This is a genomic window from Cupriavidus sp. 01L46 (assembly GCF_056399905.1).
The window spans coordinates 1-57671 of record NZ_JBFTSF010000006.1 but is presented as its reverse complement, the minus strand read 5'-3'; the positions used below and the strand labels follow the sequence as shown (position 1 = coordinate 57671).

General features: G+C 66.9%; 49 protein-coding genes and 1 pseudogene (1 of these 50 running past the window's edge). 18 read left to right on the top strand and 32 right to left on the bottom strand.

The window, feature by feature from the left end; genetic code table 11:
- Positions 1 to 1435: the 3' portion of an AMP-binding protein gene (locus AC1DS3_RS02485; protein ID WP_477126626.1), read on the top strand. It extends 164 nt beyond the left edge of the window; the window shows 1435 of its 1599 coding nt (coding positions 165–1599); its start codon lies off the left edge, out of view; it ends in the stop codon at positions 1433 to 1435.
- Here the strand turns inward: AC1DS3_RS02485 and AC1DS3_RS02480 are convergent.
- From AC1DS3_RS02480 to AC1DS3_RS02390, 19 genes are all read right to left on the bottom strand, one after another.
- The gene (locus AC1DS3_RS02480; RefSeq protein WP_441631756.1) at positions 1432 to 2289 is read right to left on the bottom strand and encodes a helix-turn-helix domain-containing protein; all 858 of its coding nucleotides are present in this window, start codon (positions 2287 to 2289) and stop codon (positions 1432 to 1434) included. The two genes, AC1DS3_RS02485 and AC1DS3_RS02480, sit on opposite strands and share 4 nt — an antisense overlap.
- A gap of 182 nt (positions 2290 to 2471) precedes the next feature.
- Positions 2472 to 4115, bottom strand: a complete 1644-nt coding sequence (locus AC1DS3_RS02475) for a class I adenylate-forming enzyme family protein (protein ID WP_441631758.1) — start codon at positions 4113 to 4115, stop codon at positions 2472 to 2474.
- Between the two features lie 35 nt (positions 4116 to 4150).
- A complete protein-coding gene (locus tag AC1DS3_RS02470; protein ID WP_477126625.1) occupies positions 4151 to 5323 on the bottom strand; it encodes an ABC transporter substrate-binding protein in 1173 nt (390 codons plus the stop codon).
- A gap of 101 nt (positions 5324 to 5424) precedes the next feature.
- Positions 5425 to 7683 (bottom strand): 3-hydroxyacyl-CoA dehydrogenase NAD-binding domain-containing protein, encoded by a 2259-nt coding sequence (locus tag AC1DS3_RS02465; protein ID WP_477126624.1) that lies wholly within the window; start codon positions 7681 to 7683, stop codon positions 5425 to 5427.
- A 27-nt stretch (positions 7684 to 7710) separates the two neighbouring features.
- Positions 7711 to 9540: an AMP-dependent synthetase/ligase gene (locus AC1DS3_RS02460; protein WP_441631764.1), complete on the bottom strand. Its 1830-nt coding sequence runs from the start codon at positions 9538 to 9540 to the stop codon at positions 7711 to 7713.
- Between the two features lie 87 nt (positions 9541 to 9627).
- Positions 9628 to 10440 carry an ABC transporter ATP-binding protein gene (locus tag AC1DS3_RS02455; protein WP_441631766.1) on the bottom strand — a complete coding sequence of 271 codons (813 nt, stop codon included), beginning with the start codon at positions 10438 to 10440 and terminating at the stop codon, positions 9628 to 9630.
- Complete coding sequence (locus AC1DS3_RS02450; RefSeq protein ID WP_441631768.1) at positions 10437 to 11234, bottom strand: ABC transporter ATP-binding protein; 798 nt, start codon at positions 11232 to 11234, stop codon at positions 10437 to 10439. The genes AC1DS3_RS02455 and AC1DS3_RS02450 overlap by 4 nt, the downstream gene beginning before the upstream one ends.
- Before the next feature lie 12 nt (positions 11235 to 11246).
- Complete coding sequence (locus AC1DS3_RS02445; RefSeq protein WP_441631770.1) at positions 11247 to 12323, bottom strand: branched-chain amino acid ABC transporter permease; 1077 nt, start codon at positions 12321 to 12323, stop codon at positions 11247 to 11249.
- Positions 12324 to 12330: 7 nt separating this feature from the next.
- Positions 12331 to 13203 carry a branched-chain amino acid ABC transporter permease gene (locus tag AC1DS3_RS02440; RefSeq protein WP_441631771.1) on the bottom strand — a complete coding sequence of 291 codons (873 nt, stop codon included), beginning with the start codon at positions 13201 to 13203 and terminating at the stop codon, positions 12331 to 12333.
- 244 nt (positions 13204 to 13447) lie between these two features.
- A complete protein-coding gene (locus tag AC1DS3_RS02435) occupies positions 13448 to 13624 on the bottom strand; it encodes a hypothetical protein (protein ID WP_441631773.1) in 177 nt (58 codons plus the stop codon).
- Positions 13625 to 14498: 874 nt separating this feature from the next.
- Positions 14499 to 16052 (bottom strand): acyl-CoA synthetase, encoded by a 1554-nt coding sequence (locus tag AC1DS3_RS02430; RefSeq protein WP_441631775.1) that lies wholly within the window; start codon positions 16050 to 16052, stop codon positions 14499 to 14501.
- 72 nt (positions 16053 to 16124) lie between these two features.
- Positions 16125 to 16910: an enoyl-CoA hydratase/isomerase family protein gene (locus tag AC1DS3_RS02425; protein ID WP_441631777.1), complete on the bottom strand. Its 786-nt coding sequence runs from the start codon at positions 16908 to 16910 to the stop codon at positions 16125 to 16127.
- A 94-nt stretch (positions 16911 to 17004) separates the two neighbouring features.
- Entirely contained in the window at positions 17005 to 19005 is a 2001-nt protein-coding gene (locus AC1DS3_RS02420) for an acetyl-CoA carboxylase biotin carboxylase subunit (protein ID WP_477126623.1), read from the bottom strand.
- A 39-nt stretch (positions 19006 to 19044) separates the two neighbouring features.
- Positions 19045 to 20199 carry an acyl-CoA dehydrogenase family protein gene (locus tag AC1DS3_RS02415; protein WP_441631781.1) on the bottom strand — a complete coding sequence of 385 codons (1155 nt, stop codon included), beginning with the start codon at positions 20197 to 20199 and terminating at the stop codon, positions 19045 to 19047.
- A gap of 69 nt (positions 20200 to 20268) precedes the next feature.
- Positions 20269 to 21891: an acyl-CoA carboxylase subunit beta gene (locus tag AC1DS3_RS02410; RefSeq protein WP_477109163.1), complete on the bottom strand. Its 1623-nt coding sequence runs from the start codon at positions 21889 to 21891 to the stop codon at positions 20269 to 20271.
- A gap of 146 nt (positions 21892 to 22037) precedes the next feature.
- A complete protein-coding gene (locus AC1DS3_RS02405; protein WP_477126622.1) occupies positions 22038 to 22940 on the bottom strand; it encodes a phosphatidylglycerol lysyltransferase domain-containing protein in 903 nt (300 codons plus the stop codon).
- Positions 22937 to 23749, bottom strand: a complete 813-nt coding sequence (locus AC1DS3_RS02400; RefSeq protein WP_477126621.1) for a TIGR03084 family metal-binding protein — start codon at positions 23747 to 23749, stop codon at positions 22937 to 22939. The genes AC1DS3_RS02405 and AC1DS3_RS02400 overlap by 4 nt, the downstream gene beginning before the upstream one ends.
- A gap of 107 nt (positions 23750 to 23856) precedes the next feature.
- Positions 23857 to 24627: an AraC family transcriptional regulator gene (locus AC1DS3_RS02395; protein WP_441631789.1), complete on the bottom strand. Its 771-nt coding sequence runs from the start codon at positions 24625 to 24627 to the stop codon at positions 23857 to 23859.
- Between the two features lie 277 nt (positions 24628 to 24904).
- A complete protein-coding gene (locus tag AC1DS3_RS02390; RefSeq protein WP_477126620.1) occupies positions 24905 to 26737 on the bottom strand; it encodes an acyclic terpene utilization AtuA family protein in 1833 nt (610 codons plus the stop codon).
- Positions 26738 to 27027: 290 nt separating this feature from the next.
- On the opposite strand from AC1DS3_RS02390, the gene AC1DS3_RS02385 reads away from it, so the two are divergent.
- Positions 27028 to 28596 carry a fatty acid--CoA ligase gene (locus tag AC1DS3_RS02385; protein ID WP_441631793.1) on the top strand — a complete coding sequence of 523 codons (1569 nt, stop codon included), beginning with the start codon at positions 27028 to 27030 and terminating at the stop codon, positions 28594 to 28596.
- 160 nt (positions 28597 to 28756) lie between these two features.
- Here AC1DS3_RS02385 and AC1DS3_RS02380 read toward each other — a convergent pair whose 3' ends face one another.
- Positions 28757 to 29725 carry a DNA-binding protein gene (locus AC1DS3_RS02380; protein WP_441631795.1) on the bottom strand — a complete coding sequence of 323 codons (969 nt, stop codon included), beginning with the start codon at positions 29723 to 29725 and terminating at the stop codon, positions 28757 to 28759.
- A gap of 122 nt (positions 29726 to 29847) precedes the next feature.
- Between AC1DS3_RS02380 and AC1DS3_RS02375 the strand changes: the two genes are divergently transcribed.
- The 3 genes from AC1DS3_RS02375 to AC1DS3_RS02365 all read left to right on the top strand — a co-directional run bounded on the left by AC1DS3_RS02375 (position 29848) and on the right by AC1DS3_RS02365 (position 32255).
- A complete protein-coding gene (locus tag AC1DS3_RS02375) occupies positions 29848 to 31008 on the top strand; it encodes a tyrosine-type recombinase/integrase (protein ID WP_441631797.1) in 1161 nt (386 codons plus the stop codon).
- A 198-nt stretch (positions 31009 to 31206) separates the two neighbouring features.
- The gene (locus tag AC1DS3_RS02370) at positions 31207 to 31623 is read left to right on the top strand and encodes a hypothetical protein (RefSeq protein ID WP_441631799.1); all 417 of its coding nucleotides are present in this window, start codon (positions 31207 to 31209) and stop codon (positions 31621 to 31623) included.
- A 206-nt stretch (positions 31624 to 31829) separates the two neighbouring features.
- The gene (locus AC1DS3_RS02365) at positions 31830 to 32255 is read left to right on the top strand and encodes a hypothetical protein (RefSeq protein ID WP_441631801.1); all 426 of its coding nucleotides are present in this window, start codon (positions 31830 to 31832) and stop codon (positions 32253 to 32255) included.
- A 48-nt stretch (positions 32256 to 32303) separates the two neighbouring features.
- On the opposite strand, the gene AC1DS3_RS02360 is transcribed toward AC1DS3_RS02365, so the two are convergent.
- Positions 32304 to 32492, bottom strand: coding sequence for a hypothetical protein (locus AC1DS3_RS02360; protein WP_441631803.1), 189 nt, complete (start codon positions 32490 to 32492; stop codon positions 32304 to 32306).
- A gap of 144 nt (positions 32493 to 32636) precedes the next feature.
- Entirely contained in the window at positions 32637 to 33446 is an 810-nt protein-coding gene (locus AC1DS3_RS02355) for a sulfite exporter TauE/SafE family protein (RefSeq protein WP_477109165.1), read from the bottom strand.
- Positions 33447 to 33569: 123 nt separating this feature from the next.
- Between AC1DS3_RS02355 and AC1DS3_RS02350 the strand changes: the two genes are divergently transcribed.
- Both AC1DS3_RS02350 and cqsA read left to right on the top strand, forming a co-directional pair.
- On the top strand, positions 33570 to 34421 hold the full coding sequence (locus AC1DS3_RS02350; protein ID WP_441631805.1) for an AraC family transcriptional regulator: 852 nt from the start codon (positions 33570 to 33572) through the stop codon (positions 34419 to 34421).
- A 226-nt stretch (positions 34422 to 34647) separates the two neighbouring features.
- Entirely contained in the window at positions 34648 to 35973 is a 1326-nt protein-coding gene (cqsA, locus tag AC1DS3_RS02345; RefSeq protein WP_477126619.1) for an alpha-hydroxyketone-type quorum-sensing autoinducer synthase, read from the top strand.
- A gap of 19 nt (positions 35974 to 35992) precedes the next feature.
- On the opposite strand, the gene AC1DS3_RS02340 is transcribed toward cqsA, so the two are convergent.
- The 5 genes and pseudogenes from AC1DS3_RS02340 to nthA form a co-directional block, all read right to left on the bottom strand.
- Positions 35993 to 37408: a sensor histidine kinase gene (locus tag AC1DS3_RS02340; protein ID WP_441631809.1), complete on the bottom strand. Its 1416-nt coding sequence runs from the start codon at positions 37406 to 37408 to the stop codon at positions 35993 to 35995.
- A gap of 113 nt (positions 37409 to 37521) precedes the next feature.
- Positions 37522 to 38118, bottom strand: coding sequence for a GTP cyclohydrolase II (ribA, locus tag AC1DS3_RS02335; RefSeq protein ID WP_043355124.1), 597 nt, complete (start codon positions 38116 to 38118; stop codon positions 37522 to 37524).
- A gap of 172 nt (positions 38119 to 38290) precedes the next feature.
- Positions 38291 to 38677 carry a nitrile hydratase accessory protein gene (locus AC1DS3_RS02330; protein WP_441631811.1) on the bottom strand — a complete coding sequence of 129 codons (387 nt, stop codon included), beginning with the start codon at positions 38675 to 38677 and terminating at the stop codon, positions 38291 to 38293.
- The gene (gene nthB, locus AC1DS3_RS02325) at positions 38670 to 39224 is read right to left on the bottom strand and encodes a nitrile hydratase subunit beta (RefSeq protein ID WP_477126628.1); all 555 of its coding nucleotides are present in this window, start codon (positions 39222 to 39224) and stop codon (positions 38670 to 38672) included. Before nthB ends, AC1DS3_RS02330 begins: the two co-directional genes overlap by 8 nt.
- A gap of 41 nt (positions 39225 to 39265) precedes the next feature.
- A pseudogene (gene nthA, locus AC1DS3_RS02320) lies at positions 39266 to 39946 on the bottom strand (nitrile hydratase subunit alpha); the annotation flags it as partial.
- Between the two features lie 395 nt (positions 39947 to 40341).
- Here nthA and AC1DS3_RS02315 point away from each other — a divergent pair.
- The 3 genes from AC1DS3_RS02315 to AC1DS3_RS02305 all read left to right on the top strand — a co-directional run bounded on the left by AC1DS3_RS02315 (position 40342) and on the right by AC1DS3_RS02305 (position 41469).
- Positions 40342 to 40611, top strand: a complete 270-nt coding sequence (locus AC1DS3_RS02315; protein ID WP_441631815.1) for a hypothetical protein — start codon at positions 40342 to 40344, stop codon at positions 40609 to 40611.
- Positions 40565 to 40831 (top strand): nuclear transport factor 2 family protein, encoded by a 267-nt coding sequence (locus AC1DS3_RS02310; protein WP_477126618.1) that lies wholly within the window; start codon positions 40565 to 40567, stop codon positions 40829 to 40831. Before AC1DS3_RS02315 ends, AC1DS3_RS02310 begins: the two co-directional genes overlap by 47 nt.
- A 167-nt stretch (positions 40832 to 40998) precedes the next feature.
- On the top strand, positions 40999 to 41469 hold the full coding sequence (locus AC1DS3_RS02305; RefSeq protein WP_441631819.1) for an ion channel: 471 nt from the start codon (positions 40999 to 41001) through the stop codon (positions 41467 to 41469).
- Between the two features lie 27 nt (positions 41470 to 41496).
- Here AC1DS3_RS02305 and cls read toward each other — a convergent pair whose 3' ends face one another.
- Positions 41497 to 42930, bottom strand: a complete 1434-nt coding sequence (gene cls, locus AC1DS3_RS02300) for a cardiolipin synthase (RefSeq protein WP_477126617.1) — start codon at positions 42928 to 42930, stop codon at positions 41497 to 41499.
- A gap of 155 nt (positions 42931 to 43085) precedes the next feature.
- Between cls and AC1DS3_RS02295 the strand changes: the two genes are divergently transcribed.
- A complete protein-coding gene (locus tag AC1DS3_RS02295) occupies positions 43086 to 44111 on the top strand; it encodes an aldo/keto reductase (protein WP_477126616.1) in 1026 nt (341 codons plus the stop codon).
- Positions 44112 to 44351: 240 nt separating this feature from the next.
- A complete protein-coding gene (locus AC1DS3_RS02290; protein WP_477126615.1) occupies positions 44352 to 46241 on the top strand; it encodes a potassium transporter Kup in 1890 nt (629 codons plus the stop codon).
- 142 nt (positions 46242 to 46383) lie between these two features.
- Here the strand turns inward: AC1DS3_RS02290 and pdxR are convergent, their stop codons facing one another.
- Complete coding sequence (gene pdxR / locus AC1DS3_RS02285; RefSeq protein ID WP_477126627.1) at positions 46384 to 47805, bottom strand: MocR-like pyridoxine biosynthesis transcription factor PdxR; 1422 nt, start codon at positions 47803 to 47805, stop codon at positions 46384 to 46386.
- A gap of 72 nt (positions 47806 to 47877) precedes the next feature.
- On the opposite strand from pdxR, the gene AC1DS3_RS02280 reads away from it, so the two are divergent.
- Together AC1DS3_RS02280 and AC1DS3_RS02275 are read left to right on the top strand one after the other, a co-directional pair.
- Complete coding sequence (locus AC1DS3_RS02280) at positions 47878 to 48528, top strand: FMN-binding negative transcriptional regulator (protein ID WP_477109538.1); 651 nt, start codon at positions 47878 to 47880, stop codon at positions 48526 to 48528.
- Positions 48529 to 49106: 578 nt separating this feature from the next.
- On the top strand, positions 49107 to 49832 hold the full coding sequence (locus tag AC1DS3_RS02275; RefSeq protein WP_441638985.1) for a response regulator transcription factor: 726 nt from the start codon (positions 49107 to 49109) through the stop codon (positions 49830 to 49832).
- Here AC1DS3_RS02275 and AC1DS3_RS02270 read toward each other — a convergent pair.
- Positions 49819 to 50568, bottom strand: a complete 750-nt coding sequence (locus tag AC1DS3_RS02270; protein WP_441638983.1) for an EAL domain-containing protein — start codon at positions 50566 to 50568, stop codon at positions 49819 to 49821. The two genes, AC1DS3_RS02275 and AC1DS3_RS02270, sit on opposite strands and share 14 nt — an antisense overlap.
- A gap of 288 nt (positions 50569 to 50856) precedes the next feature.
- On the opposite strand from AC1DS3_RS02270, the gene AC1DS3_RS02265 reads away from it, so the two are divergent.
- The 4 genes from AC1DS3_RS02265 (at position 50857) to AC1DS3_RS02250 (ending at position 55701) form a co-directional block, all read left to right on the top strand.
- Positions 50857 to 52461, top strand: coding sequence for a methyl-accepting chemotaxis protein (locus AC1DS3_RS02265; RefSeq protein WP_441638980.1), 1605 nt, complete (start codon positions 50857 to 50859; stop codon positions 52459 to 52461).
- Positions 52462 to 52594: 133 nt separating this feature from the next.
- Positions 52595 to 54160 (top strand): class I adenylate-forming enzyme family protein, encoded by a 1566-nt coding sequence (locus tag AC1DS3_RS02260; protein ID WP_441638978.1) that lies wholly within the window; start codon positions 52595 to 52597, stop codon positions 54158 to 54160.
- A gap of 47 nt (positions 54161 to 54207) precedes the next feature.
- Positions 54208 to 55044 carry an IclR family transcriptional regulator gene (locus AC1DS3_RS02255; protein WP_441638976.1) on the top strand — a complete coding sequence of 279 codons (837 nt, stop codon included), beginning with the start codon at positions 54208 to 54210 and terminating at the stop codon, positions 55042 to 55044.
- Positions 55045 to 55173: 129 nt separating this feature from the next.
- Positions 55174 to 55701 (top strand): nucleoside deaminase, encoded by a 528-nt coding sequence (locus AC1DS3_RS02250; RefSeq protein ID WP_441638974.1) that lies wholly within the window; start codon positions 55174 to 55176, stop codon positions 55699 to 55701.
- Between the two features lie 25 nt (positions 55702 to 55726).
- Here AC1DS3_RS02250 and AC1DS3_RS02245 read toward each other — a convergent pair whose 3' ends face one another.
- Together AC1DS3_RS02245 and AC1DS3_RS02240 are read right to left on the bottom strand one after the other, a co-directional pair.
- Positions 55727 to 56800, bottom strand: coding sequence for an Ldh family oxidoreductase (locus tag AC1DS3_RS02245; RefSeq protein WP_477126614.1), 1074 nt, complete (start codon positions 56798 to 56800; stop codon positions 55727 to 55729).
- 42 nt (positions 56801 to 56842) lie between these two features.
- The coding region (locus AC1DS3_RS02240) for a Bug family tripartite tricarboxylate transporter substrate binding protein (RefSeq protein WP_477126613.1) at positions 56843 to 57671 on the bottom strand (829 nt) is incomplete at its 5' end.

The following is a 57671-nucleotide window of genomic DNA, read 5'->3' as shown; positions in this document are numbered from 1 at the left end:
CGCCCGTGGCGAGCGCATCGGCGTGATCGGCCTGAACCAGATCGAGTGGCTGCAGCTGTTCTTTGCCGCGACGCGCATCGGCGTGGCGGTGGTGGGCCTGAGCGTGCGCTACCGCGACAACGAGATCGAGCATATGGTCAACGACAGCGCGGTCAAGGCGGTCTTCACGGTGCCGGAGTGCGAGGGCTTCGATTTTCCAGGCATGCTGGCACGGCTGGGTCCGCGCATGCCGGGCTTGTCGCACGTGGTGCTGATCGACACGGCGCCATCGGCCGACACCGGCTCGCTGCGGCTTTCCACGCTGCTGGCCACCGCGCCGGACCCGGCCGTGCTGGAGGCCGCCGAGGCCCAGGTTGTGCCGGAGGACCCGGCCATGGTGATCTACACCTCGGGCACCACCGGGCGGCCAAAGGGCGCGGGACTGTCCCATTTCAGCATGCTGGCAGCGGCCCTGGCGCAAGCGCGCCATGTGCGTACGAGCGAGGCCGACCAGCTACAGCTGGCCCTGCCCTTGAACCACGTGGGCGGCATCACCTGCGGGGTGCTGAACTTCCTGCTCGGCGGCGGTACTTGCGACCTTGTGCCAGCCTTCAAGGCGGACCTGGTGCTCGCCAGGATGCGCCAGCACCCGCCCACCATCTTCTCGGGCGTGCCGACCATGGCCACGCTGCTGCTGATGCATCCCGACTCGGCCAAGGTGGACTTCTCCTCCGTGCGGCTCGTGATCGTGGGCGGCGCCACCGTGGATGCTGCCCTGCTGGAGCAGTTGCAGGCCCGCATGCCGCAGGCGACGGTGATGAACCTGTATGGCCTCTCGGAATCCTCTGGCGCGATCGTCATGAYGCCCTGGGACGCGCAGCGCCAGGACCTGATGCAATCGATCGGCCGTGTGTTCGATACCGCCGAGGTACGGGTGGTCTCGTTTTCCGGCGAAAGCGTGGCTGCGGGCGAAATCGGCGAGCTTTGTTTCCGTGGCGCGGGCGTTTGCCCGGGCTATGTGGGCAGCGCGGCCGGGGCGGACGGATTCGATACCCAGGGCTGGCTGCACTCGGGCGACCTGGGTTATGTGGACGAACGCGGCTATATCCATCTGAAGGGGCGCAAGAAGGATATGTATATCCAGGGTGGCTTCAACGTCTATCCGGCCGAGATCGAAGGCGTGATCGCTCGGCACCCGGCGGTGATGATGGTCGCCGGCATTGGCGTGCCCGACCCCGTGCTGGGCGAGATCGGCCGCTATTACATCGTGCCCAAGCCCGGCTGCCAGGTCACCGAGCAGGAAATCCGCGCGTATTGCGGGACCCGCCTGGCCGATTACAAGGTGCCGCGCCAGGTGGTGCTGCGCGATGCGCTGCCGCTCACGCCGGCCGGCAAGATCCTCAAGGCGGCCTTGCGCACGGAGGACGCGCCGGATACCCCTGCCCGGCCCGCCTAGCCGGGCATGCCACTGCCCACCTCCGCACGCTCGCCAATCAGGGCGAGCTTGCGCGAGCCGGCAAAGATATCGCTGGGTTTGAGCCCGAAAGCCTGGCGGATGGAGTGGCTGAAGTGCGTGGAATCCGGATAGCCGGTATCCAGGGCCACATGCGCCAGGTTGGAGTTCTGGGTGACGTAGTGCAGCAGGCTGCGGGCGCGCTTCCAGGTCCGAAAGCTGCGGAACGGCGTGCCGACATCCTCCTTGAACAGATGCAGGAAGCGCGAGAAGGACAGATGGGCCGATGCGGCGCATGACTCGGCCGTGGCCGTGGCCGAAGGCGCATTGCGGATGCGCTGCACCGCAGCCTCGATACGCGGGTCCAGCTTGCGCGGCGCCAGCGCGTGCCCGAAGAAAATCTGGTCGAAGCTGTCGGCCTGCAGTTCCAGCTCCCGGCCGCGCTCGCTCAGGTAGGCATGCGCCTGGCGCACATGGCGCACAAAGGCCGGATCGTCCACCGGCCCTGCCCGCTCGCGTATCACCGGCGGCAGGCGCGCCAGGTCGATGCTCTCCGCTTCCAGCGCGAGGTCRCAGATCATGCGGTCGTCGCAAGCGACCGAGTGCGGCATGTACGCCGGCACCACCGCCAGTTCCGTGGATGCCCAGGGCCCGTCGTCAAACCGGATGCGAATGGGTGCGCGCAAAGCCACATAAATCAGCAGCCCACCCATGGTGCGGACCGAAGGCGAGCCAAGCAGGCCGGCGTAGAACAGCCTGTCGGGGGTGAGCCACATCACCCGGCCGGCTCCGTCCCGCGCGCCAGACGCCACGGTCGTCGCTGGCGGGCACGCAATGCCTTGTGCTTGCATCCGCATGTCGTTGTCTCCTGCTGGCGCTGTCCGCGCACCGATGGGGGCGTCGCCAGGTCTGCCAGTTATTTGCTCTCGGTGCGCCGCCATGATGCGATGCAAAAATGCGACGCAAAAAGCAGCGTAGCCGGGGCTGCCGGCTACGTCTTGCGTCAGGTGGCTATGCCCGCCACAGGCTGGCCCGGTGCTCAGCCCTTGTCATGGCGCTCTTCATGGCGCTCTTTGTGCTGCTCATCGTAATGCTCGCGATACTGCTGGCGCAACGCGAACTTCTGGATCTTCCCGGTGGAAGTGGCCGGCAATGCCGCCAGCAGCAGCACTGCCTTGGGCACTTCGAAGCCGCCCAGGTGGGCCTTGCAGTGCGCGCCGAGCTCGTCCTCCTCCACCCGCGCGCCGGGCTTCAGGGTCACGAAGGCCGTCACCGCCTCGCCCCAGCGCGCATGCGGCAGCCCGACCACCGCCGCATTGGCCACGGCGGCATGGCGCAGCAGCACTTCTTCGACCTTGATCGAGGGCACGTTTTCGCCGCCGCTCTTGATCATGTCCTTGATGCGGTCGAGGAAAAGCAACTGGCCATCCTCGTCCAGCACGCCAAGATCGCCGGAGTGATGCCAGCCAAAGCGCTGCACGCGGGCGGTAGCCTCGGGGTCCTTGTAATAGCCCAGCATCACGTTCGGCCCGCGAAACACGATCTCGCCGGGCTCGCCGGGGCCGAGCAGCCGGCCGTCGTCGCTCATCACCGCTACCTCGTTGACCACCGTGCCCACGCCCCAGAAGGCGCCAAAGCGCTTGCGCTGCTCCTGCGCCTCGAAGATGGTGGCCGCCGGGTACATCTCGGTCTGGCCCGAGCACAGGACGAAGTTGGGGCAGAACGCATCAAGCAGGCGCAGCAGCAGGTTCTTGGGCAGCGGCGCCATGCCGTAGATGCACAGCCGCACGCTGGAGAGGTCGGTCGCGGCGAACTGCGGGTGCTCCAGCATGGCCCGGTACATCATCGGCAGCGCCACCACCACGGTGACGCGGTGCCGGGCCAGGTCCGCCAGCACCCGGGCCGGATCGAAGCCGCGCCCGATCACCACGGCATGGCCGCCCAGCAGCGCGCTCATGGTATTGCCGTGCTGCGCGCAGTGGAACATGGGCAGCAGGCAGGTAAAGACCTCCCGCGCCGTCCCGCAGCCGGTATCGACCAAGTTGGGCGCCAGCACCGAATGCACCGAGTCGTGGGAGTGCATGACGCCCTTCTGCGGGCCGGTGGTGCCGCTGGTGTACATGATCTGTGCCAGTTGGCCGCTGGCGATGTCCACATCTGGCAACGTGGCCGGCTGGCCGGCCAGCGCGTCGGCATGCCGGGTAACGGCCAGCCCGGCCAGTCCGGCCATCTCGCCTGCCACCTCGCCCACCGGCTCCAGCAACACGACGGGAATGCGCAACGCCGCGACCAGCTCGCCGATGCCGGGCCGCGCCAGCACGGACGCGTCCGCCACCAGGCGCGTCACCTCCGCGTGTTCCAGGATGTACCGGATCGCATCCGGCGCCAGCGCCGTGTTGATCGGCACCCACACCATGCCCGCTTTCTGGATGCCCAGCAGCGCCACGATCATGTCGATCGAGTTGTTGCACAGCATGCCGACACGCTCGGCGCTGCGCATGCCCTGGGCCAGCAGGTAGTGGGCAAACTGGTTGGTGGCGGCGTTCAGCGCCGCGTAGCTGAGGCTGTGGTCGCCTTCGATCAATGCCGTCCGGGCGCCGAAGCGCCGGGCGCAACGGTGGATCACATCGCCCAGGGCGATGCGCCCGATGCGCTCGCGCGCCTGTTCCGTTGCAGTGCTCATGGTTGTCTCCGGTTGTTCATGGATGCCGCTCCCGCTCAGTTCATCTTGGGCGGCGGCAGCAGGTCGCTGGCCGGGATCCACTTGTCGCCAGCCACCTTCATGATGCGGATGCGGTCGTTGCTCAGGCGGTTGGTGGCGGAGACATTGAAGCCCGGGTTGCCCAGCGCGTCCTGCGGTAGCTTGGTCGACTCCATGGCAGCATTGAAGGACTCSGCGSTCAGGTTGCGCCCGGCCTTGTCGGCAATGGTGGCGAAGGTGGTGTAGGCGTAGTAGCTGAACATCGAGTACACGCCCGGGTCTTCATTAAAGCGCTTCTTGTAGGCGGCCGCCCATTGCCGTACCGCCGGGTTTGCATCGTCCGCATAGGGCAGCATGATGAAGGCCGCCGCGTGCAGGCCTTCCATCGCCTTGCCGCCCAGCAATGGCACCTGGTGCGCGTAGTTGGCCGAGGTGCCGGCGAAGACCGGGTTGAAGCCGATCTTGCGCGCCTCCTGGACCGAAGCAATGTACTCGCGCATCGTGGAGGCGTTGAACACCAGGTCGCAGTTGGCCGCCTTGAGCCGCGCCATCTGCGAGGAAAAATCGGTGGCGCCGCGCTTGTATGACACCTTCTCCACCAGGGTCATGTTCCTGGTCTTGAGGTAGGCCTGCACGCCCTCCACCGACTCCCGCCCGTAGTCGTCGTCCTGGTACAGCGCGCCCACCCGCTGGTAGGGCTTCTGTTTGAAGAAGTAATCCATGATGGTGGTGGACATCAGGAAGTTGGACGGCCCCAGCGCGATCTTGTACGGGCTGGCCGGCTCATACATGTCGCGCGCGGCGCTCTGCGGCATGAAATTGAAGACCTTGCTTTGCACCAGGAACGGCAGCGTGGCCATATTGGGCGCGGTGCCCAGGTGGCCGATGATGGCAAACACGCCATCCTGCGTGACCAGCTTCTGCGCGGCCAGCACGGCACGCTTGGGCTCGTAGCCGTTGTCTTCCACCACCACCCGCAGCTTGCGCCCCTGCACGCCGCCGCGGGCGTTGATCTCCTCCACGGCCATGGTCATGCCGTTGCGCGACTCCTTGCCGTAGTTGACGATCGGCCCGGACATATCGGTGATCAGGCCGAGCACGATTTCCTTGTCGGTGACGCCGCGCGTCTGCGCACTCGCACCGGCGCTGAGTGCGAGCGCAATGGCGGCGATGGTGGTCTTCAAGATCATGGTTGTCTCCTTGTCTTATCGGTTTGTTGCTTAATGGGTGGATCGCTTAATGGGTGGATCGCTTAATGCGTGGATGGCTTGACGCGTGGATTGCCTTGGCTTCAATGCACGCTCTGTGGCGGCTTGGGTCCCGACTGGATCCTGCCTTGCGCGGACCGCGAGTCCGGCGGTAATGAGATAGGCGCATGGCCCTGTGCCTGGCCGTCCGGCACCGCGGCATCGGCCGCGGGCGGCGGCGCGGACCAGTCGGACAAGCGCTGCCCGCCGCGCGCCAGCGCCGCCAGCAAGGGGGAGATGTCCCAGTAGTCGTAAGGATTGCCGCGCAGGCGGGCGTAGCGCTCCAGCCCGGCTTTGATGCGGGGCAGGCCAATGCTGTCCGCCTGCCACACGGGGCCTCCGAGATAATCGGGAAAGCCATAGCCGGCGGTCCACACCATGTCGATGTCGCCGGGCCGGCTGGCCATGCCCTCCTCCAGCAGCTTGGCGGCTTCGTTGATCAGCGGAAAAATCAGGCGCTCGACGATCTCGGCGTCGGCGATGTCGGTGCGGCGGGCGATGCCGTGCGCGCGGCCCAGCGCGGCGCAGATGCGCTCGGCCTCCGGGTCCGCCACCGGCTCGCCTTCCGGGTAGCGGTAGTAGCCCGCGCCGCTCTTGCAGCCGAGCCGTCCCAGCATGAACAAAGTGCGCACCACCGCGCGATAGGCGGGATCCGGCGGCAGCCCCCCGGCCTTGCCGTACTCCAGCACGATCTTGGCGCCCGTGTCGATCCCGGCCAGGTCCAGCATGCGGCACGGCCCCATCGCCATGCCATAAGCCTGCATCACGGCATCCAACCGCGCCGGGCTCACGCCTTCCATGAGCAGGAATTCGCTCTCGCGCAGGTAGGCCTCTGCCATGCGGTTGCCGATAAAGCCAAAGCACACGCCCGTCACCACCGCCACCTTGCCGAGCCGCCGGGCCAGGTGCATGGCGGTCATCAGCACATCCGGCGCGGTGGCGCTGCCGCGCACCACTTCGATCAGCCGCCCGCCATTGGCCGGGTTGCGGAAATGCAGCCCGGCGAAATCCTCCGGCCGGCCGCAGGCCTCGGCCAGCACCTCCACGTCCAGCGTGGAAGTATTGGTGGCAATGATCGCCCCGGGCTTGCAGATCTGGCCAAGACGGGCGCACACCTGCTGCTTGAGCGCCATGTCCTCCATCACCGCTTCGATCACCAGCTCGCAGCCGGCCAGTGCGTCGTAGTCCAGCGTGCCGGCAATCAGGCCCATGCGCCTGTCCACCTGATCTGGCCGCAGCCGCCCGGCCGCGGCACCGGCCTCGTACTGGGCGCGCACGGACGCCAGGCCCTTGGCCAGCGCCACGTCGCTGGCCTCAACCAGCGTTACCGGCAAGCCGGCGTCCGCCAGGCTCATGGCGATGCGCCTGCCCATGGTGCCGGCGCCCACCACCCCGGCCGTATGCAGCGCACGCGGCGTCATGGCCGAAGGCACCCCGGACACGCGGGCCGCCTGGCGMTCGGCAAAGAACAGGTGGCGCAGCGCCCGCGATTCCGGCGACGCCACGCAGGCGGCAAGCAAGGCGGCCTCCACCGCTTCGCCCTCGGCGAACGGCAGGGTTGCCGCCGCCTCCACCGCTCGCACGATAGCCGCGGCTGCGGGGTAGCACGCGCGCTCCTGCGTGGCGTGCCGCAAGGCCTGCGCGAAGAAATCCGGCGGCAGCCCGGCGACAGGCACGGACAGCGTCGACAGCCGGCGCGGCGGCGCCCGCCGCGCCAGCAGGTCTTCCAGATAGCTAAGGCCAGCGGCCAACGGCTCGCCCGGCACCAGCGCATCGACGATGCCGGCGGCCAGCGCCGCCTCGGCGTCGAGCATGCGCCCGCTCAGCATCAGGTCCAGCGCCAGGGCCGCGCCGCAGGCGCGCGGCAGCCGCTGCGAACCCAGCGAGCCGGGCAGCAGCCCCAGCTTGATCTCGGGCAGCCCGACCTGCGTGCCGGGCACGGATACACGGTAATGGCAGGCCAGCGCCAGTTCCAGCCCGCCGCCCAGCGCGGTGCCGTGCAGCACCGCCGCGACCAGCCGTTCGCTGGCTTCGATCCGGGCCAGGATGCGGTTGTAAGGCGCAGCCGTGAAATCCGGCGCATCGAACTGGGCGATGTCGCCGCCCGCCACGAAGGTACGGCCCGCGCACCAGATCAGCAAGCCATCGAGGGAGGAATCGGCCTCGAAGGCGGCCACCTTGGCATCCAGCCCCGCCACCGTCGCCACCGAGAGCGCGTTTACCGGTGGATGGTCGATGCACAGCAGGCCGATGCGGCCGTGCCGAACCAGGCTGACGGGAACCGCTTTGTCTGCATCGCTCATGGCGCCTCCGGTTGGGGCCGCTTGCGTTCAGGCCACCTTGGCCAGGTACATCGACTCGATCAGAGCGCTGTATTTGTCGTTGACCAGCTTGCGCTTGAGCTTCATGGTGGGCGTCAGTTCCTCGTCTTCGGCGCCAAGACGGGTCTCGATCAGCCGGAATGCCTTGATCTGCTCGACCCGCGCGAACTGCTTGTTGACACGGGCGATTTCCTGGCCCACCAGCGCGATCACCTCCTTGCTGCGGCACAGCGAGCCGTAGTCGGAGAAATGCACGTCGTGCTCCTGCGCCCACTGCTCCACGTTGTCCTGGTCGATCATCACCAGGCAGCTCAGGTAGGGCCGGCGGTCTCCGATCACCACGGCGTCGGTCACATAGGGGCTGAACTTGAGCTGGTTCTCCCACTCGGACGGCGTGACGTTCTTGCCGCCAGCGGTGATGATCAGGTCCTTCATGCGGTCGGTGATATAGAAGTAGCCCTGCTCGTCCACCCGGCCCACGTCGCCGGTGCGCAGCCAGCCGTCGGCCATGGTCTCGGCGGTCTTGGCGGGCAGGTTCAGGTAGCCCATGAAGACCTGCGGGCCCCGCACCAGCAGCTCGCCTTCCTGCGAGACCCTCACCTCGGTATGCGGCAAGGCAATGCCGATGCTGCCCGGGCGCGTGCGGCCCGGCGGGTTGCAGGTGGCCGCGCCGGTGATCTCGGTCATGCCCCATAGCTCGTGCAGCACGATGCCCAGCGCCATATACCAGCGGATCAGGTCAGGCGAGATCGGCGCCGCGCCGGTCACCGCCAGCTGCACGCGGTTCAGGCCCATCATGCGGCGCACATTGCCCAGCACCAGCGTATCGGCCAGCCAGAGCTTCAGGCGGGCGGCCAGAGGCAACGCCGTGGCCTGCCCGTCCTCGCGCACGCGGGCCTGCCCGGCGGCCAGCGCCCAGTCATAGGCCCAGCGCTGCAGGCGGGTCGCTTCCCGGACAGCAATGGTCACGCTGGAATACAGCTTCTCCCACACGCGAGGAACCGCCAGGAAGGCGTCGGGCTGGATCTCGCGAATGTTGTCGAAAATGGTGTCGGGGTTCTCGACAAAGTTGACGACGGCACCGGACAGGATCGAGTAGTACTCGCCAAAGATCCGCTCCGAGACGTGGCACAGCGGCAGGAAGGCCATGCGCTCGCCGATGGTGGTGGCTGGCAGGAACTCGCGCAGCGTCAGGCAGCTGCGCAGCACATTGCGGTGCGACAGCATCGCGCCCTTGGGCCGTCCCGTGGTGCCGGATGTATAGACCAGCACCGCCAGCGCGTCGGCGCTGCCGGCGGCCAGCCGCGCGGCCACCAGCCCCGGTTGCCGCGCCCGCGCTTGCCTGCCGAGCGCCAGCAGCGCGTCGAAGCCGAGCACGCCGGGGTCATCGAAGCCGGACAACCCTTCCATGTCGTACACGATCGCCTTGCGCAGCCGTGGCAGGCGCTCGCGCACCTCCAGGTACTTGTCCAGCTGCTCCTCGTTCTCGACGAAGAGCATGACGCTGCCCGAGTCGTGGCAAAGGTACTCCACCTGCGCGGGCGAATCGGTCGGATAGATGCCGCTGACTACCGCACCGGCGGTGAGCGCGCCCAGGTCGCTCCACACCCATTCCCGGTTGGTATTGGACAGCACCGACACCACCTCGCCCTCCCGCAGGCCCAGTTCGGCCAGGCCGGCGGCGACATCGGCCACGATCTCGCCCACTTCGCGCCAGCGATAGCTGCGCCAGACGCCGAGGTCCTTTTGCCGCATCATCACGGCGTCGGCGCGCTGGGCCACGGCGTGCCAGAACATCTGCGGCAGGGTCTCGAATGCCGCTTCGGAAAGGGGCTGCATGGTGCGCGCTGTCGCCATTGCCGTTGCCGTTGCCATTGCCATTGATTGCTCTCAACTTGGTGATCGACTTGGTGATCGTTTAGCGCCCTACCGCCAGGTCTTGCGCTTTTTCCAGCGGCGCTCGCCGCGCACGCCGTTGTCCTTCATGCCGAGGTAGAACTCCTTGATATCGTCCTTCTCGCGCAGCACGGCGCAGGTGTCCTCGGCCACGATGCGGCCGTTCTCCAGCACATAGCCATAGTCCGCCGCGTTGAGCGCCATATTGGCGTTCTGCTCCACCAGCAAGATGGTGGTGCCACGCTCGCGGTTGATGCGCACCACGATCTCGAAGATGTCCTTGGTGAGCTTTGGCGACAAGCCCAGGCTGGGCTCGTCGAGCAGGATCAGCTCGGGCGCGGCCATCAGCGCGCGCGAGATCGCCAGCATTTGCTGCTGGCCGCCCGAGAGCAGGCCGGCATCCTGCGCAGCACGCTCGCGCAGCACCGGGAAGTAGCCGTAGACCATCTCCATGTCGCGCGCCACGCCGTCGCGGTCGCGCCGCGTATAGGCGCCCATCAGCAGGTTGTCGCGCACCGACAGCAGCGGGAACACCTCCCTCCCCTCGGGCACGTGGCTCAGGCCGCGCCGCACGATCTGCGCCGGATCCATCGCAGCGATGCTCTCGCCCTTGAAAGCGATGCCGCCGCGCGTCGGGTCCAGCACGCCGGAAATGGTCTTGAGGATGGTGGTCTTGCCAGCGCCGTTGGCGCCCAGCACGGTGGCGATGCTGCCACGCTGCACGGCAAGGCTCACGCCCCGGATCGCCTTGACCGGGCCGTAGGCGCTTTCCACGTTGGCCAGCGCCAGCACGGGCGTGTCCTGGATTTCGCGCATCTTGTCAGCGCCTTGCATCAGGTTCATGCCGCCCTCCGCAGTGACGCTACGTCGTCCACGGTGCCCAGGTAGGCTTCGATCACGCCGGGGTGCGCCTGGACCTCGGCCGGCGTGCCCTGCGCCAGCACCTGGCCCTGGTTCATTGCCAGCACCCGGTCCGAGACGCGCGACACCAGGCTCATGTCGTGCTCCACCATCAGCACGGTGATGCCCAGCTCGCTCTGGATGTCGCGGATCCACCAGGCCATGTCCTCGGTCTCTTCCACATTCAGCCCGGAAGACGGCTCGTCCAGCAGCAACAGCCGCGGGCTGCTGCACAAGGCCCGCGCCAGCTCCACCACCTTGCGCACGCCATAGGGCAGGCCCGCCACCAGCGCGTCGCGGTGCGCCTGCAGGTCGAGCAGCTCGATCATCTCCTCGGCCTTGTGGCGCGCGGCCAGCTCCGCGCGGCGCGCGGCGGGGGTAAACAGCAGGTCTGCCCAGAAGCCGCTGGCGCGATGCGTGTGGTGGCCGATCAGCAGGTTCTGCAGCACCGTGGCGTGCTCGAACAGCTCGATATTCTGGAAGGTGCGCGCGATGCCCTGCGCGGCGATCGCGTGTGGCGGCAACCGCGTCAGGCTGCTGCCTTGCCACAGGATCTCGCCGCTGGTGGGCGGATAGATACGGCTGATCAGGTTGAACACCGTGGTCTTGCCAGCCCCGTTGGGCCCGATCAGCGTAAAGACCTCGCCGCGCCGCACATCGAAGCTCACGCCGCCAAGCGCCAGCACGCCGCCAAAGCGGACCGACAGGTCGCGCACGCTGAGAAGGGTGTCTGTCATGTGCGGGCCTCCTTATTTCAGGCGCTCGGAGCGCTGGAAGGCCTTCTGGCGCCGGAACATGCCCTGGCGATAGAAGGGAAACAGTTCCAGGTACGTGCGGATCTTGCACCAGCGCCCGTACAGCCCCATCGGCTCGAACAGCACGAAAGCCATCAGCACCAGCCCGTACACCAGCGCCTGCAGGCCGCTGGCTTGCCCGATGGCAGGCGGCAGGAGATCCTTCGCCAGCACGATCATCTGCGGCATGACGATCAGGAAGATCGCGCCAAGAAACGCGCCATGCACGGAGCCCAGCCCGCCCACCACAACCAGCAGCAGCAAGTCGATCGACTGGGCAATGCCGAACTGCTCGGGCGAGATATAGCGCAGCTTGTGGGCATACAACGCCCCCGCGATGCCAACCAGCGCGGCGGACAACGCAAATGACAAGGTCTTGTAGCGCGCCAGGTGGATCCCCATGCTCTGCGCCGAGATCTCGGAGTCCCGGATGGCGATGAAGGCCCGCCCCGTGGCGCTGCGCAGCAGGTTGAGCACGGCCAGCGTGGCCAGCAGGCAAACCGCGAGCGACAGGTAGTAGAACGCCACCGGCCCGTCAAGCACGTAGCCCCACAGCTGCGGCGCGGCCACCGGCAGGCCGGCATTGCCGCCGGTCACGCTCTCCCAGCGCGCCAGTACCTCCTCGACGATCAGGCCGAAGGCCAGCGTGGCGATCGCCAGGTAGATGCCCTTGACGCGCAATGCCGGCAGTCCCACCACCACGCCCGTCAGTGCCGACAGCGCAGCCGCGGCCAGCAAGGCCGGTACGAAGGGCACACCGTGGCCGGTCAGCCAGGCCTGCGTATAGGCGCCCACGCCAAGGAAGGCCGCGTGGCCGATCGACAGCAGCCCCGTGTAGCCGGACAGCACCATCAGGCCCAGGCCCGCGATGGCGTAGATCAGCACAAAACCAAGCTGCGCGATCCAGTAGCTGCTGGCCCAGCCCGGCGCGATCAGCAGGCAAGCCATCAGCAAGCCGTACCAGAACACATGGCCCGGGTGCCTGGCCAGGCGCAGGTCCTGGCGATAGTCGGTCTTGAAGAGGAATCGCATCGCGTGTCTACACCTTTTTGCGCAGGTTCTCGCCGAACAGGCCGTTCGGCTTGACCACCAGCATGATCAGCACCACGACATAGGCMGCGACGTCCTTGAAGCCCTCGGGCAGGTAAAAGCCCGCCAGCGACTCCACCACGCCGATCACCAGCCCGCCCACGATCGCGCCCGGCAGGCTRCCGAAGCCGCCCACCACCGCTGCGGGGAAGGCCTTGAGGCCGAGCATGCCCATGCTGGCGTGGACAAAGGTGATGGGCGCCAGCAGCAGGCCGGCGATCGCGGCCACCGACGCCGACAAGCCCCAGACCAGCCCGTTGAGCCGCCGCACCGGAATGCCCATGTAGTAGGCGGCAAGCTGGTTCTGCGAGCTGGCCTGCATCGCCACGCCGATGCGGCTGTAACGGAACACCAGGTAAAGCACCACGCAAAGCGCTGCGGTGACGCCGATCACCGCCACCTGCTCCACGCTCAGCACCAGCGCGCCAGTGCGCCACACCATGCCCTGGTAAGGCACCGGCAAGGTATGCGTGCCGGCGCCGATGCCCGGCACCATGGTGATCAGGCCGCGCATGACGTAGCCCATGCCGATGGTCAGCATCACCACGGTGAACTGCGGCTGGCCCAGGATGGGGCGAATCGCCAGGCGCTCGACCAGCATGCCGAAGCCGGCCATGCACGCCACCGTCAACGGCACGGCAAGGACCAGCGGCAACCCGAGCATGGTCAGCACCACGCCAGCGAAGGCGCCCAGCATCATGAACTCGCCTTGCGCGAAGTTCACCGTCTCGGTTGCCTTGTAGATCAGCACAAAACCCAGGGCGATCAGCGCGTAGATGCAGCCCAGCGCAATCCCCGAGATCGTCAGTTGCAGGATCTCCAATCTTGTCTCCTGTGCCGGCCGCCCTTTGCCGCGCGCGGCCGGGGGCGATCTCGGAATTGGGTGGGTCAAGCGCGCCCGGTGGCACCGGGCGCGACGCGTGCCGTCTTGCGCTTCGCCGCGTTGCGATTGCTGCGATTGCTGCCACCGTAACAAAACTACCGGCGTGGCTCTTGTGTGGACTGGCTGTATATGGACTGGGGATTACCCATGGTTGGCGCACCTGGCGCGGTACGCCGCCAAGGGATCAGCGGCGCACCAGCGCCACCGCAAGCTCGAATGCGCCGCCGGGATGCGCGACAGCGTCAAACGGCGGCTTGGGCCATTCCCATTGCCGGGCGGGGAACAGCGCGCGCATGGCGTTGATGTCGCAGTGATACGGCGGACCATCCACCACGCCCTGGCCAGCGCTGTCGCGGCGCATCTGTTTGGAAGTTTCCGATTTGGCAGGGCGACGCTGTTTCTTTGTACGGCGTTGGTTTTTGCACCCAAGAGACCATACGACATTGCCCTGCCGGGGGTGTCGCTGTTTATTTCATCGGCGATGGCGTTTGCACCCAAGTGCCATACGACATCCCCCTGCGGGGGCTGCCGGTCACTCTTCTTTGCGTCGGCAAAGAAGACTAACGAGAAGAAAGCCGACCCTGCCGGGCGCAGAGCAATCGGGCTTATGTGGGGCGCTGGTTTCGTCGTATGGCCAGCGGTTCTGCGGGCATCTGCCGGTACCGGATTAAGGGGCCACGAATCTGCCGATTTCCGGGATTCGTAGTACGGCCCCCGGTAGCGGAATCCTTGCCCGTTCGCCAATCTGCCGTTACCGGTGCGAAGTACCACGACACATCGCCTGCCAATGGTTTCGTGGTGGGGCGGGCGCGGTGGTGAAGGTCTTGGGCTAATCAAGGCGGTGCCACCGCGCCCACGACGGAACCGGTGCGTCTGCAACTTCGTGGCCGGCCACTGCGCGAGCGACAGACGGCTTGAAGCAAGTGATGTCCGCTACCGGGGGCCTCACCACGCATCCCGGAAGCTGGCAGGTTCGTGGCCAGTCAAGCCGGTACCGGCAGATGCCCGCCGGAACTCTGGGCCGTACGACGCAACCACCGAGGCCCAGATAGCCTTATTGCTCTGCGCCCGGCAGGGTCGGCTTTCTTCTCGTTAGTCTTCTTTGCCGACGCAAAGAAGAGTGACCGGCAGCCCCCGCAGGGGGATGTCGTATGGCCCTTGGGTCCAAAAACCATCGCCGCTCAAAGAAACAGCAACCAGCCCCGCCATGGACCACCCACCCAACATCCAATCCCCTATCCCATCCCCCTCAACCGCACCTTCAACACCTTCCCCGTTGGATTACGCGGCAACGCCGCCACCACCCGCAACGCACGCGGCAGCTTGTAGCGCGCCAGGCGCGGCTGCGCGAAGGCTTGCAGTTCCTCCAGCGTCAGGCTGGCGCCCGGCTTGAGCGCCGCCACGGCTACCACGTGCTCGCCCCAGCGCTCGTCGGGCGCGCCGATTACGGCGACTTCGGCAATGGCTGGGTGCTCGTACAGCACGCTTTCGACTTCGGCCGGGTAGACGTTCTCGCCGCCGGTGATCACCATGTCCTTCAGGCGGTCGCAGACGTAGTAGAAGCCGTCTTCGTCGACATAGCCGACGTCGCCGGTGCGGAACCAGCCGCCTTCGTAGAAGGCCGCGGCGGTGGCGTCCGGGCGGTTCCAGTAGGCTTTCATGATGTTGCCGCCGCGCGCGCAGATCTCGCCGCGGGCTTGTGGCTCGGTCAGTGGCTTGCCGTCGAAATCGCGGATGCAGACTTCGGTCATCATGGCTGGCGTGCCACAGGAGCCGAGCTTGTCCTGCGCGCGCTCCGGGGCGAGGAAGGTCGTCGCGGCGGCGGTCTCGGTCAGGCCGTAGCCCTGGTTGACCGGGATGCCGCGCCCGGCGAACAGGCGCAGCAGCGGCTCGGGCATGGGTGCGCCGCCGACCGAAATGCTCCGCAGGCTGGACAGGTCCGCCCGCGCGAAATCCGGGTGCTGGCTGACGAACAGCAGCATGGCGGGCACCGCGAAGCTGACCGTCACGCGGTGCTCGGCCACCGCCTGCATCACGGCAGCGGGGTCGAAGCTGCGCTGCAGCACGAGATGGCCGCCCGCCATCAGGATGGGCAAGCTCACGCAGCACATGCCGCCAACATGGAACAGGGGCGCGAAATTGAGCGCGACATCGGTGCTGGCGAGGTCGCTCAGCATCATCACGTTCAGGTTGTTGGCCCAGAAGTTGCCATGCGTGAGCATGGCGCCCTTGGGGTGTCCGGTGGTGCCCGAGGTGTACATCACCGCGGCCACCTCATCCGGGCCGGTGGGCACGGGCGGTGGCGCGGCATCGGCCTGCGCCATCCGCGACAACAGGCCTTCCCAGCCCGGCGCATCGGTGCGGCGCAGGTAGCGCTGGCATTCCAGCGTCGGGCGCGCTTCATCGATCAGGCCGGCGTAGTCTTCATCGGCAAACAGCGTATGCACGCCGGCATCGTTGAGGATAAAGGCCAGCTCCGGCCCGGTGAGCCGGAAATTGAGCGGCACGAAGATGGCGCCCAGCCAGCCGCAGGCGAACTGCGTCACCAGGAACAGCGGGTCGTTCAGGCCCAGGTAGCCCACGCGCTGCCCGCGTCCGACGCCGCCCGCAGCCAGCACGGCGGCCATCTTTTGGGCGTCGGCCACCAGCTCGGCATAGGTCCAGGTCTGCCCGGCGCAGGTCAGTGCGGGGCTGCGGGGGCTGCGCGCAGCGCGGCGGCACAGCCATTGCGCCATGCCGAGCGCCAGGAAGGCGGCGCTGTCCGGCTGGGTGGGCGATGCATTGTTCATCGGCGGCTTCCTTGTTCAGTCGTTGCAGACACCGTCGGCGCGCCCTGCCCGGCGCGCGCCGCGCCGGTTGTTTTACCTGCCGGTCCAGACCGGCCTGCGCTTCTCGTTGAAGGCGGCCAGGCCTTCGCGCGCGTCTTCGGTCATCGCCAGCAGCGCGATCTGGCTTTCGGTATAGGCGATGCCTTCGGAAAAGCTCATCGACGCCATCGCTTGCATGGCGTACTTGCCGCGCCGGATCGCGGTGGGCGACTTGTCGGCCACGCGGGCGACCAGCCATTCGGTGCGCGCGTCCAGCTCGCCCGGCGCGGCCAGGTGGTTGACCAGCCCGGCGGTCTTGGCCTCGGCGGCGGAAAACGGCTCGCCGCTGATGCACCACTCGCGCACCAGCCGCGGCGGCGCCAGGGTCTGCAGCAGGCTCAGCACCTGCATCGGGAACACGCCTACCTTGACCTCCGGCAGGCCAAACAAGGCGTTGTCGGCGGCTACCGCCATATCTGTCATGCACAGCAGCCCCATGCCGCCGGCCATACAGGTGCCGTTGATCCGCGCAATGCTGGGCAGCGTGGCTTGCTGGGATTCGCGCAGCATGTCGGCGTAATCCACATTGGGCTGCGAGAGGTCGAAGGCAAAGCCCTTGCCCGGCTGCAGGTCGCCACCGGCGCAGAAGGCTTTGTCGCCGGCGCCGGTCAGCACGATGGCGCGGATGGCGGGGTCTGCGTGCGCGGCGCGGTAGCCCGCCCGGATGCCGGCCACGACTTCCTTGTTGATGGCGTTGCGCTTGTCTGGCCGGTTGATGGTGATCCAGAACGCGGCGCCGCGTTTTTCATGGAGGACGGCTGGGGTTTCCGATTCGCTCATGGTGCTCCGCAGGTTAGGCTGTGTCTGTGTGTTGGGATGCGGTCTGAGGGGTGACGTGGCAACCGGATCAGGCCGCTCGGACCGCTCAGGCCGCTCAGGCCGCAGCCTTGACCGGTTCCGCCGGCGGCGCCTCGAACTCGATCTCCGCGATCACGCGCATGGCGGCAGCCTGGTCGCCAACCTGCACGTGCACGGCGCCCACCCGGCCGGCGGCCGGGGCTACGTGGATGTGTTCCATCTTCATGGCTTCCAGCGTGACCATGGGCTGGCCCGCCTCGACCTGGTCGCCGGTGGCCACCATCACGTTGACCACGCGGCCGTTCATGGAGGCGCGCAGCTTGCCGTCTCCGGCAGCCTCGCCAGCCCTGGCGGCGGCGGCCCGCGTGTGGTCCTCGATGCGCAGCGGCGTGCCCTGATAGTGCAGCAGCAGCGTGCTGGCGTCGCGATGGAAGGTGGCGCTCTCGACCAGGCCATCGCAGTTGAAACGTACCGAATGCCCGGTTAGCGCGATGGTCTCGAAGGCAAAGCGCGCCTCGCCCATGGCAACCTCGAAGCGATTGCCTCCGCTAAATGCCAGGCTGGCCTGATGCTCCGCACCGTTGACCCGGAAGCGCAGACCGATGGGCAGCGTGGGGGCCAGGCTCGCGGCTGGCGCGCCCGGCTGGCGCTCCGGCGAGGTTTCATACAGGAGCAGCGCCGCCAGCGCGGCGGCGCGCTGGCGTAGTGCCGCATCGGGTTGCAGCAGTGCGTCCTGGTGCTGGCCGATGAAGGCGGTGGTGGCCTCTCCCGCGGCAAAGGCGGGATGGGCGAGGCAGCGGGCAAGGAACACCTGGTTGGTGGTGACGCCAAGCGCCACCAGGTCKTCCAGGCCTTGCGACAGCTTGCGCCGCGCTTCGTCGCGTGTCCCGCCGTAGCTGATGAGCCTGGCGATCATGGAGTCGTAGTACGGCGGGATCGCGGCGCCACTGCCCAGCGCATGCTCCACGCGCAAGGCGGGCGGGGCCTGCCACAGTGCCATCTCGCCGCTTTGCGGCATAAAGCCTTGATCGGCGTCTTCGGCGCACAGCCGCACTTCGACGGCGTGGCCGGAAAAGCGCACGTCGTCCTGCTTGAGCGGCAGTGGCTCGCCCGCGGCAATCCGCAGTTGCAGCGCCACCAGGTCCAGGCCGGTGATGGCCTCGGTCACGGGATGCTCCACCTGCAGCCGCGTGTTCATCTCCATGAAGTAATAGTTGCCGTCGCGGTCGAGCAGGAATTCCAGCGTGCCGGCGCCTTCGTAGCCGATCGCCTTGACGGCGGCCACGGCGGTGGCGCCCATGCGGGCCCGCAGCTCGGGGCTCACCGCGGGCGATGGTGCCTCCTCGATCAGTTTCTGGTGGCGCCGCTGCACCGAGCAATCGCGCTCGCCCAGGTGGATGGCGTTGCCATAGCGGTCCGCCAGGATCTGGATCTCGATATGGCGCGGTTCCACCACGGCCCGCTCCAGGATCACCTCGGGATCGCCGAAGGCGCCCTGCGCCTCCGAGCGCGCGCTGCGCAGCAGCTCGGGAAAGGCCCGCGCGTGCGGCACCAGCCGCATGCCCCGCCCGCCCCCGCCTGCCGTGGCCTTGATCATGACCGGGTAGCCGATGCGCTCGGCCTCGGCGCACAGGCGCGCCTCGTCCTGGTCCTCGCCCTGGTAGCCCGGGATGCACGGCACGTCGGCGGCCATCATCAGCCGCTTGGCGCCAGCCTTGTTGCCCATGGCCACGATGGACTCGGCCGACGGGCCGATGAATACGAGCCCCGCCTCGCGGCAGGCGCGGGCAAAAGCGGCATTCTCCGCCAGGAAGCCGTAGCCGGGATGCACGGCATCGGCGCCGCAACGCCGCGCCGCCTCGATGATGGCGTCGATGCGCAGGTAGGACTGCGCCGGCTGCGCCTCGCCGATATGCACCGCCTGGCCGGCCTCCTGGACATGGCGCGCGCCGGCATCGGCGCTGGAGTAGACCGCCACCGTGCGGTAGCCCAGCGCGGTGGCGCTGCGCATCACGCGCAAGGCGATTTCGCCCCGGTTGGCGATCAGGATCTTTTGAAATGGCGTGGGCTGCTTCATGGTGGCCTGGTCTGCTCTCTTGTCTTTAGCTTCGAACGCTTACTTCGACTGGGGGAAGGTGCCCATGAACTTGCACAGGATCTGCATCATGACCTCGTCGGCGCCGCCGCCGATGGAGGTGAGCCGCCCGTCGCGGAAAATGCGCGAGATCGGGCTTTCCAGCACGTAGCCCATGCCGCCCCAGAACTGCAGGCAGCGGTCCGCCACCTCGCGCGACAGCCGGCCGGCCTTGAGCTTGGCCATGGTGGCCAGGCGGGTGGCATCCTCGCCACGCACCATCATCTCCACGGCGCGCCAGCACAGGGCGTGCAGCGCTTCCACCTCGGTCTGCAGCTCGGCCAAGGTGTAGTGCACCCACTGGTTGTCCAGGATGGAGCGGCCAAATGCCTTGCGCTCGCGGGTGTACTCGATGGTGAGGTCGATCGCCTTGGCGCATCGGCTGGCGGAGCTGAGCGCGCCCCACAGGCGCTCCACCTGGAACTGCTCCATCTGGTAGGTAAAGCCCATGCCTTCCTCGCCGATGCGGTAGCGCTGCGGCACCCGCACGTCGTCGAAGTACAACTGCGCGGTATCGGACGAGTCCATGCCGATCTTGCGGATCTTCTTGGCCACCGAAACGCCGCGGGTCTTCATTGGCACCACGATCAGCGTCTTGTTGCGGTGCGGCGCTGCGTCCGACGTATTGGCCAGCACGCAGCAGAAGTCCGCCTGGGTGCCATTGGTGGTCCACATCTTGCCGCCGTTGATGATGTAGTCGTCGCCGTCGCGCCTTGCGGTAGTCTTGATCGAGGCCACGTCGGAGCCGCTGCCCACTTCCGAGACGCCCAGGCAGGCCACGTACTCGCCGCGGATCGCGGGCGCCAGGAATTCGCGGCGCAGCTCCGCGCTTCCGTGGTGGGCCAGGGCCGGGGTAGCCATGTCGGTCTGCACCCCGATGGCCATGGGCACGCCGCCGCAGTTGATGTCGGACAGCGTTTCCGCGAGCACCGCGCTGTAGGAGTAGTCGAGCCCCATGCCGCCATCCTCTTCCGGCTTGGACAGGCCCAGCAGGCCCAGATCGCCCATCTTGCGGAAGACGTCATGCGCGGGGAAGATCTCGGCCTCTTCCCAGGCGTCCACGTGCGGATTGACCTGCTCGGCGATAAAGCGCTTGATGGTGGCGCGCAGCGCCTCGTGTTCGGGTGTCAGTAGCATGTCGCTGGTCTCCGTTCGTTCTTTCGTATGTCTGTTCTGGCTGGGTCGGTTGCCCTGAGTCCGTGGCCGTCAGGGCCGCGCAACCCCGAATTGCATGGCTTGCGGCGTCCTGGCATCGCCCTCGCGGCAGACCGCCAGCACATTGGCCAGCACCGCGCGCGTATTGCGCGGGTCGATCACGCCGTCGTCCAGCACATGGGCGCTGGTGACAAACACGCTCATCTGGCGGTCGAAGCGCTCGACGATGCCTTTCTGCAGCGCTTCCAGCTGGTCGGCATCGACCTGTCCGCCTTTGCGCTTCATGGCGGCCTCGGTCACGATGGCCATGGTGCGCGCGGCCTGCTCGCCGCCCATCACGGCGGTCTTGGCATTGGGCCAGGAGAAGCAGAAGCGCGGATGGAAGCCGCGCCCGCACATGCCGTAGTTGCCCGCGCCGAACGACGCGCCGCAATAGATCGTGATCTGCGGCACGGTGGCGTTGCTCACCGCCTGGATCATCTTGGAGCCGTGCTTGATGATGCCGGCTTCCTCATAGCTGCGGCCCACCATGAAGCCGGTGGTGTTGTTCAGGTACAGGATGGGCGTGCGCGACTGGCAGCAGGCCTGGATAAAGTGCGTGGCCTTGGTCGCGCCGGCCGGATCGATCGGGCCGTTGTTGGTGATGATGCCCAGCGGCCAGCCCTCGATCTTGATATGGCCGCACACGGTGGCGCCGCCATAGTTCTCACCGAACTCCAGGAAGTCGGAATCGTCGGCAATGCGCGCGATCACCTCCTTCATGTCGACCGGCCGCTTATGGTCCATCGGCATCACGCCGAGCAGCTCCTCGGCATCAAAGCGCGGCGGCTTGTAGCTGCGCGGCGCGGCGGCGGGCTGGTCGCGGTGCCAGTCGATCTTGCCCAGGATCTCGCGGGCGATGCGCAGCGCATCGCGGTCGTCCTCGGCCAGGTAGTCGCCCAGGCCGGAGACCGAGGTATGCATCACGGCGCCACCGAGTTCCTCCTCGGTGGCCACTTCGCCCGTCGCTGCCATCAACAGCGGCGGACCAGCCAGGAAGGCGCGCGAGCGGCCCCGCACCATGATGATGTAGTCCGACAAGCCGGTCTGGTAAGCCCCACCCGCCGTGGACGAGCCATGCGTCACCGTCACCACCGGCAGCCCGGCCGCCGACAGGCGCGCCAGGTTGCGGAACAGGTTGCCGCCCCGCACGAAATCCTCGACCTTGTAGGTCATCAGGTTGGCGCCGGCGCTCTCCACCAGTTGCACATAGGGCAGCTTGTTCTCAAGCGCGATCTCCTGCACCCGCAGCTGCTTGTCCAGCCCCTTGGGTTGCAAGGCACCGGCGTTGATGCCCGAGTCCGAGGCGCTGATCATGCAGCGCAGGCCCGACACAAAGCCGATGCCCGCGATCAGGCCGCCGCCGGGCACGCTCTTGTCCAGGTCGGGGTTGTCCAGCCCCAGCCCGGCCAGCGACGACAACTCGATAAACGGCGCGCCCGGATCCAGCAGCAATGCCAGCCGGTCGCGCGGCAGCAGCTGCCCGCGCTTCTCGAAGCGCTCGCGCGAGGCGGCGGACAAACTGGCGGCGCGCTGCTCGAAGGCGCGGATACGCGCCAGCAGTGCCAGCATGCCGGCGCGGTTGGCCTGGAATGCTTCACTGCTGGCGGAGAGYCTGGATTCGATATTTGCCATGTGGGTTCACTGTTCGGGGCGGTGCGCCRGTGTGAAGCCATGGTAGGGGTGGGAGCCAGCAGGGTCTTGCGAGAACTGGCTGTGCTGCATTGCGCCTTCGTACCTTTGTGCCTTTGCGCTTTTGCGCGACAGGTGCCGGAAGTACGTCAACCTATGCGCAATCGCACCCTGAACTTCGGCAGCAAGGCACTCGGCGCATAGGAAAGCTTGGTCTGGCGGAAGTTGTCCAGCCCCATGTCCTGTTCGAAATTCAGCCACGCTACCGGGCGTGGATACGCCGTGCAGAAGTGGTGGAACATGTACTGGTAGATGCCCTTGCAGGCCGCCAGGCCTTTGGCGAAGCGCATGGCGAAGACCGTTGGGCGGATCTCCTGCGCCAGCACGAAGCCCACGGGCTGCCCCGCTACCTCGTACAGGAAGCCTTCCAGGCCAAGCCGTTCGGCGTGTTGGAGGGCCTCGCCGCAGGGAGTGTCGTCGGCTTCGCCGTGCGCCTTGTGCTTGGCTTGCATCCAGCCTTCATGCACGGCCAGGGCTTGGTCGGCCAGTCCGGGGTGGTAGACGCGCGCGGTGACGGCATGCGTGGCCAGCAACTGCTTCATCAGGTTGCGCTTCTTGGCCAGCGTAGTGCCACGATAGGCCGTGAAGTTGGCGGCGGGATAGAGGTAGTCGGCGTCGGCGCGCGATGCCGTCCAGGTGAAGATGCCGGGGTCCAGCCGCGCGACCTGGGCCGTGGACAGCGGATAGAAGCAGGCATGCTCGCGGAGCAGCGCCCGCAGCACGTCAACCGGCGTGGTTTCCAGCGCGAACAGCGGCAGCACGTGGCGCGCGCCGTCATAGGTCACGCCGCTGATATGCGGATAGCCGCCGCCGACATAGCGKTAGGCGTGCGCTTGCCGGAACAGGTACAGGTTGGCGAAGACGTGCTCGGAGAGGCAGGTTTCGCCGGGATCGGCGCTGAGCCCGCGCAGCGCTGCGTCGATCCCGGCGGCAAGCGCCGGTACCAGCGGCTCGCCGTGCGTGGCCTGAACGGGCGCTGCGGTGCCGTTCACCCTGCCGAAGCCGTGCGCAACACGCGCGTGCCGGCGGCCGGCCCGGTGGCGGGTGGCCCGGCGAAGCACTGGGCCTGCGCCAGCCATTGCCGGGCCGGCCCGGCGCTGTATTGCAGGCGGGTATCGTCCAGATGCCGGCGCTGCGTGACCAGCAGGCAGAAGTCTTCCGCGCTGCCGCGCACGTAGTTGTCCCGCTGCGGTTCGTTCCAGACCCACTCGCTGCCATCGGGCGCGCTCAGCGCGATATAAGGCGCGGGCCCCGGCACCGGCTCACCGCGGTTGACGAAGGTCCAGCCGTAGGTGGTGGCGCCGATATGCGCGATGTGCTTGAGGCGGGMGGTGGGCGCGCGGGCCTGGCCTGCCGTATCCCAGATGTCCTGGCCATGGGCCCAGGTCTCCATCAGCCGCGCGGTGGCAAAGCTGCGGGCGCTCATGGGCGGACCGTACCAAGGCAGGCGGGCCTTGGGGTCGAGCGCGGCCAGGGTCTGCACCAGCCGCTCGTACAGCGGCTGCCAGTACGCCAGCAAGGCGGGGCCGTCCAGGTGGCCATAGGTATCGCGCGCCACGGCGCTGATATGCCCGCCCCCCGCCATCAGCGCGTTGAGTGCTTGCGCGTCGCGCAGGAAGGCTTGCGGGTCGGTGGCAGCCTGCAGCGCGGTCTGGTCGAAATAGCACAGGTGGGCGATCTCGTCCCAGGCGCTCCAGTCATAGAAAGCGCTTGGCTCGCGCCATTGCGCGGGGGTGAGCGTGGCGCAAAGCGCGCCCAGCTCGCGGTATTCGTCCAGCAGGTCCTGGCAGGTTGCTTTCATGGGGTGTATCTGGCTGCCGTTGGCGGCAGGCCTGGCGAGGTTCGATGGCTTCGATTCTGGCGCGCGGCGCGCCGTTGGTCTTGTGCAAAGTGGTTGCGCCTGGCCAGCTACGCGGGGCGATAGGCCGTCATCGGCGGCAGGCCATGCAGCGCGAGCTTGCGCGAGCCCGCGAAGATGTCGCGCGGCTTGAGCCCGTACACACGGCGGATGGAGTGGCTGAAATGCGTGGAATCCGGATAGCCGGTATCCAGCGCGACCTCGGCCAGGTTGGCCTCCTGGGTGACGTAGTGCAGCAGGCTGCGCGCGCGCTTCCAGGTGCGGAACGTGCGGAACGGCGTGCCGACCTCCTCCTTGAACAGGTGCAGGAAGCGGGAAAACGACAAGTTGGCGTCGCGCGCATGGTCGCTGGCGGCGCTACGCCCGCCCGGGTCGGTCTTGATCTGACGCACTGCCGCATCGATGCGCGGATCGAGCGCGCGCGGCGCCAGCGGCTCGCCCAGCAACAGCGCATCGAGCAGCCCGGCGCCCAGCTCTGGCCGCCGCATGCCGCGCAGCTGGGCGATCAGGTCGCGCGCATGCTGCGCCATGCGCGGGGCCGCCAGCGCGCCGCCGGGCCCGCGCAGCAGCGGCGGCAAGCGGGACATATCGACGGTCTCGGGCTCGATCAGGAAGCCGCACAGGCTGCGGCTGTCGGAAGCGATGCGGTGCGCGACGTAGGGCGGCACGAAGGCAATCTCGGCGGTTTCCCACTCGCCATCCGCCACGCTCAGGCGAAACGGTGCATCCAGCGCCACATAAAGCAGGATGGCGCCGATGGAGCGCACCGACGGCGCGCCGAGCAGCCCGACGTAGAGCACGCGGTCGGGGTCGATCCACATGAAGCTTCCGCTCGGGCGCCCGCACGGCAGGCCCRTGACGTCAGGTGTGCATGGCAAAACTGGCTGCATCTGAGTCTCACTGTTCGCGGCGCCGCGCGTGGCTGAATGGCTGACGTGACTGATGTGGCTGACGGCTGGCGCCTGGTTCGGCAAGAACGCGCGGGCAGCCGCCCTGCGGCCTTGCGCGCCTGCGTCATGATGCCAGCGATGGCGGCTGAAGAGCCGCCGGATGGGGGTTTATCCCGATGCCGCATGCCGTGTCGGCATCCGGCCTGGCTCAGGCGCCCAGTGCCCGCGCCAGCGCCGGTGGCACCCGCACCGGCATGGCCAGCAGGACCTGGCCCATCCCCTTGCCCAGCGGATCGTTGCGCAGCGACGCCATGCCGCCGCCGCCCAGCGCCTGCTCGCACAGGAAGTTGAAGGCGCCGATGCCGGGCAGGCAGTAACGCGTCACCCTGCCCTTGACGTTGTGCGCAAGGAATGCGGCCACGGCGGCCTCCGTGAGCTGCGCTTCGATCAGCGGCAGGTAGGCGGCGTCGCGCGCGATGATGCCGATGTTGGAGAAATCGCCCTTGTCGCCACTACGCCCGTACGCCAGCCGGATCAGCGGCACGTCGACCCAGTCCGCGGCAGGCTCGGTAGCGGCAGATGGCGTCGACACGCGGGCTGGCTCGGCCGCCGGCACCGTGCTGGTCTGCGCATCGCTTGCGCAGACCAAGGCCGCCGGCAGCGGCACCGGCTGTTCGTCAAGCCACACGGCAGGCTGGACCCGCGTTTTTGGCACCAGGAAGGGAAACTGCTTGATGGCCATGCTGACCGATGGCCGCCCGCCTACCCCGGTGGTGCCGGGCGACCATGAAGTGCCTGCCGGCGCGATCTCGCGCGCGAACATCTCCAGCGCGCGMTTGTCAGGATGCGTCACCGCCAGCCACATCACCGCCTCGAACAAGGCCGGTTGCGGCACATGCGGGCCAAAGGCCGCGGCGGTGCCGAGCACGTCCAGCCGGGTCTCGGTGAAATCCGGCTGCCCGGCCCGCGCCAGCATGCCGCGGGTGCGCGCCAGGAAGGCCTCGCCGCTGCGGCGCGCCTTGCGCACGGCATCGAAGCCCACGATGGTCAGTTGCGCCGAGCAGCGGTAGCCGTCGGCATAGGTGGCCGAGACCTTGTAGCTGTCGGTAGGCGGGCGGCCCTTGGCGCCTTGTACTTCCACCAGGTCCGGCCCGGCCTGGCGCAGCGTGACGCCGGTGAAATCGCAGATCACGTCAGGCAGCAGGTAGGCAGCGGGATCCCCTATCTCGTACAGCATCTGCTCGCCGACGGTGGCGGGGCTGACCAGCCCGCCAGTGCCGGGCGGCTTGCCGACCAGGAAGGTGCCATCCGCCCGGCAGGTCACTACCGGGTAGCCGATATTGGCCCAGTCCGGTACCTGCTCCCAGTCGGTGTGCAGGCCGCCGGTGGCCTGGCAGCCGCACTCGATGATGTGTCCCGCCAGGCTGCCCGCGGACAGCAGGTCGTAGTCGGTGGGGCGCCAGTTGAACTCGTGCATCAGCACGCCCAGCGTCACCGCGCTGTCCACGCAGCGCCCGGTGATCACGATATCCGCGCCGGCATCCAGCGCGGCCCGGATCGGCACGGCGCCCAGGTAGGCGTTGGCCGTCAGGATGCGGGCCGGCATCGCGGCGCCGCTTTGCATGTCGCGCGTGCCTGCCTCGCGCAGCGCGCCGAGCTGCGGCAACAGGTCGTCGCCGTCAACTACCGCCACCCGCACCGTCACGCCGAGCTCCTCGGCCAGCTTGCGCACCGCCGCCGCGCAGGCCCGCGGATTCACGCCGCCGGCATTGCTCACGATGCGGATGCCCTTTTCCATGGCTGGCTTGAGCACCGAGCGCAGGGCCCCGGTGACAAAATCCAGCGCATAGCCGGCTTCCGGGTTCTTCAGCCGCGCCGCAGCCAGCAGCGACATGGTGAGTTCGGCCAGGTAGTCGAACACCAGGTAGTCGATGTCGCCCTTGTCCACCAGCTGGACCGGGCCGATTGCGCTATCGCCCCAGAAACCGGAGGCGCCGCCTATCCGCACGTTTTCCTTGCCCTGCCGACTTTGCTTGTTCATGGACGCGCTTCCCCTTTCGCCTCAGTCATCGATTGCCGTTGTCATCGGCGAGTGATGGCTCGCCGGCCTTGCTGGCACGATAGCGAGTTGCGCGCATGGCGTCTTGCGTCAATTGGCTTCGAATTGGCTTAGGCGCGGCGCGTGCCCTGGCGGATCCATATATGCAAAGTGCAAATCGTTATTTCCCAAAAAGAGACGCCGGCTTTATATTCGACCGCTTTCATTCGACCACTTTCGCCGGCTTGACTTGCCCGCCGGCGCCCCCCCACCCCCGCTGCTGGAGCATTGCCTTGAGTCACGTCCTTACGCTGGGCGACACCCTTTCCTGGCCAGCGCGCTACCTGCCGCGCAAGACCGCGCTGGTCGCCGGCATGGGGCCAAGCCGCCGCACCTGGACCTATGCCGAGCTGGATGCGGAGGTGAACCGCCACGCCCACGCGCTGCTGTCGATCGGCGTGGGCCATGGCGACGTGGTTGCGGCCTTCCTCTACAACACGCCAGCCTTTGTGTTCAGCATGCTGGCTGCGGCCCGGGTGGGCGCGATCTTTAATCCGATCAACTACCGGCTGGCCGCCCAGGAACTGGCCTTCATCCTGGAGGACGGCAAGGCCAGCGCGCTGCTATTCGAGCAGGAAGGCTGCGCCGTGGTGGAAAAAGCCGCCGAGCTGGCCCCGGGCACGACACGCTGGATCTACGCGGACCCCGAGCCGGCACCCGCCTTTGCCACGCACCACCTGGCCACGCTGGCCGCGGGGCAGCCGCATGACGCGCCCGGCATCGCCGTGGACGAAAACGATCCCTGCATCCTGATGTACACCAGCGGCACCACCGGCCGCCCCAAGGGCGTGCTGCACACGCACCGCAGCAAGCTCGCGCACAACGCGATGATGCATCAGGCCATGACGCTGTCGCGCGAGGACGTGGGCTTGTCGATTGCGCCGCTGAACCACACGGCGGAGCTGCACACCAGTTTCCTGCCACGCCTGCAGCTGGGCGCCACACAGGTGCTGCAGCGGCGCTTCGATGCCGGCGAGGCCTGGCAACTGGTCGAGGCCGAGAAAGTCACGCACTTCTTCGCCGCGCCGACCATGGTCGGCATGATGCTTAACCATCCGGACGCCCACACGCGCGATGTGTCGTCGCTGCGGCTGGTGGAGTACGGCGGCGCATCGATGGCGCCGCACCTGATCCGCGAGTGGGACCGCGTGGTTGGCGCGGGGCTGGTGCAGGTGTATGGCACCACCGAGATGGGGCCCTGCATGTCCGTGCTGTATCCGCATGAGCAGCTCAGCCACGCCGGCTCGGCCGGACTGCCCTCGCTCAATCACGACCTGGTCGTGGCGGCGCTGCGCGACGACGACGCCCCGACCGATCCGGCCCAGCCTTGCGCACCCGGAGAAGTCGGCGAGATCCTGGTGCGCGGCCCGTGCATGATGGCCGGCTACCTGAACCGCCCGGACGCCAACGCGCGCGCCCTGGCCCACGGCTGGTACCACACCGGCGACCTCGGCAGCCTGGACGAGGACGGCTACCTGTGGGTGCGCGATCGCATCGACTACATGATCAATTCGGGCGCCGAGAACGTGTATCCGCGGGAAGTCGAGGATGCGCTGATCGAACACGCTGCCGTGCTGGAAGTGGCGGTCATCGGCGAGCCGGATGCTACCTGGGGGCAGGTTGTCGGCGCCTATGTGGTGGTCAAGCCCGGGGCGCAAGCTACCGCGGCAGTGCTCGATGGCTTCCTGGTGCATGGCGACCGGCTKGCTGCCTACAAGCGGCCGCGCCGGTATCACTTCGTCGATGCGCTACCGAAGACCACGAGTGGGAAAATCCAGAAGCACTTGCTGCGGGTGAAGTAAAGGCCGGGCCATGGGAACGCATGAAAATCAATGGCTTATCAGCATGTGTTGATGTCAGGGGCTAGGCATTCCGGTGTGGAAACGTCCTCGAAATTGCCAATGAATTCAACCGGTTGCACCCTGCTATCAATGCTAGATCTAGCATTAAGATAAACCGTCTTTACACCTTGAACCTTGGTGGCCGGGCGGGCCTGATCGGCCGAGCCTTTCGTATCGGCGGGCGTGCTGCCCGCGCGGTATCCGCGTCCGGCTCCCCCCGGTTTTCCAATTGCTGCCGGTACTCGGCCAGCAAGCCATCCTGTTGCCGGACCCGCTCATCGAGCACAGCCACGGCATTCCCCACCTTTGCCAGTTCCTCGGCCTGCCGCCCCGCGGCTGCGGCCGCGTCCGCCAGCTTTTGCTGGGCAGCCTTGCGCTCGTTGTCCAACAGGCGCTGCCCTTCACGCAGCGCCAAGCGCGCGCCGTCCAGTTCCAGCGCCATGCGCCGCTCATTGGCGCCAAAGCGATCCGCCATGGTTTCGCGCTCCTTGTCCCAAGCGGCACGCTGGCTAGCGGTATCGCGCAGCAGCGCGTCTTTCTCTGCTTGCGCGCGTCCCAGCGCGGCGCGTACTGCGTCGTTCTCCGCCTGTTGCGCTATCAGTTGCGCCTCGGCGCGGGCGGCGCGTTCGCTGGCTTCATCCCGGGCGCGCGCCAGTTCGGCCACGGCGTTGTCGGCAGCGTCCAGCTTCGCCATCAGGATGGCGCGCTCCTGCGCCAGCGCGGCCTGCTCTGCCTCGACGGCTGCCCTCGCCAGCGCCAGCTCCGATTCCCGCGTGGCATAGCTTGCCGACACGCTGGCCCGGGCCTCGGCTTGTGCCGCATCCCATAAATAGCGTGCGGCCTGGTGCACCGGCTCGGGCAGGCTCGCTGGCGCCGCAAACGCCTGCGGGTCCTGCAAACGCGCGCCCAGCCCGGCGAACCAGGCATCCAGGTGCGGGCTGACGGTATTGGGCGAGCCGCGCCCAAGATGCAGCCGGATCCGTTCGATGGTTGGGCGCTGGCCGGCCAGCAGCAGGGCATCGGCGGCTTGCCAGACATCTTGCTGGGTGATGGAACGGGAGCGCGTGGCGGGCAGATTGGCGTTTTGCATGGTCCGGGCAAGTTTTTGGGCGGCGTTGGATCTCGCCTCAAGAATAAGGCACGATAATGAATGGTTATCGGGCCTTATCTGATCTTGTTGTATAATTTAATACAGCATACATCATATTTATTATGATTTCTGAAGAACTACCCCTATTCCTCGGTGACCAGGCCGAAAACCTGCCAAATCGCCCGGATTCCCCCAGCCTGAAGCCCGCTCATGCCGACTTTCCCGCGCCGCTGCGCCCGTCCGAACTCGACCCGCTTGGCCGCCAGGCCGCGCAAGCGCTGTACCGCGAGGGTGAATCCGCCAACACGGTGGCCAGCTATCGTTCCGCCTTACGGTATTGGGCAGGTTGGTTCGCGCTGCGCTACGGCCAGCCGATCGCCCTTCCCTTGCAGCCGGCGGTCATCATCCAGTTCGTCGTAGACCACGCCACGCGGACCACACCCCAGGGGCAGACGAGCGAATTGCCGCCGGCCATCGATGCGGCACTGGTCGCTAGCGGACTCAAGGCGCGCGCCGGCCCACCGGCGTTGGCCACGCTGATGCACCGGCTGGCCGTGATTGCCAAGGCACATCGGCTGGAGAACCTGGATAACCCCTGTGCTGACCCGGCCGCGCGTGAGCTGGTGGCGCGTACGCGCCGGGCCTATGCCAAGCGCGGCGAGCGCCCGGCGCGCAAGGCGGCGCTGACGCGTGAGCCGCTATCCCGGCTGCTGGAGACCTGTGACGATTCGCTGATCGGCCTGCGCGACCGTGCGCTGCTGCTGTTCGCCTGGTCCAGCGGTGGCCGGCGGCGCTCCGAGGTGGCGGGCGCCACGCTGGCCAACCTGCGGCGCCTCGCGCCGGGCGAGTTCGTCTATCAACTAAGCTGGTCCAAGACCAACCAGGCCGGGGCCGACCTGCCGGACAACGCCAAGCCGGTGATCGGCGCGGCGGGCGCGGCGCTGGAGGCCTGGCTGGCGGCTGCAGGGATTGGCGATGGCGCGATCTTCCGGCGCGTGCGCCGTGGCGGGCATGTGGGTGAGGCGCTGTCCGACGCCGCCGTACGCAAGATCGTCAAGCAGCGTTGCGAGGCGGCCGGGCTGGAGGGCGATTTTTCGGCGCACTCGCTACGCTCGGGTTTTGTGACCGAGGCCGCTTCACGCCAGGTGCCGATGGCCGAGGCCATGGCCATGACGGGGCACACCAGCGTAGCGACGCTGGTGCGGTATTTCCGGGCGGCGGATGCCCGGCGCTCGGTGGCGGCTGACCTGATCGGCGTGCCGAACGAGGATGCCGAGCCGTGACAGCTGTTGCGGCCTTCCGTAACGTCTTAAATCTGTTTCTGATGCCGAGAATCCAAGGGCGCCACAATCCGGGGAGAACAGCCGGCGCTGCTGGACAAGCTGCCCTGGGGCGAACAAGAATATGGGCCGGGTTGCGCACACGCCCACCAGTTCGACAATCACCGCGACCGCCACCGGCGGTACCAACTGGAGACTGCCATGCGGCACTGGCTTGTCCTGCTTGTGCTTGCCTGCTGCATGGGCCTGGCCCACGCCGGCAAATGCGTAAGCGGCAATAAAACGCTCTACACCGACTCTGCCTGCCCGGCCGGCTGGCAGGGCGCGGCGCTGGGCGGCAATCTCTCCCGCATCAGCCCCGAGCCGGCTACCGACGCGGCCAACCAGCAGTTCCTGAAAAAGCGCGAGGCGGAGGAGCGCGAATACCAGGCACGCCTGGCGCGCGAGCAAAACGAGGCCGCCCGCACCGAGGTCAACCAGTGTTACTGGCTGGCCAACCAGATGCGGCTGCTGGAGTCCGACTACAGTGCGCGCCGCCTGGCTCGCCTGCCGGAGCAGGAGGACTACCGCCGGCGCTACCGTAACCTGCGCGACCAGCAGGCGCGGCTGCGCTGCTGAGGCCAGGGACATCGTTCGAGTGGTTGAATGAATACCATCCCTTGCCAGCAGCCGAACCCCGACGCGGCCATGTATGCCAACAAGGCATCCCGCAAGGCAAGCCAGCGCTAACCCTAGGGGTTGCAGCCAAGCCACGCGCCCGCCGCCGGGCGCGCCCTCCTGCCTATACTGACAAGCGGCCCCACTGAGCCGATAAGAAAAGGAGAATGGCTATGCCACACGAGCAATTCCTGGCCAAGCAGGAGGATCGCCGCAGCGGCCTGCGCGCGCTGCGGGCCGCGCTCTTGAAGGTGCACAAGGAAGTGATCGCACTGAATCGCGCGGAGTACGAACGCCTGCATGGCCCGATCCCGGCCGGGCTGTTCGTGCAGGTTGTCACCGAGGAGACCTATTTCCGCTGGCTGGACCCGCTCTCGCGGTTGATCATCGAGATCGACGAAGAGCTGGACGCGCCCGAGCATCACGATGAAACCTGCAGGGCGGTGGCCGCGGCTACCGAGAAATTGTTTGGCCCCGACAGCGACCCKGCGTTTCGTGACCGCTACCAGCAAGCGCTCCAGGACGAGTCAGGCGTGATCGTGGCGCATGGGCAACTGATGAAAGTCGTCGCGCAGTTGCGGCAACTGGTCTAGCGGGGCGGCCCGGCCGCTCTGGCAGGATGCGCGGACTCGGTGTTTCGTCTATTTTTTTGGGCGGGTGACGCGTCCGTGGTCCACCGAAATCGGATCGCTGGCTGGAAAAGTTTCCCTCAGGGCTTCGTCGAGTTCGTCCTCCACATGATCATCCTTGCTGCCCGGCGATGGCTTGGATTTGGACCGCGCGGGCGTCTCGGGGGGCGTTGGCGTTACAGGCTTGCTCGTATTGGTCATGGTGATGTCCCCGCACGGGTGGGTGTGCCTTGATCTTAGAAGGCTCTTGGGCGGGATGCCAATCCCTATCTGGCCGTGGCAGCACCGGGCAAACGGCTGCTGGCGGGCGCTGCCGCCCTTGCACGTCAGGCGCCAGGCTTGCGCCTACTTGAACATCATGCTGACCATCACCAGGGCCAGCAGGCCGAGATAGACGCGCGCATGCACGCGATCGGGGATGCACCCGGCCAGCGGGGCGGCAAGGCGGATGCCGGCCAAGGCGCCGATCGATAGCAGGCCGAACGCGGCAAGGTCGATGTACCCGAGATAACCGCGGCCCAGCGCCACCGGCTGGTACCACGCCATGGCCACATAGGCCAGGGTGCCCGGCACGGCAACCGGCAGGCTCAAGGGGTTCGCCATTGCCGTGGCTTGCGCCATGCTCAGGCCGCGGCGGCGCAGCATGGGCACGGTCATGACGCTGCCCCCCACGCCGAGGAACGTGGCGACCATGCCGATCGCCAGGCCGCCCGCCACCGTCTGCGCCTGCCCGAGCCGCTGCGGTGAGCCCTGCCCGGCGCGCGCGAGAAAGCCGCGGCGTGCCAGGCAATCCAGCAGCGTGACACCGAGGTAGGCCACAAAGGCAAGGCGAACCACGTCGCTGCTCGCCAGCGTGGCGGCGCCGGCGCCCATGACGGCGCCCAAGCCGATGAATCCCCCCAGCGGCCACACGTAAGGCCACAGGATATTGCCTGCCAGGCGATGCCTGCGCGTGGCGAGCGCGGCGCTCAGGATCATCACCGCCGTCGAGGTCGCGACCGCGATATGCATGGCGGACTGGCCTGGCCCATGCGCATCGGCGACGCTCAACGCGCGGTAAAGCAAAGGCACCACCACAAACCCGCCGCCGAAGCCGAACAGGACCGTGGTCAAGCCAGTCAGGCAGCCAAACAGGATAAAGAGGAGATAAAGCATCGCAAAGGAGGAGTGGGTTCCAGGTCCGCCCACGATACGTACGGTTGGCATGGCCAACCTTCGAAGATTGGTCAATAATATTTGTGTTTCGGCCATTCCACCGTTCCGCCGCCCTCTCCTTCCATGCGCAACGTCCGCATCGACGACTACGACCACGTGCCCAGGCCCGTGGTTGCGATCGGCACCGACTACCCCAAGGGCTACCTGCTGCCGCGCCACGCCCATCGCCGCGCGCAACTGCTCTATGGCGCCACGGGTGTGATGCATGTGGCGACGCACGATGGCAACTGGATCGTCCCGCCGCAGCGCGCGGTCTGGATTCCGCCGGGGATGGCGCATGAGGTCACGATGCTGGGCGTCAGCACGCGCAGCCTGTATATCGAGCCCGGCGCCGTGCGCGGGCCGGGCGATACGTGCCAGGTGGTGGCGATATCCGCCTTGATGCGGCAGTTGCTGATCGGCGCGGTGGAGATACCGGCGCACTACGATCCCGACGGGCGGGACGGCGCGCTGGTCGCCCTGCTGCTGCATGAGATTGCGGGCATGACGGCGCTGCCCTTGCATATTCCGCTGCCGCGCGATGCGCGGCTCGCGCCGCTATGCCACGCCTTTCTCCGGCAGCCCGACACGCATGATTCGCCGCAGCGCTGGGCCCTGGCGCTGCATATGAGCAGCCGGACCTTCAGCCGGTTTTTCCGCGCGCAGACCGGCATGGCGTTTTCGGCATGGCGCCAGCGCGCCTGCGTGGTGCTGGCCTTGTCCCGGCTGGCCGCCGGCGATGCTGTCACGCGCATCGCCCTGGATTTCGGCTACGACAGCCCGGCGGCGTTCTCGACCATGTTCCGCCGCGTGCTGGGCCACGCCCCGACAGAATATTTGCAGCTGGACACGGTTCATCCGGCCGCTGCGGTCATTGTGCGAGCCGTTGGAGTGTTTCCCGCCAACGCTCCCGCCGAGTCCCTCGCGCAAACGTAGGCGAGATATCGCCGCGCAAGCTGTATGCGAGTGAACAGGGAGAATTCTCCGGCACACGGCAGAATAGCCTGTCGACGCAACACGCTGCAGGCAGCCACGCTCGCCCCGGACCGTGCAAACAAACAAAGCCATAAGCACAGGGCGCGGGCAGCACCTGCGTTGCCACGATCATCGCCGGCCGTCTCGCGGCCGGTTCTTTCGTCGGAGTACTTCCTAGGGGAAAGCAATGAGCAATACTAATCAGGCCTGTCTGCAAACTGCCAATGTGTCGAGAGCGGCAGCAGCATGGCCAGAATTTGTCACCGCGCGGGTAGCGGAGCACGAGGTGGAACGGGTACAGAAACGTTGGAGCGRCAGCCATTTACTGCACGGACGGCAACCCGGACCCGATGCGGTGCACTTTTCCAGCAACGACTATCTTTGCCTGCTTGGCGAGCAGTCGCTGGTCACCGCCCAGAGCACGGCGATGTCCCGGCCGGAGAGCGAGTTGCTGATGTCGGCGATTTTCCTGCACGGGGACAATCCCACCAGCCGCCTCGAGCGTAAGCTGGCGGCGTTCGCCGGTGCCGAGGATAGCTTATTGTGCCAGTCTGGCTGGGCTGCCAACGTGGGCTTGCTGCAGAGCATCGCCAATGAGCGCACGCCAGTCTACCTGGACATGCTGGCGCATATGTCATTGTGGGAAGGCGCGCACGCCGCACATGCCCGCGCCATTCCCTTCATCCACAACGACGCCGAGCATGCCGAGCGCCAGATCCGCAAGGACGGCCCGGGCATCATCGTGGTGGACGCTGTCTATAGCACCAATGGCAGCCTGTGCCCACTGACGGATTTCGTGGACGTGGCAGAGCGCACCGGCAGCGTGCTGGTGGTCGATGAGTCCCACTCACTTGGCACCCACGGTCCTGCTGGTGCAGGGCTCGTGGCACAACTCGGGCTGTCGCACCGGGTTCATTTCCAGACTGCCAGTCTCGCCAAGGCTTTTGGTGGCCGGGCCGGATTGATCACGTGCCCGTCATCGTTCAAGGGTTATTTCGCCATGGAGTCGCGCCCCGCCATTTTCAGCTCGGGACTGTTGCACCATGAACTGGCGTGGTTCGATGCGGCCGCCGATTTTATTGTCGCGGCCGATGATCGCCGGGCGCGGTTGCACGCGGTCTCGAGCGAGGTGCGCAATGCGCTCGCCGGCCTAGGCTACAACGTGTCGGCGGGATCGGAGCAGATCATCGCGCTGGAGTCAGGTACGGAGCAGCAAACGCTAGCGTTGCGCAATGCCTTGCAGGAGCGCGGCATCTTCGGTGCCGTATTCTGCGCGCCGGCCACTGCGCGTGACCGGGCTCTGATGCGGCTGACCATGAACGCATGCCTGACCGCCGTGGAAATCGAACGGCTGATCCAGGTCTGCGCCGAGATCCGCGATGAGATTGGCCTGGCTAGCTGGCGCTCCACCCAGCGGCTGCGAAATGCGCCTCGCGCCAGGTTGGTCGCAGACAGGCAGGCCTCAACGCCAGTGCCTCATGAGGCACTGGAAACGACATTCGACGCCGCCTGATCCCGGCGAGCAAGGCAGCCTAGCCAGCCGCGCCGCCACCCTCCCTGGCCGGCGTGGCAGGCGCAGCGACGGGCGGAAACTCCAGCATGAATTCCGTGTACTCATGCTCGATGGAGTGGCAATGAATGCGGCCACCCCATGCTTCCAGCGTGTCTTTGCAGAAGGCCAGGCCGATGCCCGTGCCTTCGTTGCGGGGGTAGGTATGAAAGCGCTTGAAGATTGATGACAGCTCGCGCGCGGGAATGCCACTGCCAGTGTCGCGGAAGATCAGCCGGTTTCGGCGAGTGCCGCGCTCGGTGCAAAGCCGGATTTCACCATGGCCCGCGCGGGCCATGGCATGCAGCGCATTCTTGATAAGGTTGAACAGCACCATGACCAGGAGTTTTTGGTCAGCGCGCACCACGAAATCCTCTTCCAAATCGGCATGAACGCTCTCGCGCTGCCCCGCTTCGAAGGGATAGCGCGCCAAGGCCTCATTGATAGCGTTGCCCAGGAGAAACTCCTCGTCTGGTTCTTGCATCGCACCGACCCGCGCGTTCACAAGCAGGACGTCGATGCCATGGTTCATGCGGTCAACCTCAAGCTGGATACGCGGCAAAGCGTCCTTGAGCAGGCCGAAATGCCCCGGCGGCAGGTTCAGCGTGTTCGCCGGAGTCTCGTTTTCCTGATAGAAGCGGATCAAGCCGGGCAGGTAACGCGCCATGCCCAGYGCGGTGGAGCCGATGCTGCGAATCGGCGTGCGCAGCTCATGGGCAACGGTACCCAGCGCGATCGCCATCCCGTCGAGTTTTTCCTGGATCAGGATGCGCTGGTCGATCTTGAGCACGGCGACGGTACAGATCGTGAAGCCGATGATCGGTAGCTCCATCAGCCAGTTGACCGTCAGTATCTCGGCCGGCGGAGTCATGAAGCGGTAGACCAGCCAGGCTCCGGCCGTTCCCAGCGCGAGCGAAGCGGCGCCCGCTAGCCAACCGCTGAAATTGAACAGGATGACGACGGCAATCACCAGCGACTGGGACCACACCAGGTTGCCGTGATTCATCAGGTACAGGTAGACAAACAGGAACGATAGCCCGTAGGTCAGCGTGACAAAGAAATAGGCCGGCAGCCATTTGCGATCGCGCAGGTCGCCAGTCAGGATCAGCGGGGCGAACATCACCATGGCGAGCAGCCGCAGCATCAGGCTCTCGTACGGTTGCGGAAAGAGATACTTCCAGACAACGTAAAACAGTGGATAACCGACGAAGGCAAGCAATCCCAGCAAATGAATACGCTTTACCTGCGCGGGCTGGCGAATGTCGAGATGTACTTCCTTGGCCAGCAGGCGGCGCAGGCGTAGCAAGCTGTCACCGCAACTGCGTCGAATCGTGGCAAGCATGTTGGAAGGCGGCTTAAGGGATAGCGTCGATCCGAAAGTGTAGCCGGACAAGGCCATGTGCATTGCCCAATTTGTGCGCTTTCAGTAGCTCAGGTAGTGCTTTTGCACCCTCCAGCCCGGTATGGCGCCGGCGCCATACCGGCCCATGACACCTAGATTGCCGCCTGGCTTCAATCCAACAGGTGGCCCATCCGCTCGCGCTTGGTCTCCAGGTATTTTTCGTTCTCGGCGTTGGACGGCACGATATGGCGCATCTGCTCCACTACCTTGATGCCTGCGGCTTCGAGCGCCTGCTTCTTCTTAGGATTGTTGCTCATCAGCCGGATCGACTTGACGCCCCACTGATGCAGCAGGTCGGCGGCAAAGGCGTAGTTGCGGCTATCGATTTCCTGGCCCAGCGCCAGGTTGGCGTCGACCGTGTCGAGCCCGCCGTCCTGCAGCGCATAGGCGCGGATCTTGTGGCCCAGGCCGATGCCGCGCCCTTCCTGGCCGCGCAGGTACAACAGGATGCCGCGGCCTTCCTCGGCGATCTTCTTCATGGCCAGGTCGAGCTGTTCGCCGCAGTCGCAACGGCACGAGCCGAACACGTCGCCGGTCAGGCATTCGGAATGCAGGCGGGTCAGCACAGCCTCGCCGGTGATGTCGCCGACGCTCAGCGCAAGGTGTTCGATGCCCGAAACGGCACCCTTGAAGGCGTGGGCGGTAAATTCGCCAAAACGGGTCGGCAAGCGGGCCGAGCCGATCAGCTGGATCTCTGTGTCGTTCATGTCAGTCGGAGTGTTGCGCCGGCCTTGGCGGCGCGGCATCGGGGCGCTTGATAGCGTCTAGTCCGCTACGGTAGCACGAGCGGGGCCGGATCGCTGGCGGGCAAGTGGCCGGGCGCGCTGCGGCGGCATGTCTCTGGCCTGAATATCGCGCTAAAACCTGCCTCTTGCCACCTCAGCCAAGCTCGATCGGCTGGCCGTGGGGCGTGCGCCGGGCCGCGGCGTCCCACGCGTTGCGCCGGTCCAGCAGCGCGGCGCCGTCGACCAGGCCCTTGGCCGCGGTGAGCCGCTCCAGCGCGGTCAGCCAGAAGCGGTAGTAATGCTCGCCGTTGTCGGGATCGCCCCCGGCCTGGGCTTCGCGGATGACCTTGGACAGCGTGGCCGCCCATTCCGTCCAGGTAAAGGCACCGCGCGCATGCAGGGCGAGCGCCAGCGCAAAGGCCTGTGCTTCCCACGGCTCACGGAACACCGGACCGGTGCTGTCGCAAGGCAGTGCCGGCAGTGCTGAGCGCATGGCCAGCAGGCTTGCGGGCGAGGGCAACGTTGACGCCGAATCAACCATGGGCCACCTCCGCCGGGTCAAGGTAAGACTCCCAGCAATCCGCGCACACCGAGGCCGCGGTGGTGTCGGGGCCCCACAACTCGGTGGCGGCAAAGCGCACGGTGTAGAGCCACTGCGGCTGGTCGCCTGCCCCGGCGGCGCTGGCATCCGGGAACACATGGGCGCCGTGCACAGCCACGATCTCGCCCTGCCGTCCACGGCAATAGCGTGGCAGCCGGGTGTGGCCGGCGGGATGCATCTGGCGGGTGCGTACACGGTCGCCCACCTGGAAGCGGGCGGCTCCCGGCGCCGGCCGGACGCTGGGCGTGCCGCGCGCCAGGGCTGGGGCAACGTGATCCGCGCTCAGGATGCGCGCGAGGGGCAGCGGCGGCGTGGTGGATGCGCCGCTGGCAATTTCCTCCGCATTGGCCATGCCGGTCTTGAGCAGCATGGCCTTGAGGCCTTCGAACCAGATCTGGTAGTAGCTGCTGCCGAGATACTGCGCCGGCGGCAGGCTTTCGCGGGCCGCGCGCATGGTGTCGATATTCCACTTGCCGACCGCGCCCATGGCGAGCGTAAGCGCGAGCATGCGGCGCTCCCAGCCGGCGTGGTCACGTCTGGCAGCAGGCCCGTGCCGATCATGGCGTCACGGGTCACCAGTTCCGCCAGCGCTTGCTCGCTCCAGCCCTCGGTGCCGRCCGGGCGCATGGGCAGCACCAGGTAGCGCAGCTCGGCGGTGGAGTCCCACACCTGGATCTGCACCGCCTGCGGCAGCGAAAAACCAAAATCGCGCAGCACGCCGCGCGGGTCGATCACCGCCCGCGCGCGGTACGGCGCGGACTTGTACCAGACCGGCGGCAGTCCCAGCACCGGCCAGGGATAACAGGAGCACAGGGTGCAGACCACCATGTTGTGGGTGGCGGGCGTGTTCTCCAGCACGATCATGTGCTCGCCCTGGCGCCCGGTAAAACCGAGCGAGGCGATGGCCGCTGTGGCGTCCGCCAGCAGCCAAGCCTTGTAGGCGGGATCGGCCCAGGCCTTGGCGACCACGCGCGCCCCGTTGCGCGGGCCGATGTGTTGCTCGTAGGTCTCGATCAGGACATCCAGCGCGGCCGGGTCGACATAGCCCTTCTCCACCAGCAGGGATTCCAGCGCGCGCACGCGCAGGTCCATCTCGGAGAGCGTGCTGCCGCCGTGATCATGCTCATGGTCATGGCCATGGTCATGGTCATGGTCGTGGTCATGGTCGTGCGGGGGACTGGCTGGCGAGTCGGGAGAGTCTTGGCGCATGGATGTCTGGGGAGATCGTTCCGGGATCGTTCTGGCACGGACACTGCTGAGCGCTCAGTATGGCCGCGCGCGCAGCGCCTGGCAATCCGGGCCACCAGGCGCCCCGGGCCAGGCCCGCAGGCTCCAGGGCATCGCCCGCAAACCGTGACCGTCGCGCTCACCGCGCTCACTGCGTCCCGAGCGCCCCTTCGTCCAATCGATCCCCTCTAAAGAGGGGCAGCACCACAACCGCGAACTGCGCAGACTTGTATGCAAAATCTGCCAGGACGTTGACCACCTGGCTGCGTGGCTGGCCACGTTTCATTTCGGCTTTTGCGTTGCTACCAGCGAGGCTGCATGGTGCCTGTACCAATTTCCCTGCCCCTGCCCCCTCCCCTTTACGACCATTGACGGCGATGAAGGAAAAACTAGCATACTGCCCGCTTTGCGGCACCCAGGCCGCAGCCAGCGCCCGCCGAGGCAGTTACGGGCAATGGGTGCGGTACGACTGCGACAACCCTCTGTGCGGCCCGGTCGAGATCAGCACCAAGGCTCGCCGCAGCCTGCGCGAGCCCGCCAGGCAGGCCGAACTCCGCGCCCTGGCCCGCTCCAGCCGCGAACACGGCAAGGTGCCACGCGTTGGCTTTGACGGGCCACGCGGCGAACTCTACGTCGAGTTCGACTAGGCCCGCCTCGCTGGGCGACACTGCGCGCTTCTATGCCGACGATGCCCGTTGCAAGGATCCCTTCAACGATGTGCGCGGACGCAAGGCGATCCGCCGGATCTTTGCACGCATGTTCGTCGCCACGGGCAACCCGCGCTTTGTGATTGATGAGCAATGCCGGCAGCCGGGCCAGGCGTTTTTGCTGTGGGACTTCCACTTCACCCGGAAGGGCAAGCCCTAGCCGCGCTAGTGCGCATCGGGCTGGCATTGCGCGTGATCCCCCGTTACATTCCAAGCAGTTTGTGACCGTGCGCGTCCATGTTCCGGGGAACATACCGGCGGCAAGGGGGGTCACTATCGCGTGCCGCGTCGCAACCGAGGCGAGCCCGGCCCGACAAGGAATGCCCAATGAATCTCACCGTCCACGATCTCCTGGCCTTGGCCTGCGCCAGCATCCTCACCGTGGCCGTGGTCGCCATCCACTACGAAGCCCTGCGCCTGCTGTCAGGCATGAATCCGCGCCGCTGGACCGGACGCGTCAACGTTGGCGTGCTGATCGTCTGCATCATCCTGGCCCATAGCCTTGAAGCCATGGTGTTCGCCGTCGGCTACTGGGTGGCGGGCTATGTGCTGGGCCTGGGCGGCCTCGCCAGTGCCCATCCCATCACGCCCATCGTCTACCTCTATTTCTCGCTTGAGACCTTCACCACGCAAAGCCTGGGCGACATCGCGCCGGTCGGCGCCACGCGCCTGCTCGCCAGCATCGAGCCGCTGGTGGGCCTGATCCTGATCGGCTGGTCGACGTCCTTCACCTACATCATCATGCGCCGCGACTGGCCAACCGGCACCTCGATGCAAGCGGCGCAAGCGGATCTGTAGGCACGGAGCGCAGGGCCTCGCGCACGGCTAGAGGATCGGCGCGAAGAGCGTGGCCACGTGCATCGCCACGCGGTGCAGCCTCGGCGCGGCGGTGTATTCGCTGCGCTCGATCTGGCGGGCCTGCGCGAAGTCCGCCTCCAGCATGCGCGTCACGCTGGCGGCAAAATCGCGGTCCGCGGTCATCACCATCAGCTCGAAATTGAGCCGGAACGAGCGGTTATCGAGGTTTGCGCTGCCAACCGCCGCGGCCTCATCGTCGATCAGGATGACCTTCTGGTGCAGGAAGCCCGGCTCGTAGCGATAGAGCTTCACGCCCGCGCAGACCGCCTGGTAGGCATACAGCGTGGAGGCGGCGAACACCACGAGATGGTCGSGSCGCGCCGKCARCAGGATGCGKACRTCMACCCCGCGCAGCACYGCCAGCCGSAGYACGGCGAAYACSGCCTCGTCCGGCACGAAGTACGGGCTGGTGATCCACACCCGCCAGCGCGCCGCCTGGATCGCCTCGACGAAGAACAGCGAGCAGGTCTCCTGCGCGTCGGCGGGGCCGGACGGCACCACCTGGCAGGTCATGCCCCCGGCAGGTGCTGCCGGCGGGGGCAGCAGCATCGGCACCTCCCGCGCGGCCCAGAACCAGTCCTCGGCAAACACCATCTGCAAGTCCAGCACGGCGCTGCCGCGGATCTCGATATGCGTGTCGCGCCAGGGCGCCAGCGGCGGCTTTTGCCCGAGGTACTCGTTGCCAACGTTGTGGCCGCCCGTAAACGCGCACGCCCCATCCACCACCACCAGCTTTCGGTGGTTGCGGAAATTGAGCTGAAAGCGGTTGACAAAGCCGCGCCGCGTGGCAAAGGCGCGCGCCTCCACGCCGGCGGCCAGCAGCGTCTTGACGTATTGGCTGGGCAACGCATGCGAGCCGATGCTGTCGTAGAGGAAATACACCTTCACGCCCGCGGCAGCGCGCTCGCACAGCAGGCTCTGCAGGCGCCGCCCGAGCGCATCGTCGTGGACGATGAAGAACTGCACGATCACCACCTGCCGCGCGGCGGCGATCGCCGCGAAGATGGCCTCGAACGTCGCCTCGCCGTTGACCAGCAGCCGCACCGCGTTATTGGCCAGGCACGGCATGCCGGTCAGCCGGGGCAAGGCGCGCAGGTAAGGCTCGGAGGGCGAGTGCACCACGCTGGCGTCGCGCGCCTCGCGCTCGTGCGGCCCCATCTCGTGCGTGACCTCGCGCAACCGGTCGTTGTTGAAGCGCCGGGCATTCACGTAGCCGGCAAAACTGCTGCTGCCGAGGATCAGGTACGGGATCAGCGTGAAGTACGGCATCATCACCAGCGAGCCAGCCCACGCAATGGCGCCGGGCGCGGTGCGCACCGTCATGACCGCGTGCAAGGCCGCGACGACGCCAAGCAGATGGAACACCAGCACGGTCGCCGCGACGAGGGAGGGGCTGAGCATGATCGTTAGTTTTCGCCTTGGCGGAGCCGGACCACAATGGCTAGCATTCTGGCATAGCCTCGAGCCGGGGGCGGGCAGAATTTCCCCGCAGGCGTTAAGCTCTCACGCCTTACCGCTTTACTGCCTTACCGCCAGCCACATCAAGGAAGACCGCAATGTCAGAGTTCAAGATGGAGTACCGGCGCCTGGGCGCCAGCAACCTCAAGGTATCGGCCCTATGCCTTGGCACCATGATGTTCGCCGACCAGACCGACGAAGCCGAGGCCGGCCGCATCGTCGACAGTGCCCGCGCGCACGGCGTCAACTTCATCGACACCGCGGACGTGTATAGCAAGGGCGGCTCCGAGCGCATGGTGGGCAAGCTGCTCGCCGCCGACCGCCATGACTGGATCCTGGCCAGCAAGCTCGGCAACCCGATGCAGGCTGCGCCCAACCATTCGCACTACTCGCGCGCCTGGATCCTGCGCGAAGTCGAGGAAAGCCTGGGCCGGCTTGGCACCGACTACCTCGACATCCTCTACCTGCACCGCGACTACCCCGGCGAAAACCTGGAAGAACCCGTGCGTGCCATGGGCGACCTGGTCCGTGCCGGCAAGATCCGCTACTGGGCCTTGTCCAATTTCCGCGGCTGGCGCATCGCCGAGGCCGCACGCTTGTGCGACCAGCTGGGTGTGCCGCGCCCGGTGGTTTGCCAGCCTTACTACAACCTGCTCAACCGCATGCCCGAGGTGGAAATCCTGCCGGCCTGCCAGCACTTCGGCCTTGGGGTGGTGCCCTACAGCCCGATCGCGCGCGGTGTGCTCACCGGCAAGTACCTGCCTGGCCAGCAGCCCCCGCAAGACTCACGCGCGGGCCGTGCCGACCGCCGCATGATGGAAACGGAATTCCGCGAGGAATCGCTGGTGATTGCCCAGACGCTGAAGGCGCACGCCGATGCGCGCGGCCTCAAGCTGGGCCAGTTCGCCACCGCCTGGGTGCTGGCCAACCCCATCATCAGCTCGGTGATTGCCGGGCCGCGCACGCTGGCACAGTTCGAGGACTACTTTGGCGCCGTCGGCGTGCCCATCTCCGCCGAAGAGGAGGCCCTGGTTGACCAGCTGGTGCGCCCCGGACATGCCTCCACGCATGGCTACAACGATCCGAACTATCCGCTGACCKGGCGTCCGGTTCCGGCAGCCTGACCGCGTTGCCCGCCAGGGTGGCCCGCCGGCTACCCCACCCACAACCAGCCAGCTTGGCAACCTGCACGCGCGGTTGCCGGGCCGCCCGCCCTGGCCAGCGCCTCGCGCTCGGGCCAGTCCACGTTTCGCCGACAGACCACGGGTCTTGCCTCGCGATTATCATCATATTGGCTTACAAACCATGATCTCCATCCCGGGCTTCCCGGAATGTTCTTCAATGGGTTGCCTGGAGAGATAGTCATGCCGCAAGCCCCTGCGCTGATCGATACACCCGCTAAAACCCGTTCCGGCCTCGCCATCATGGGGTTGTCCGCACTGGGCGTGGTATTTGGCGACATCGGCACCAGCCCGCTCTACACCCTGAAAACCGTGCTTGCGCTCTCGGGCGGCAAACCGTCGGCACCGGTTATCCTGGGCCTGCTGAGCCTGCTGATCTGGACATTKATCATCATCACGACGGTAAAGTATGTGTCCTTTGCCATGCGCATCGATAACAACGGCGAGGGTGGCATTCTCGCTCTGATGTCGCTGTTGGGGATCAAGAAGAAAAAACGCCCGCTGGTGGTGGCCGCCGGGCTGTTCGGGGCGGCGTTGATCTATGGCGATGGCGCAATCACACCGGCCATCTCCGTGCTCTCCGCGCTGGAGGGGCTGGAGATTGTCTTTCCCGAGGCCAAAGCCATTATCCTGCCGGCCACGGTGGCCATACTGGTGGCGCTCTTTGCCATTCAGCCAATGGGAACGTCCCGCATCGGCAGGACCTTCGGGCCGATCATGGCGTTATGGTTTCTGTGCATAGCCGTGCTTGGCATTCGCGGCATCCTGCTGCACCCATCGATCCTGATTGCGCTCAATCCGGTCTATGGCCTGGAATTCCTGTTCTCCAATGGCTATACCAGTTTCCTGGTGCTGGGCGGCATTTTCCTCTGCGTGACCGGCGCCGAGGCGCTGTATGCCGACATGGGCCATTTCGGGCCGCGCCCGATCCGCCTCGCCTGGTCCGTCATCGTCTTTCCCAGCCTGCTGCTCAACTATGCCGGACAGGCCGCGCTGGTATTGTCCGGGGCCGACTCAACGCACAACATCTTTTACCTGCTCTGCCCGCCGCCGCTGCTGGTGCCCTTGGTCATCCTGGCCGCCATGGCGACGGTGATCGCCAGCCAGTCCATCATTACCGGCGCCTTTTCCATGACACGCCAGGCGATCCTGCTAGGATGGCTGCCGCATCTGCGGATCAGGCAGACCTCCGAGGAGGGCTATGGGCAGATCTATGTCGGCACGGTCAACTGGCTGCTGATGGTGGTGACGGTCGGCCTGGCGCTCTTCTTCAAGTCATCGGATCAACTGGCATCCGCCTATGGCATCGCCGTTTCCCTCACCATGCTGATGACGTCCGTGCTGCTGTTTATCGCCATGCGCGATATCTGGGGCTGGAGCCTGTGGGCCAGCGCGGCCGTGTCCGGCGTCTTCTTGACCATCGACGGCGGGTTCTTCGTGGCCAATCTCGCCAAGGTACTGGATGGCGGGTATATCCCGTTGATGCTGGCGGCGGTTGTCTACGGCGTCATGTCGATCTGGCATCGGGGCACGGCCGCGATTTCGGCAGCCATCGACGAAGACATCATGCCGATTGAAGCGTTCCTGGCCGAGGTGCGGGCAAAGAACGTTCCGCGCGTGCCTGGGACCGGGGTGTTCCTGACGCGAACGCTGGATGGCACGCCGCCGGTGATGCTGTGGCATGTCAAGCGCAACCACGCCTTGCAGCAAAAGATCCTTGCCGTGAGCATCGTGACGGAGACGGTGCCGTGGATCAAGGATGCCGAGCGCCTGACGCTGACGGAACTGATGCCGGGCTTCTGGCGCGCCAACGCCCGCTACGGCTTTATGGAGCGGCCCGATATTCCCAAGCTGCTGCTACTGCCCCAGTTGCTGCCCTGCGGGCTGGACCTGGGCACCATTACCTACTACATGGGCCTGGAGACCATCGTGCTGCGCGAGGGCGACAGCCGGATGCCGCGCTGGCAAGGCAAGCTGTTCGCCTTGATGGTCAGGAACGGCATGCACGTTACCGATCTTTTCCGGCTGCCCAGCGATCAGGTGGTGGAGATTGGCCGCCGCGTCTCGTTATGACAATCGGGCAATCGGACAATCTGACGATCAAGCTCCCCTGCCGGCCAACGCATTGCAATACGCACCTTGCGTCGTGACCAACCGCTCTGCCTCGCAAGGATCGCGGTCTCGAGGGATCGCCCGTACCTTTAGTCCTTCCAGATCATCCCAATTGCCGCCCCAGCGCACGTGCTGCACGAGCGAGCGCAGCCTCGTCGTAGCCCGCATATCCGAACAACCAACCGCGGCGCTTTGCCGCGATGCAATAGCTCGAGATCGGCGCGAGATGCACGCCTGCGTCTTGCGCTCGCCGGCTCAAATCAGTGTCTCGGATTTGTCCACCTATTTCGAAGGCGAGATGCATGCCATGTAAGCTGGGTTCAAGCGCAATCGCACCGTTGGTGGCTCGCGTGAGATGGTGAATCATCGAGGCCTGACGCTCTCGGTATAACTCTCGCATGCGACGCAGGTGACGTAGCAGATGACCCTCGGCGATGAATCGCGCGAGTACATCCTGCACTGCGCCGGGCGATTGGCGATCACTCAACGCCCGCGCTCGCGTGAACGCATCGACCAGTTCATCAGGCAGCACGATGAACCCCAATCGAAGCCCCGCACCCAGTGACTTCGAAAACGTGCCTACATGCAGTACGCGCGCGTCGTGCGCCATGCTGCAGAGCGCGGGAATCCGCTGGGCGCCGTACTGGAATTCGCCGTCATAGTCATCCTCGACAATCCATGCTCGATTCGCTCGGGCCCACTCGATCAGGGTGCTGCGGCGAGCCAGGCTCATGGGTACGCCCAGCGGGAACTGATGCGTTGGCGTCACAACGGCGAGCTTTGCTCTCGGATAAAGCGGTGCGCCTTGCGCAATGCACAGTCCTTGCGCGTCGACTGGAACTGGCCGCACCAGTGCCCCATGCGCTACTAAGTTGGCACGGATACCTGGATAGCCCGGGTCTTCGACCAGCACTTCGTCGCCAACGTCGAGCAGCAGTCGCGCAACCAGGTCCAATGCCTGTTGCGAGCCGGCGGTGATCAGCACTTGCCCCGCATCGCAGCGGATGCCGCGGGACACCAATAGCCATTGCGCGATCGCAGCGCGCAGCGGTGGATGGCCGGCAGCCTCGGTATAACCGGCGCCAACGACGCGAGTGGCGATCGGTGTCTTTCGCTCCAATCGATCCCATATGGCGAACGGAAACGCTTCCAGCGCCGGGCGACCAAGGCGAAAGGGTAATGCCTCGCCCGTGGCGGGGTTCCAGYGCGAACCGGTCTCGGCAATCAAGCGACCACGCTGCGACAACAACTGGTGCGCGACAATCTTCAGCCCGTGTGCAGTGCCACGAACCGGAGGGCTACGCTCTGCCACATAGGTGCCATCGCCAACCCGAGCGACCAAGTAGCCCTCGGACTGCAGGCGCTCTACTGCCCAGAGCACCGTGTTGCGTGACACGCCCAGTACACGTGCATGCTCGCGCGAGGGCGGCAGGCGGGCGCCAGCCGCGAAGACCCCAGTCTCGATGCCTTCGCGCAGGCGTAGATAGACCTGCTGGCGCAATTGACCCTGAACGGCTCCTCGCATTGCCAAGAAATGGCTCCTTATTGTGAATAACGCCATCTTAGAATAAGGAACCATTTTACAAAAGGGTGTCCCATGTACATACCTGCTCATTTCGAAGAAACGCGCCCCGAGTTGTTGCACGATCTGATCAGCACCCATCCCCTGGGTCTGCTGGTCACTCAGGATCCGGCTGGCGAGATGGTCGCAAATACCATTCCGTTTTTGCTCGAAGCAGACCCGGAGGGCGGCCCGGGCATCCTCCGCGCGCATGTGGCGCGCTCAAATCCATTGTGGAGGGAATCGCGCACCGATGTGGACTCGCTCATTGTGTTCCAAGGCCCGCAAACTTATATCTCGCCATCGATGTACCCGAGCAAGGCAGCCACCGGCAAAGTCGTACCGACCTGGAACTACATCATGGTGCAGGGGCGCGGCAGGCTACGCGCCGTTGAGGATGCGGACTGGTTGCGCGCATTCGTCACCCGCCTGAGCGAGCGCCATGAGGCTGCGCGCCCGGTACCGTGGGCGGTGAGCGATGCGCCTGAAGATTTCATTAATGCGACCCTGCGCGCGATCGTCGGCATCGAGATCAAGCTGAGTTCACTGCGCGGAAAGTGGAAGGTGAGTCAAAATCGCACGCAGGCCGATCGAGACGGTGTTGTGTACGGACTGCGGAGTCTGGGCGGCACTGAGGCTGAAGCAATGGCCAAGGCGATCGCTGAGCGCAATGAGCCGGTGCGCTGAAGGCCTCCTTCCATGGCTTAGTGAGGCTACTTGGGGTCGTTCAGGAGTACACGCTATCCATCCTGGAAGGCGTCATGCCACGACACCCCTACATCAGCGGATGTTGCGAATCCCGGCCGCCCCTCTTGCTGCCTCGCACCCTGCCGCACTGAATTTGTCTGCGTCCATCTTCGCCGGCAAGGCATCACCCGCCTTCCTGTTCAAAATTTAGGCAGTCCGATACATAACCGCCACCATTGGCCAAGCGCGGCACGTCAAGCACGGTTATCCACACAAGCTGTGGATAACACGATCCGGCAATTGTGGACAAATTGTGTACGTGCGCCGCAACAATCGACTGTGGCCTGGTGCGATACCAGTCGCCTTGTGGATTGACTCCCCGCCTGCTTTGGGAATCTTCTGCCCGTCCTTGCAGATTGTTCCGAGTGATATCCCTCGCTCCGCGGACTATCCTGCGTGGATCGCCTCGCGCGCAGGCCGGTGGCCGCCCGGCCCAGGCACATTGACAGCCTGAGTGGCCCGGCAGCCGATGCGCGCGCCGGCCCGCGAACCGCACTAATGCCAGTTGGACAACTCCTATGAAGATCGCACTGCTAGCGGATCTGTCGCTTCAGGCCAAAGCCATTGCAGACGCCCTCGCTCGCGCCGGCGTGCATTGCCACACCTACCCCGCAAGCGGGGCGCTCTTCCGTGGCATTGACCAAGCCGGCTACGACGTCCTGCTGATCGACCACGAGCTTGCCGACATGCCTGCCGTGGAAGCCGTGCGCGCGGTGCGCGGCGCCTGGCGCAGCGAGGTACCGGTGCTGGTGGTTTCCCACCAGCGCGACGAAGACTCGGTCGTCAATACCCTGCAGGCGGGCGCCGACGACTACATGATCCGCCCGCTGCGCGCGCGCGAGCTGGTGGCCCGGCTGCACGCGCTGCAGCGCCGCGCCGCCTCGCGCCGGCAAATGCCGAGCCCGGACCTGACGGTCGGGTGCTATTCGCTGGATTGCCTGGCGCACGAGGCCGTGTTCCAGGGGCGCCGGCTCGCGCTGCCCCCCAAGGAGTTCGAGCTCGCCGCGTTGCTGTTTGGCAGCGTCGGCCGCGTCTTGTCCCATGCCCAAATCGAGCGCGCGATCTGGGGTTATTCGCTGCCACCGTTGTCCCGCGCCCTGGCGAGCCTGGTATCGCGCCTGCGCAGGGCGCTGGAGCTMCACCCCCGCAATGGGCTGGTCATCACGGTGGTGTATGGCAAGGGATATCGCCTGGATGAGACCGGCGCGCGGCCGCCTCGGCCAGGCCCGCTCAGCGCGGGCTGAGCACTGGATGCGGCGCTGGCCTGCCGAGGTAGTAGCCCTGCCCGTAGGGCACGCCGAGATCGCGCAGCACCGCCAGCCCATCGGCGTCCTCGATGCCTTCGGCGATCACCTCGCCGTCCAGCGCCTTGACCAGGGCCAGCACCGTGCGCACGACTTCAAGCCGGCGCGAGCACGTGCCGATGCCACGCACCAGCGACTTGTCCAGCTTGGTGTAGTGCGGCGCGAGGTGGACCAGCCGGTCGAGATTGGCGTGGCCGGTGCCGAAATCGTCCAGCGCATACTGCATGCCCAGTTCGTGGAGCACGGCCATCGCCTGCCCAAAGCGCTCCGCGTCCTCGATGGGGCTCTGCTCGGTTACCTCGATCACGATCCGATCCGGCGCGATGCTGTTCGCCACCAAGGCCCGCATGGCACTCCCGCCGTCGGCCAGCAGGTAGCGCAGCGCCATCGCGCTGAAATTGAGGAACAGCTTGCCGCGCAAGCCATTCGCCAGGCAAGTGGACAGCCCGGTGCGCGCCGCCTGCAGCTCCAGCGAGATGGTCTCGGCCTCGTCACGCGCCAGCCGGAACAAGGCATCCGGCATGGCCAGCGATGACCTGGCAGGTCCCCGGACCAGCGCCTCGTAGCCCAGCACCTGGCCGGTCCCGAACACCACAATAGGCTGGAAGACGGCGTGCAGCGGCGGCAAGCGCAGCCGCGGCACGGGCGCGCCGGCCAGGGGGGAGGCAATCTGCATGGGCGGAGTGAACGTGACGTGGGGAGGCGCGGCGCCAGGCGCAAGGAGCTGGTGAGCCAATGTGACTCGCCCTCTATTTCATGTCAGCCATGTGTCACCCGGATGACAAAGCCGATTACCCCTGCGCAATGGCGGGATGTCATTCATGCGTCACAGGTTTCGGGGAGCATGCAAGCCATAACAAAGTCATGCCGTCACCCGCGGCAAGCTGGCGCCGCAAGCCGGCGCGCGAGATGGCGGCACCCCAGGGTCAGCATATGGGCCGCGTGGTCCATCGGAGTCTCAACCGTGTTGCAAGCCATCAACCTTCGCCTTCCACGCCGCGCCGGCCGGCGCATGCCCGCCTGGCTGGGCCGGCTTCCCCTCAGCGCGCGCATGTGCGTGGCATTTGCGCTGGTCTATGTGTTCGGCGCCGTAGTGGGGTTGACGGGCATTTTCAGCCTCGTCTCGGTCAAGCAGATGACAGATACGCTCTATCAACGCGATATGCAGGGCGCCATCGCCGCGGAGCGCGCGCAATCGGCGCTGGCCCGGCTGGGCCGCGCCCAGCTTTCCCTGACCATGGCGACCAGCAGCACCGAGCGCGACGGCGCAACCACCGACATCGATAGCGCCCTCGCCCGCCTCGACCAGGCACTTGGCACCGTGCGCACCGCCGCACCCGCGCAGGCCACCGCGCTGCAAGCGGAACGCGATAGCGCCGCAGCCATGCTGCGTGACTATGTCACGTTGCTGCACAAGCAGCCGCTCGACGCCCTGCAGTTTGACAGCGCCGTTTCGGTCGACGGCCATTTTCTTGGCGAGCAGTTACAGAAGCTGGCCGATCTGGTAGAGGTCACGCGCAAGCAGCAGGAGCGGCAGGCCGCCGATACGGTCGCCACCGTGACCGCGAGCCAGTTGCGCGCCCAGGCCGTGATGGTCGGCATGCTGGTGGCGAGCCTTGCAGCGGCGGCCGCGCTGGCCTGGTTTGCCTCGCGCCTGCTGCACTCGGAGCTGGGCGGCGAGCCGGCGGACGCGGCCAAGGTAGCCAGCCGCATCGCCTCGGGCGACCTGCAGCAACCCGTGCGCGTGCGCCCTGGCGACGACCACAGCCTGATGAGCCTGCTGGCGCGCATGCGCGACCAGCTCGCCGGCGTGCTGGAAGGGATCCAGCTCTCCGCCGCCGAGATCGCCGCGGCCAGCGAAGGCATCGCCAGCGGCAACCACGATTTGTCGCGCCGCACCGCGCTGCAAGCGGCAGCACTGGCCGCCGCCGCCGACAGCGTCGCCCGCCTCACCGCGCTGGTCGGCCAAGCCCACGCCCAGGCGACCGAATCCAGCGCCATGGCACGCCAGGCACGCGAAGCCACCGACGCCGGCATGGCGGTGGTGAACGAGATGAGCGGCGCCATGGACACGGTGAACCAGCACTCGCGCAATATCGCGGAAATGGTCGAAGTGATCGAGAGCATTGCCTTCCAGACCAACATCCTTGCGCTCAACGCCGCCGTGGAGGCGGCCCGCGCGGGCGAGGCCGGGCGCGGCTTCGCCGTGGTGGCACAGGAGGTGCGCGGGCTGGCGCAGCGCAGCGCCAACTCCGCGCGCGAGATTCGCACCACCATTGGGCAGGCCAGCGCGGAGATCGCCCGTGGGGCACGGCTTAGCGGGCAAGTGGTCAGCGCCATGAGCGGCATCGAGCAGGCGGTAGGCCAGAGCCACCAGTTGGCCGAGCGGCTGTGCGGGGTGGCCGACGAACAGGCGCGCGGCATCCGCTCGGTGGGCGAGGCGGTGGCCCAGCTCGACCAGACCAGCCGGCAGAACGCCGAGCTGGTCGAAGCCGTAACGGCGCAGGCGGCCAGCCTGGATGAGCAAGCGGCAGGCCTGTCGGCTGGGGTCGCGCGCTTCCGGTTCTGAGGCTGGATAATCCATGTTCTGCAATGCAGAACATGGATTCCACGGTGCAGTTGACGTGTAAGGCGATCGGTGGGAGTATTCCGCCATCGAAAAATCCGGCGGCCCACGCCGGACGCCTTATCTGGAGACTGTGATGAGTAGCACCCCCACGCCCGCCGCGCACGCGCCGGCTGCCGCCCCGTCCGCTTCGCCTGCCGCTGCATTTTCCCGCCTGCACCAGACCATCGGCCCCTGGGTCCAGAGCCACCCCGAGCGCGTGGCCCTGATGGACGCCGAGCGGTCCTTGCGCTTCGGCGAGCTGGACAGCGCCATTGCCGAAACCGCCCGCGCACTGGCAGGCGTCGGCGTGCGCGGCGGCGATCGCGTGGTGCTGGTGACCGAGAACAGCGTGGGCTGTGCGGTGCTGATCCTGGCGCTTAGCGCGCTGGACGCATGGGCCGTGCCGGTCAATGCCCGCCTGTCCGCCCGCGAGATCGATAACATCATCGAACACTCGAGCGCGCGCATCGCGCTCTACCTCGACAACGCCCATCCCGAAGCGCGCGAGCACGGCCTGGCGCGCGGCGCGCAACCGGCCGAATGGCCGCATGCGGGCAAGCTGCTGCTGGGCGCGCTCAATGCAGCCGCCGTGGCTGAGCCGGTGGACGCAGCGGCGCGCGACCAGGTTGCCGCGCTGATCTACACCACTGGCACCACCGGCGCCGCCAAGGCCGTGATGCTGACGCACGCCAACCTGATGTTCATCGGCCGCTCCAACCGCATGCAGGCGCGCGTGCAGCCGGGCGACCGGGTCTACGGCGTGCTGCCGATCTCGCAYGTCTACGGSCTGTCCGTGCTGCTGGTGGGCCCGCTCTCGAACGGCGCCACGGTATTCTACGAACCGCGTTTCCGCCCCGAGAAGCTGGCGCACGCGCTGGTCGCRCAGCGGCTCACCGTGCTGCATGGCGTGCCCGCCATGTACGCCAAGCTGATCGAATGGAGCCGCGCCCAGGCAACGCCGCTGCAAGCGAGCGCGCTGCGCATGGCGCAATCGGGCGGCGCGCCGCTCACCGCCACGCTCAAGGCGGCGTTTGAAGCGAGCTTCGGCATCATCCTGCACAACGGCTATGGCATGACCGAGACCTCGCCCACGGTCTGCCAGACCCGGGTGGAATCGCCGCGCACGGATTGCTCGGTGGGCCCGGTGGTGCCTGACGTGGAGATCCGCCTGGGCGAGCCCCTGCCCGATGGCAGCGGCGAGCTGCTGGTGCGCGGCCCCAACGTGATGAAGGGCTACTACCGCCGAGCCGACCTGACCGCGCAGGTGATCGACGCCGATGGCTGGCTGCACACCGGCGACCTGGCGCGCATCGATGCCGACGGCGCCGTCTCCATCGTGGGGCGCTCCAAGGAAATCATCATCCACTCCGGCTTCAACGTGTACCCGGAGGAAGTCGAGCAATCGATCAACGCCTACCCGGCCGTGCTGCAGTCGGCGGTGGTGGGACGCGCGGTAGAAGGCAACGAGGAAGTGATCGCCTTTGTGGAAGTGCGCGAGGGCATGACGCTGGACCAGGCCGCGCTGCGCGCCTTCCTGCGTGAGCAGCTGTCGCCCTACAAGATGCCGGCAGAAGTCAGGATCGTGGCCCACCTGCCGGCCGCACCGTCGGGCAAGATCCTCAAGGCCAAATTGCGTGAGCTGCTGGCCAGCGCWGGCTGAGGCCTCAGGTAAGCCCCCCAAGCCCCCCAAGCCAGCCGAGGCCACCCATGTCCGACCCGAATACCGACGATCCGCCGCACGAAACGCAAGCGCAGCAGCACGTGCAGCAGCACAAGGAAGACCGGCATTTCGTGACCGCGCTGGCGCGGGGCCTCGATGTGCTGGCGAGTTTCCGCAGCTTTGAGACGCGGCTGGGCAACGCCGAGCTGGCGCAGCGCTGCGGCTTGCCCAAATCCACCGTATCGCGCCTCACGCATACGCTGACGGAGCTGGGCTACCTGCGCCTGGACCCGGAGCTGGCCAAGTACCAGCTCGGCAGCTCGGCGCTGGCCCTCGCGCCCGCGGCGCAGCATGGCGTGGATGTGCTGGCGGTGGTGCGCCCGTTCATGCAGGAGCTGGCCGACCTGTCCCAGGGCGTGACATCGCTGATCGTGCGCGATCGGGCGCAGATGCTGATCTTTGAGAATTGCCAGTCGGAGTCGTACCTGACGTTGCGGGTGGCGGTCGGCACGCGCATTTCCGGGCTGACCTCGGCCGCGGGGCGTGCCTACCTGCAAGCGTTGCCCGCCGTGGAGCAACGGCAAGCATTGGCTGCCTTCCGGCAACAGGAAGGGATGGACGCCCCCAGTGCGCAGGCCATTGTGGAACGCAGCCGCGCGGAGGTGGCACGCCAGGGCTGCACCACGTCGTTTGGCGAATGGCTGCCGGACATCAACTCGATCGCCGCCGCGTTCCGGCCCGGCCCGGCGCTGCCGCCGATGACATTGTCGTGCAGCGGCCCCACCGCCATCGTGCCGGCCGCGCTATTGCTTGAGACGGTGCGCCCGCGCCTGGTCGAGAGCATTCGCGGCATCGAAGCGGCGCTGCGCGCGCAGGATCGCTAGGCACCAGCGCCTTGGCGCCCAGACGGCGGCGGCCGCGGCCAGGCCCTGCGGCTCGCATGTCATGATTCGCACCAGACCACCGCGCCGCCGCGTCGCTGCACCCTTCACGAAACCCACCGGGACCAGACCATGACCACGTTGATTGCCGCCGATGCCACCGCTGCGTCTGCCACGGCGCTGAGCCAACAGGACCTGCGCCTGCTACGCGAGGCCATCCGCCTGTCGGAGGCGTCCCGCGCCCGCGGGCGGCACCCCTTTGCGGCGCTGGTGGCGGACGCCGACGGCAATATCGTCGCCAGCGCCGGCAACAACTCGATGCCGCCCGAGGGCGACCCCACCCAGCATGCCGAACTGGCCGCCGCAGCCGAAGCCGCCCGCAAGCTGTCGCCGCAGGCGCTCGCCAGCGCCACGCTCTACACCAGCGCGGAGCCCTGCTGCATGTGCGCCGGCGCGATCTACTGGTGCAACATCGGGCGGGTGGTGTACGCGCTGTCCGAGCACCGGCTGCTGACGCTGACCGGCGCGCACCCCGAGAACCCTACCTTCTCGCTGCCCTGCCGCGAGGTGTTCGCGCGCGGGCAGCACAGCGTTGCCGTGCTGGGCCCCGCGCTGGAGGACGAGGCGGCGCAGGCGCACGCGGGCTTCTGGCAGGACTGATCGCGCCTCGGTGCCGGGCTGCGCCTCAGGGCAGCGGCGCAGGCGCCGCCATGCCGAACTTGTCCAGCCAGGGCTTGATCTGCGGCAGGATGGCGGGGTTCAGCGCCACGCCATCGCGCAGCTGGCGCGCCTTGCGTTCCAGCGCGCCCTGCCCCGGCAGGCGCACGCGATCCACGCCCGGGCGCGGCKGATTGTCCGTGCAGGCCCKCGCGATCCAGCCCATTTGCCCGGCAAAGGCTTCTTCGCCGGCAAAGGCAGACGGGTCCAGTATCTGCAGGAACACGGTATTGCCCCAGCGCTTGCCCGGATCGTCGCGGCCATGGCCGGACAGGCCGGCGGTCAGCGCTTCCACCATCAGCGATAGCGCATAGCCCTTATGGCCGGCCTCGAGCCCGCCCAGCGGCAGGATCGAGCCTGCATGCGGGGGGAACATAACGGCGGGGTCGTCGCTGGCGTTGCCGTTCTCGTCGATCAGCCACTGGTGCGGCAGGCGCTTGCCTTCCTTGTACAGCCGCGTGGTCAGGCCGACCGTGGTGACCGAGGTGGAAACATCGATCAGCACCGGGCCGTCCGGCGTGGGAAAACCCGCCGCCACAGGGCTGGGCGAAAACACGGGGCGGGTGCCGCCGAACGGCGCCACGGTCATGGCGGCCGGCGCCGAGGAGTACAGCAGCATGACGAAGCCTTCCCGCGTGGCACGCTCCAGGTAGGCGGCCAGGCACGCAATATGGTGCGCGCGGCGGATGGTGACCGTGCCGGTGCCGTAGTCGCGCGCCCGCGCCATCGCGCTTTGCATGGCGCGCAGCGTCAGCCAGGGCCCCGGCAGGCGCTTGCCGTCCCAGGTGGCCACGGCGGCGCGGTTGGCCAGCACCTCGTAGTCCCCCTTGACGGCCATGCTGCCGCTTTCGATCTCGGCCAGGTAGGTGGGCAGCAATTGCAGGCCGTGCGTATCGTGGCCCATCAGGTCGCCTTCGACCAGGATGTCCGCCACGTCGGCGGCCCGGTCGGCGGGCATGCCCGCGCGCTCGAACATGGCCTGCGCCATGCTGCGCAATGCGGCGGCATCGTGGCGCACGGTGGCTGGGGGTTGGCTTTGCATAGGGGCTCCGTCAGGTCGGGCGCGGCCGGCGCGCCCGGGGTTTTACTCGTTGACCGATACGCCGGCCGCCTTGACCACTTTCTCCCAGCGCGCCTTCTCGGCCAGCGCKAAGGCCTGGAATTCTGCGGCGGGCTTAGGGTCCGGCTCGGCGCCGGCATGGACCAGCTGCTCGCGGAACTCGGGCCTGCGCATGGCCGCCATCACCGTATCGCTCACCTTCGACACGATCTCGCGCGGCGTGCCGGCGGGGGCAAACAGGCCGAACCACGAGCCGGTCACAAAGCCCGGCAGGCCGGCTTCTTCCATCGTCGGCACATCAGGCAGCGCGCTCATGCGCTGGGTGCCGGTCACGGCAAGCGCCTTGAGCTTGCCGGGCTTGACGAAGGGCAGCGAGGTCGGCGCGTTGTCGAACATGATCTGCACCTGCCCGCCCATCAGGTCGGTCACCGCCAGCGCGCTGCCCTTGTACGGCACATGCACCATCTGGGTTCCGGTCATGACCTTGTACAGCTCGCCCGACAGGTGGATCGAGCTACCCGCGCCCGACGAGGCAAAGGTGGCCTTGCCGCTTTCGCTCTTCACGAACTGCGTGAGCTCCTTGACGTTCTTTGCCGGCACGGCGGGATTGACCACCAGGATATTCGGCACCGAGGCGACCATGGCCACGGCGGTGAAATCCTTGGTCGTATCGTAGGGCATCTTGCGGTAGAAGCTGGCATTGATCGCATTGGTGCCAACCGTACCCATCAGGAAGGTGTAGCCGTCCGGCGCCGACTTGGCAACGATATCCGCGCCGATATTGCCCGAGGCGCCGGGGCGGTTTTCTACCACCACCGGCTGGCCCAGCGCCTTTTGCAGGTCGCGCCCGATC

Coding starts and splice junctions, on each gene's coding strand:
- AC1DS3_RS02475 (WP_441631758.1), bottom strand. CDS start 4,115: ATGAGCACTGCAACGGAACAGGCGCGCGAGCGCATCGGGCGCATCGCC.
- AC1DS3_RS02460 (WP_441631764.1), bottom strand. CDS start 9,540: ATGCAGCCCCTTTCCGAAGCGGCATTCGAGACCCTGCCGCAGATGTTC.
- AC1DS3_RS02455 (WP_441631766.1), bottom strand. CDS start 10,440: ATGAACCTGATGCAAGGCGCTGACAAGATGCGCGAAATCCAGGACACG.
- AC1DS3_RS02450 (WP_441631768.1), bottom strand. CDS start 11,234: ATGACAGACACCCTTCTCAGCGTGCGCGACCTGTCGGTCCGCTTTGGC.
- AC1DS3_RS02445 (WP_441631770.1), bottom strand. CDS start 12,323: ATGCGATTCCTCTTCAAGACCGACTATCGCCAGGACCTGCGCCTGGCC.
- AC1DS3_RS02435 (WP_441631773.1), bottom strand. CDS start 13,624: ATGCGCCGCGACAGCGCTGGCCAGGGCGTGGTGGATGGTCCGCCGTAT.
- AC1DS3_RS02430 (WP_441631775.1), bottom strand. CDS start 16,052: ATGAACAATGCATCGCCCACCCAGCCGGACAGCGCCGCCTTCCTGGCG.
- AC1DS3_RS02425 (WP_441631777.1), bottom strand. CDS start 16,910: ATGAGCGAATCGGAAACCCCAGCCGTCCTCCATGAAAAACGCGGCGCC.
- AC1DS3_RS02415 (WP_441631781.1), bottom strand. CDS start 20,199: ATGCTACTGACACCCGAACACGAGGCGCTGCGCGCCACCATCAAGCGC.
- AC1DS3_RS02395 (WP_441631789.1), bottom strand. CDS start 24,627: ATGTGGATCGACCCCGACCGCGTGCTCTACGTCGGGCTGCTCGGCGCG.
- AC1DS3_RS02380 (WP_441631795.1), bottom strand. CDS start 29,725: ATGCAAAACGCCAATCTGCCCGCCACGCGCTCCCGTTCCATCACCCAG.
- AC1DS3_RS02375 (WP_441631797.1), top strand. CDS start 29,848: ATGATTTCTGAAGAACTACCCCTATTCCTCGGTGACCAGGCCGAAAAC.
- AC1DS3_RS02370 (WP_441631799.1), top strand. CDS start 31,207: ATGCGGCACTGGCTTGTCCTGCTTGTGCTTGCCTGCTGCATGGGCCTG.
- AC1DS3_RS02360 (WP_441631803.1), bottom strand. CDS start 32,492: ATGACCAATACGAGCAAGCCTGTAACGCCAACGCCCCCCGAGACGCCC.
- AC1DS3_RS02355 (WP_477109165.1), bottom strand. CDS start 33,446: ATGCTTTATCTCCTCTTTATCCTGTTTGGCTGCCTGACTGGCTTGACC.
- AC1DS3_RS02350 (WP_441631805.1), top strand. CDS start 33,570: ATGCGCAACGTCCGCATCGACGACTACGACCACGTGCCCAGGCCCGTG.
- ribA (WP_043355124.1), bottom strand. CDS start 38,118: ATGAACGACACAGAGATCCAGCTGATCGGCTCGGCCCGCTTGCCGACC.
- AC1DS3_RS02330 (WP_441631811.1), bottom strand. CDS start 38,677: ATGGTTGATTCGGCGTCAACGTTGCCCTCGCCCGCAAGCCTGCTGGCC.
- nthB (WP_477126628.1), bottom strand. CDS start 39,224: ATGGGCGCGGTCGGCAAGTGGAATATCGACACCATGCGCGCGGCCCGC.
- AC1DS3_RS02315 (WP_441631815.1), top strand. CDS start 40,342: ATGAAGGAAAAACTAGCATACTGCCCGCTTTGCGGCACCCAGGCCGCA.
- AC1DS3_RS02305 (WP_441631819.1), top strand. CDS start 40,999: ATGAATCTCACCGTCCACGATCTCCTGGCCTTGGCCTGCGCCAGCATC.
- AC1DS3_RS02280 (WP_477109538.1), top strand. CDS start 47,878: ATGTACATACCTGCTCATTTCGAAGAAACGCGCCCCGAGTTGTTGCAC.
- AC1DS3_RS02270 (WP_441638983.1), bottom strand. CDS start 50,568: ATGCAGATTGCCTCCCCCCTGGCCGGCGCGCCCGTGCCGCGGCTGCGC.
- AC1DS3_RS02255 (WP_441638976.1), top strand. CDS start 54,208: ATGTCCGACCCGAATACCGACGATCCGCCGCACGAAACGCAAGCGCAG.
- AC1DS3_RS02250 (WP_441638974.1), top strand. CDS start 55,174: ATGACCACGTTGATTGCCGCCGATGCCACCGCTGCGTCTGCCACGGCG.